48 protein-coding genes (1 of these 48 cut by a window edge) are annotated in these 56,189 nt (G+C 73.5%); 22 read left to right on the top strand and 26 right to left on the bottom strand.

Annotated elements, in window-relative coordinates:
- Nucleotides 1–121 precede the first annotated feature (121 nt).
- A complete protein-coding gene (locus HMPREF2863_RS02890) occupies nt 122–1,303 on the bottom strand; it encodes a YlbL family protein (protein ID WP_245232078.1) in 1,182 nt (393 codons plus the stop codon).
- Between the two features lie 271 nt (nt 1,304–1,574).
- On the opposite strand from HMPREF2863_RS02890, the gene HMPREF2863_RS02885 reads away from it, so the two are divergent.
- The gene (locus HMPREF2863_RS02885) at nt 1,575–2,993 is read left to right on the top strand and encodes a zinc-dependent metalloprotease (protein WP_067189075.1); all 1,419 of its coding nucleotides are present in this window, start codon (nt 1,575–1,577) and stop codon (nt 2,991–2,993) included.
- Nucleotides 2,994–3,134: 141 nt separating this feature from the next.
- On the opposite strand, the gene HMPREF2863_RS02880 is transcribed toward HMPREF2863_RS02885, so the two are convergent.
- On the bottom strand, nt 3,135–3,830 hold the full coding sequence (locus HMPREF2863_RS02880) for a M48 metallopeptidase family protein (RefSeq protein ID WP_082739547.1): 696 nt from the start codon (nt 3,828–3,830) through the stop codon (nt 3,135–3,137).
- Nucleotides 3,831–4,035: 205 nt separating this feature from the next.
- Here HMPREF2863_RS02880 and HMPREF2863_RS02875 point away from each other — a divergent pair, with 205 nt between their 5' ends.
- Nucleotides 4,036–5,052 (top strand): hypothetical protein, encoded by a 1,017-nt coding sequence (locus tag HMPREF2863_RS02875; RefSeq protein ID WP_067189072.1) that lies wholly within the window; start codon nt 4,036–4,038, stop codon nt 5,050–5,052.
- 29 nt (nt 5,053–5,081) lie between these two features.
- Here the strand turns inward: HMPREF2863_RS02875 and HMPREF2863_RS02870 are convergent, their stop codons facing one another.
- The gene (locus HMPREF2863_RS02870; protein WP_067189070.1) at nt 5,082–7,202 is read right to left on the bottom strand and encodes an ATP-dependent DNA helicase UvrD2; all 2,121 of its coding nucleotides are present in this window, start codon (nt 7,200–7,202) and stop codon (nt 5,082–5,084) included.
- Nucleotides 7,203–7,356: 154 nt separating this feature from the next.
- On the opposite strand from HMPREF2863_RS02870, the gene HMPREF2863_RS02865 reads away from it, so the two are divergent.
- Nucleotides 7,357–8,445, top strand: coding sequence for a phosphotransferase (locus tag HMPREF2863_RS02865; RefSeq protein ID WP_070637817.1), 1,089 nt, complete (start codon nt 7,357–7,359; stop codon nt 8,443–8,445).
- A 78-nt stretch (nt 8,446–8,523) separates the two neighbouring features.
- On the opposite strand, the gene HMPREF2863_RS02860 is transcribed toward HMPREF2863_RS02865, so the two are convergent.
- The 3 genes from HMPREF2863_RS02860 to HMPREF2863_RS11395 are packed head-to-tail and all read right to left on the bottom strand — an operon-like array spanning nt 8,524 to nt 16,259.
- Entirely contained in the window at nt 8,524–12,159 is a 3,636-nt protein-coding gene (locus tag HMPREF2863_RS02860) for an ATP-dependent DNA helicase (RefSeq protein WP_246828806.1), read from the bottom strand.
- Nucleotides 12,156–15,761 carry an ATP-dependent helicase gene (locus HMPREF2863_RS11745; RefSeq protein ID WP_067189066.1) on the bottom strand — a complete coding sequence of 1,202 codons (3,606 nt, stop codon included), beginning with the start codon at nt 15,759–15,761 and terminating at the stop codon, nt 12,156–12,158. Before HMPREF2863_RS11745 ends, HMPREF2863_RS02860 begins: the two co-directional genes overlap by 4 nt.
- A gap of 51 nt (nt 15,762–15,812) precedes the next feature.
- Complete coding sequence (locus HMPREF2863_RS11395; protein ID WP_246828805.1) at nt 15,813–16,259, bottom strand: MGMT family protein; 447 nt, start codon at nt 16,257–16,259, stop codon at nt 15,813–15,815.
- 43 nt (nt 16,260–16,302) lie between these two features.
- Between HMPREF2863_RS11395 and HMPREF2863_RS02845 the strand changes: the two genes are divergently transcribed.
- Nucleotides 16,303–16,989, top strand: coding sequence for a 3'-5' exonuclease (locus tag HMPREF2863_RS02845; RefSeq protein ID WP_070637813.1), 687 nt, complete (start codon nt 16,303–16,305; stop codon nt 16,987–16,989).
- A gap of 146 nt (nt 16,990–17,135) precedes the next feature.
- On the opposite strand, the gene hemL is transcribed toward HMPREF2863_RS02845, so the two are convergent.
- Nucleotides 17,136–18,446 carry a glutamate-1-semialdehyde 2,1-aminomutase gene (gene hemL, locus HMPREF2863_RS02840; protein ID WP_070637733.1) on the bottom strand — a complete coding sequence of 437 codons (1,311 nt, stop codon included), beginning with the start codon at nt 18,444–18,446 and terminating at the stop codon, nt 17,136–17,138.
- Entirely contained in the window at nt 18,443–19,429 is a 987-nt protein-coding gene (gene hemB / locus HMPREF2863_RS02835; protein ID WP_070637731.1) for a porphobilinogen synthase, read from the bottom strand. Before hemB ends, hemL begins: the two co-directional genes overlap by 4 nt.
- Nucleotides 19,430–19,580: 151 nt before the next feature.
- Here hemB and HMPREF2863_RS02830 point away from each other — a divergent pair, with 151 nt between their 5' ends.
- The 3 genes from HMPREF2863_RS02830 to HMPREF2863_RS02820 all read left to right on the top strand — a co-directional run bounded on the left by HMPREF2863_RS02830 (nt 19,581) and on the right by HMPREF2863_RS02820 (nt 21,563).
- Nucleotides 19,581–20,537, top strand: a complete 957-nt coding sequence (locus tag HMPREF2863_RS02830; protein ID WP_070637730.1) for an NYN domain-containing protein — start codon at nt 19,581–19,583, stop codon at nt 20,535–20,537.
- Nucleotides 20,537–21,058, top strand: a complete 522-nt coding sequence (locus HMPREF2863_RS02825; RefSeq protein WP_070637728.1) for a DUF2087 domain-containing protein — start codon at nt 20,537–20,539, stop codon at nt 21,056–21,058. Before HMPREF2863_RS02830 ends, HMPREF2863_RS02825 begins: the two co-directional genes overlap by 1 nt.
- 301 nt (nt 21,059–21,359) lie before the next feature.
- On the top strand, nt 21,360–21,563 hold the full coding sequence (locus HMPREF2863_RS02820) for a hypothetical protein (protein WP_067189054.1): 204 nt from the start codon (nt 21,360–21,362) through the stop codon (nt 21,561–21,563).
- Between the two features lie 36 nt (nt 21,564–21,599).
- On the opposite strand, the gene HMPREF2863_RS11390 is transcribed toward HMPREF2863_RS02820, so the two are convergent.
- The 6 genes from HMPREF2863_RS11390 to hemE form a co-directional block, all read right to left on the bottom strand.
- Complete coding sequence (locus tag HMPREF2863_RS11390; protein ID WP_167635492.1) at nt 21,600–23,168, bottom strand: uroporphyrinogen-III synthase; 1,569 nt, start codon at nt 23,166–23,168, stop codon at nt 21,600–21,602.
- Between the two features lie 154 nt (nt 23,169–23,322).
- On the bottom strand, nt 23,323–24,432 hold the full coding sequence (hemC, locus tag HMPREF2863_RS02810) for a hydroxymethylbilane synthase (RefSeq protein WP_070637726.1): 1,110 nt from the start codon (nt 24,430–24,432) through the stop codon (nt 23,323–23,325).
- A 3-nt stretch (nt 24,433–24,435) separates the two neighbouring features.
- On the bottom strand, nt 24,436–25,797 hold the full coding sequence (locus HMPREF2863_RS02805) for a ferrochelatase (protein ID WP_070637725.1): 1,362 nt from the start codon (nt 25,795–25,797) through the stop codon (nt 24,436–24,438).
- Nucleotides 25,797–26,483 (bottom strand): hydrogen peroxide-dependent heme synthase, encoded by a 687-nt coding sequence (gene hemQ, locus HMPREF2863_RS02800; protein ID WP_067189089.1) that lies wholly within the window; start codon nt 26,481–26,483, stop codon nt 25,797–25,799. The genes HMPREF2863_RS02805 and hemQ overlap by 1 nt, the downstream gene beginning before the upstream one ends.
- A 65-nt stretch (nt 26,484–26,548) precedes the next feature.
- A complete protein-coding gene (locus HMPREF2863_RS02795; RefSeq protein WP_083315172.1) occupies nt 26,549–28,135 on the bottom strand; it encodes a protoporphyrinogen/coproporphyrinogen oxidase in 1,587 nt (528 codons plus the stop codon).
- Nucleotides 28,132–29,334, bottom strand: coding sequence for a uroporphyrinogen decarboxylase (gene hemE / locus HMPREF2863_RS02790; RefSeq protein ID WP_371327612.1), 1,203 nt, complete (start codon nt 29,332–29,334; stop codon nt 28,132–28,134). Before hemE ends, HMPREF2863_RS02795 begins: the two co-directional genes overlap by 4 nt.
- Before the next feature lie 163 nt (nt 29,335–29,497).
- On the opposite strand from hemE, the gene HMPREF2863_RS02785 reads away from it, so the two are divergent.
- The 5 genes from HMPREF2863_RS02785 (at nt 29,498) to HMPREF2863_RS02765 (ending at nt 35,585) form a co-directional block, all read left to right on the top strand.
- Nucleotides 29,498–30,847, top strand: a complete 1,350-nt coding sequence (locus HMPREF2863_RS02785) for a glutamyl-tRNA reductase (protein ID WP_070637809.1) — start codon at nt 29,498–29,500, stop codon at nt 30,845–30,847.
- Complete coding sequence (locus tag HMPREF2863_RS02780; protein ID WP_070637721.1) at nt 30,844–31,449, top strand: TetR/AcrR family transcriptional regulator; 606 nt, start codon at nt 30,844–30,846, stop codon at nt 31,447–31,449. The genes HMPREF2863_RS02785 and HMPREF2863_RS02780 overlap by 4 nt, the downstream gene beginning before the upstream one ends.
- Nucleotides 31,450–31,700: 251 nt before the next feature.
- Complete coding sequence (locus HMPREF2863_RS02775; protein ID WP_067189044.1) at nt 31,701–31,925, top strand: DUF3107 domain-containing protein; 225 nt, start codon at nt 31,701–31,703, stop codon at nt 31,923–31,925.
- A gap of 25 nt (nt 31,926–31,950) precedes the next feature.
- Complete coding sequence (locus tag HMPREF2863_RS02770; protein ID WP_070637719.1) at nt 31,951–33,513, top strand: RNB domain-containing ribonuclease; 1,563 nt, start codon at nt 31,951–31,953, stop codon at nt 33,511–33,513.
- Between the two features lie 344 nt (nt 33,514–33,857).
- Complete coding sequence (locus tag HMPREF2863_RS02765; protein ID WP_070637717.1) at nt 33,858–35,585, top strand: DEAD/DEAH box helicase; 1,728 nt, start codon at nt 33,858–33,860, stop codon at nt 35,583–35,585.
- Nucleotides 35,586–35,873: 288 nt separating this feature from the next.
- Here the strand turns inward: HMPREF2863_RS02765 and HMPREF2863_RS02760 are convergent, their stop codons facing one another.
- Nucleotides 35,874–36,728, bottom strand: coding sequence for a PHP domain-containing protein (locus HMPREF2863_RS02760; protein ID WP_067189040.1), 855 nt, complete (start codon nt 36,726–36,728; stop codon nt 35,874–35,876).
- Nucleotides 36,729–36,817: 89 nt separating this feature from the next.
- Here HMPREF2863_RS02760 and HMPREF2863_RS02755 point away from each other — a divergent pair, with 89 nt between their 5' ends.
- A complete protein-coding gene (locus HMPREF2863_RS02755) occupies nt 36,818–38,392 on the top strand; it encodes an aminopeptidase P family protein (RefSeq protein WP_067189038.1) in 1,575 nt (524 codons plus the stop codon).
- Between the two features lie 85 nt (nt 38,393–38,477).
- On the opposite strand, the gene HMPREF2863_RS02750 is transcribed toward HMPREF2863_RS02755, so the two are convergent.
- Nucleotides 38,478–39,425: a YflT domain-containing protein gene (locus tag HMPREF2863_RS02750; RefSeq protein ID WP_070637714.1), complete on the bottom strand. Its 948-nt coding sequence runs from the start codon at nt 39,423–39,425 to the stop codon at nt 38,478–38,480.
- Nucleotides 39,426–39,528: 103 nt separating this feature from the next.
- Between HMPREF2863_RS02750 and HMPREF2863_RS02745 the strand changes: the two genes are divergently transcribed.
- The 3 genes from HMPREF2863_RS02745 to HMPREF2863_RS02735 are packed head-to-tail and all read left to right on the top strand — an operon-like array spanning nt 39,529 to nt 42,701.
- Nucleotides 39,529–40,800 (top strand): magnesium transporter MgtE N-terminal domain-containing protein, encoded by a 1,272-nt coding sequence (locus HMPREF2863_RS02745; RefSeq protein WP_067189034.1) that lies wholly within the window; start codon nt 39,529–39,531, stop codon nt 40,798–40,800.
- Between the two features lie 9 nt (nt 40,801–40,809).
- Entirely contained in the window at nt 40,810–41,553 is a 744-nt protein-coding gene (locus tag HMPREF2863_RS02740; protein ID WP_067189032.1) for a DUF1003 domain-containing protein, read from the top strand.
- Nucleotides 41,550–42,701 (top strand): Mrp/NBP35 family ATP-binding protein, encoded by a 1,152-nt coding sequence (locus tag HMPREF2863_RS02735; protein WP_067189030.1) that lies wholly within the window; start codon nt 41,550–41,552, stop codon nt 42,699–42,701. The genes HMPREF2863_RS02740 and HMPREF2863_RS02735 overlap by 4 nt, the downstream gene beginning before the upstream one ends.
- A 42-nt stretch (nt 42,702–42,743) precedes the next feature.
- Here the strand turns inward: HMPREF2863_RS02735 and HMPREF2863_RS02730 are convergent, their stop codons facing one another.
- The gene (locus tag HMPREF2863_RS02730; protein ID WP_227718835.1) at nt 42,744–43,376 is read right to left on the bottom strand and encodes a twin-arginine translocase TatA/TatE family subunit; all 633 of its coding nucleotides are present in this window, start codon (nt 43,374–43,376) and stop codon (nt 42,744–42,746) included.
- Nucleotides 43,377–43,390: 14 nt separating this feature from the next.
- Nucleotides 43,391–44,395: a zf-HC2 domain-containing protein gene (locus HMPREF2863_RS12415; RefSeq protein ID WP_067189028.1), complete on the bottom strand. Its 1,005-nt coding sequence runs from the start codon at nt 44,393–44,395 to the stop codon at nt 43,391–43,393.
- A 227-nt stretch (nt 44,396–44,622) separates the two neighbouring features.
- Between HMPREF2863_RS12415 and HMPREF2863_RS02720 the strand changes: the two genes are divergently transcribed.
- Nucleotides 44,623–45,273, top strand: a complete 651-nt coding sequence (locus HMPREF2863_RS02720; protein WP_067189026.1) for an O-methyltransferase — start codon at nt 44,623–44,625, stop codon at nt 45,271–45,273.
- A 144-nt stretch (nt 45,274–45,417) separates the two neighbouring features.
- Here HMPREF2863_RS02720 and HMPREF2863_RS02715 read toward each other — a convergent pair whose 3' ends face one another.
- The 3 genes from HMPREF2863_RS02715 to HMPREF2863_RS02705 form a co-directional block, all read right to left on the bottom strand.
- Nucleotides 45,418–45,588, bottom strand: a complete 171-nt coding sequence (locus HMPREF2863_RS02715) for a DUF3117 domain-containing protein (RefSeq protein WP_070637713.1) — start codon at nt 45,586–45,588, stop codon at nt 45,418–45,420.
- A 111-nt stretch (nt 45,589–45,699) separates the two neighbouring features.
- On the bottom strand, nt 45,700–46,029 hold the full coding sequence (locus HMPREF2863_RS02710; RefSeq protein WP_067189024.1) for a DivIVA domain-containing protein: 330 nt from the start codon (nt 46,027–46,029) through the stop codon (nt 45,700–45,702).
- Entirely contained in the window at nt 46,026–46,808 is a 783-nt protein-coding gene (locus HMPREF2863_RS02705; protein ID WP_070637711.1) for an LOG family protein, read from the bottom strand. Before HMPREF2863_RS02705 ends, HMPREF2863_RS02710 begins: the two co-directional genes overlap by 4 nt.
- Before the next feature lie 92 nt (nt 46,809–46,900).
- On the opposite strand from HMPREF2863_RS02705, the gene HMPREF2863_RS02700 reads away from it, so the two are divergent.
- The 4 genes from HMPREF2863_RS02700 to HMPREF2863_RS02685 all read left to right on the top strand — a co-directional run bounded on the left by HMPREF2863_RS02700 (nt 46,901) and on the right by HMPREF2863_RS02685 (nt 50,297).
- On the top strand, nt 46,901–47,680 hold the full coding sequence (locus HMPREF2863_RS02700) for an amino acid ABC transporter ATP-binding protein (protein WP_067189020.1): 780 nt from the start codon (nt 46,901–46,903) through the stop codon (nt 47,678–47,680).
- Between the two features lie 62 nt (nt 47,681–47,742).
- The gene (locus tag HMPREF2863_RS02695) at nt 47,743–48,624 is read left to right on the top strand and encodes a glutamate ABC transporter substrate-binding protein (protein WP_067189018.1); all 882 of its coding nucleotides are present in this window, start codon (nt 47,743–47,745) and stop codon (nt 48,622–48,624) included.
- Between the two features lie 126 nt (nt 48,625–48,750).
- Nucleotides 48,751–49,431: an amino acid ABC transporter permease gene (locus HMPREF2863_RS02690; protein WP_067189016.1), complete on the top strand. Its 681-nt coding sequence runs from the start codon at nt 48,751–48,753 to the stop codon at nt 49,429–49,431.
- Nucleotides 49,428–50,297 (top strand): amino acid ABC transporter permease, encoded by an 870-nt coding sequence (locus tag HMPREF2863_RS02685; RefSeq protein WP_070637709.1) that lies wholly within the window; start codon nt 49,428–49,430, stop codon nt 50,295–50,297. Before HMPREF2863_RS02690 ends, HMPREF2863_RS02685 begins: the two co-directional genes overlap by 4 nt.
- A gap of 144 nt (nt 50,298–50,441) precedes the next feature.
- Here HMPREF2863_RS02685 and dapE read toward each other — a convergent pair whose 3' ends face one another.
- A complete protein-coding gene (gene dapE / locus HMPREF2863_RS02680) occupies nt 50,442–51,608 on the bottom strand; it encodes a succinyl-diaminopimelate desuccinylase (RefSeq protein WP_070637707.1) in 1,167 nt (388 codons plus the stop codon).
- Nucleotides 51,609–51,715: 107 nt separating this feature from the next.
- Here dapE and dapD point away from each other — a divergent pair, with 107 nt between their 5' ends.
- Entirely contained in the window at nt 51,716–52,675 is a 960-nt protein-coding gene (dapD, locus tag HMPREF2863_RS02675) for a 2,3,4,5-tetrahydropyridine-2,6-dicarboxylate N-succinyltransferase (RefSeq protein WP_070637705.1), read from the top strand.
- A gap of 121 nt (nt 52,676–52,796) precedes the next feature.
- Here the strand turns inward: dapD and HMPREF2863_RS02670 are convergent, their stop codons facing one another.
- The 4 genes from HMPREF2863_RS02670 to HMPREF2863_RS02655 all read right to left on the bottom strand — a co-directional run.
- Nucleotides 52,797–54,077: a citrate synthase gene (locus HMPREF2863_RS02670; RefSeq protein ID WP_070637703.1), complete on the bottom strand. Its 1,281-nt coding sequence runs from the start codon at nt 54,075–54,077 to the stop codon at nt 52,797–52,799.
- Between the two features lie 91 nt (nt 54,078–54,168).
- On the bottom strand, nt 54,169–55,335 hold the full coding sequence (dapC, locus tag HMPREF2863_RS02665) for a succinyldiaminopimelate transaminase (protein WP_070637701.1): 1,167 nt from the start codon (nt 55,333–55,335) through the stop codon (nt 54,169–54,171).
- A 4-nt stretch (nt 55,336–55,339) separates the two neighbouring features.
- Nucleotides 55,340–55,666, bottom strand: a complete 327-nt coding sequence (fdxA, locus tag HMPREF2863_RS02660; RefSeq protein ID WP_067189004.1) for a ferredoxin — start codon at nt 55,664–55,666, stop codon at nt 55,340–55,342.
- Nucleotides 55,667–55,719: 53 nt separating this feature from the next.
- A protein-coding gene (locus HMPREF2863_RS02655; protein ID WP_141756344.1) for a hypothetical protein crosses the window boundary here: on the bottom strand, nt 55,720–56,189 show its 3' portion. The gene runs 1 nt beyond the window's last position; only the last 470 of its 471 coding nucleotides appear in the window; only part of the start codon is in view: it crosses the right edge, with 2 bases visible at nt 56,188–56,189; it ends in the stop codon at nt 55,720–55,722.

The raw sequence follows: 56,189 nt of genomic DNA, 5'->3' as shown, positions 1-56,189 counted from the left end.
CTCGTGCTGATGGTCTCGGCGCCCCGTCCGTCCGACGGGGACTCCGTGGTGCCGGTGCGGGGCTGCGCGGCACGGCATCGTGCTGCGCTCCCCCACCGTCCGGGTCGTGGTGCGGCCGATGTCAGCCGCAGGTGCGCACCCCCTCGGGGGTGCGCCCGTGGGCCACGGCGTCCACCGTGTCCCGGGCCGTGGACAGGGTGTCCACGGCGTACACGGTCAGCCCCTCCGGGACCCGACCGTCCAGATCTGCGCAGTTCTCCATGGGGGCGAGGAACACCTCGGCCCCGGCCTCCCGGGCACCACGGACCTTCTGCGGGATGCCGCCGATCGCCCCGACGACGCCGTCCGGGGTGATGGTCCCCGTGCCGGCGATGTGCCGCCCGCCGGTGAGGTCGCCCGGCGAGAGCCGGTCCACGATGGACAGGGCGAACATCAGCCCGGCGGAGGGGCCGCCGATGTCCTCGAGCGCGATGTCGACCTGCACGGGGAACTCGAACGTCTGCTGCAGGTACGCGCCCATGAGCCAGCGGTCCGGCCCGTCGGTGGGGGCCGCGGACACGGGGACGTCGATCCGCATCTGTTCGCCGTCGCGGCGCACGGTCATGGGCACCGGGTCTCCGCCCGAGGCGTTGAGGACGTTCTTGAGCGCAGACACGTCCGAGACCTGCTCGCCGTCGGCCTCCAGGATCACGTCTGCCACCTGCAGCGCCCCCTCCGAGGCGCTGCCCTCGGTGAACTCCTGCACGGTCAGCTGGGTGCGGTAGTCCACGCCGAGCTCGGTGAGGGCGGCCGCGGTGGCGATCTCCTGGGACGAGGCCATGGCGGCCGTGTTGCCGGCGCTGACCTCCTCGGAGGTGGTGCCGGTCGGGTAGACGAGCTCCCGCGGGACCACGTCTGCGCCCGGGTCCAGCAGGGCTCCGAGCAGGTCCGAGGCGGTGGTGGTTCCGGTCGGCGGCCCGCCCACGAGCACGGTGGTCATGTCGAGGCGGCCCTCGGAGGCGCCGTGGTCGTCCACCTGGGCCGTGTCCTCCTCGCCGGTGACGGTGAGGACCTCGTGCCCCTCATAGGTGCCGAGGACGTCGATGGCGGGGCCGGGGCTCTCCACGATGTAGGGGGTCGGCGCGGCCACGGCGACCGTCGCGCTGGCCGCGGCGATCCAGCCGGCCAGGCGAGGCGGCCTGCGGCGGCGGGCGGCCGTCGTCGTGGTTCCGGCGGGCGGCGAGGCGTGGCGGGGTCGGGCCGCAGATGCAGGTCCCCGGGGCGCGTCCGGGCGCGGCTCCGGAGAGGGTGTCTTCTGGGGCACGCGGCACCGCTTCCTGTAGCTCGGCCGAGGCGGGCTCGGCGGGGCGGGTCCGTGCGCCGTCGGCGTGCGACGGACACGGAACGGCCCCGCCAGTCTACCCGTTCCCCGACGACGGCCCTCGGTCATGTCCTCCCAGGTCGCCCGGGCGCCCGGCAGAGGCCGGACACCGCGTCCCGCGGGCGGCCCGCGGCCGTCACCTGGTGGCGAACACCGGCCCGCGGACGGGCCCCGGCACAGACAGGGCACGGCCGACGCCACTACGCTGAAGGACATGACCAACGACCCGAAGAACCCCGGATCCGGCGACGAGCGCGACCCCCTGGAGGAGATGCTCGGGCGCCTCTTCGGCGGTCAGGGCCCGGACCCGGAGGAGATCCGCCGCGCCATGGAGCAGATGGGCGGCCCCGGCGGCGGCGCCATGCCCGGCTTCGACCCGTCGCAGATGGACCCGGCGATGATGCAGCAGATGATGGCCCAGTTCCAGGCGATGATGAACCCGGCCGCGTCCGGCCAGTCCGGTCCCGTGAACTGGGACCTGGCCAAGAACGCGGCCCGCCAGGCCGTGGCCGGCACCGACCCGTCCGTGGGCTCGTTCGCCCGCCGCGAGGTCGACGAGGCGCTGCGCCTGGCCGAACTGTGGCTCGACGGCGCGACCGACACCGAGCAGTCCGGCCTGATCGGCAAGGCCGTCTCCCGTGCCGAATGGGTCGAGGCGACCATGGACAGCTGGCGCCGCATGACAGAGCCGGTCGCCACCTCGCTGTCCCGGGCGATGTCCGCGGCGATCGAGCAGCAGCTCTCCCGGCAGATGCCCGAGGAGATGGCAGGCATGCTCGGCGGCCTGGAGGGCCTGAAGCCGATGCTGCAGAACATGGGCGGCACCATGTTCGGCCTGCAGCTGGGCACGGCCGTGGGCGAGATCGGCAAGGACGTGCTCTCCGGCACCGACATCGGCTTCCCCCTGGCCGGCCACACCCTGTCCATGCTGCCGGTGAACATCGAGGAGTTCGGGGACGGGCTGTCCGTCCCGGACGACCAGCTGCGCATCTACCTGGCACTGCGCGAGGTGGCCCGGATGCGCCTGTTCCTCCACTCCCCGTGGCTGGAGCGGGACCTGTTCGCGGCGATCGAGCAGTACGCCGCCGGAATCCGCCTGGACACCGAGGGCATCGAGTCCGCCGCGGCGAACGTGGACCCGATGGACCCGGAGTCCATGCAGCAGGTGTTCGACGGCCGTTCCTTCATCGCCGAGCCGGACGCCACCCAGCGCGCCGCCCTCGAGCAGCTGGAGCTGCTGCTGGCCCTGGTGGAGGGGTGGGTGGACGTGGTGGTCGCCGAGGCCGCCGCTCCCCTGGACCACGCCGCGGCGCTGCGCGAGACCATGAACCGCCGCCGCGCCTCCGGCGGCCCGGCCGAGCACGCGTTCGCCGCGCTCGTGGGTCTTGAGCTGCGCCCGCGCCGCCTGCATGCCGCCTCCGATTTGTGGGCGGAGATCACCAAGACCCACGGCAAGCAGTACCGGGAGGAGGTCTGGCGCCATCCGGAGCGCCAGCCCACCGCCGAGGACCTGGACGATCCGACCGGCTACGCCGGCCGCCGCGAGGAGCAGGACAGGACCACCGACTCCCTCGACGACGAGCTGCGCCGCCTGCTGGACGGCGGGTTCGGGGACGCCCCGAAGGAGAAGTGATCCCCTCCTGCTGACCGCCCGGTCCTCGCCGACGACGGCCGCCCTCCGCCCGCGACAGGCGCACCCGGGACGGTCGTCCGATGGAGACGACGAGGCCGCCGCTCCCCTGCCGGGGCGGCGGCCTCCTCGCGTTCAGGACGTTCAGGACTCGGTGTCCGCAGCCTGGTCCGGGGTGGCGTCCGGCACGGCGTCCGGGCTGAGCCCGCGGCCGGTGGCGAAGGTGACGCCCTGGAGGAAGGCCATGGCCTCGGCGTAGCGGTCGTACCGGGACACCAGGCGCCGGAAGGCCGGTCCGTGGCCGGACTCGAGCAGGTGGGCCAGCTCGTGGACCAGCACGGCGTCCAGGACCCACTCCGGCATGCCGTGCACCTGGGTGGAGATGCGGAGGGTGCGACGCGACGGGGTGCAGGAGCCCCACCGCTGCCGCTGCCGGGAGGACCAGGTCACGGACGTCGGGCGGGGCGCCTCGGGCACAAGGCGAGCGCGGAGGCGCTCCGCTCGGGCGGCCAGGGAGCCGTCGTCGGGTGCGGGACCGTCGTCGTGGGCCGCCGGCGGGGCCGGGGCCTTGGCGATCATGCGCTCGATCCACTGGCGCTCCTCCCCCGCCGCCAGGCCGGCGGGCAGCAGGATGCGCAGCCGGCCGTCCCGCCAGGCCGCGGACACGGTGCGGCGACGGGCCGTGGAGCGGATGAGCGTCAGCGGGACCCCATGGACCTCGGCGAGCTCGGTGGTGCGCACGGCGGGGGCGCGGCCGGAACGGCCGCCGGACGAGGCGCGGGAGCCAGGCGCTGTGCGGCGCGGAGTCGAGCGGCGACGCGATCCTCCGTTGAAAGGCATCCCCACATTGTGCACCGTCCGGGACTCGGAGGCGGCACCTGTGGAGGACCGAACCGCACGGGCGTCGTCGGGGGACGGCCTGCTGTGGACGGCCGCGGGGCCGTCGGACGCGTCGATGCGACGCTGGAACGGACCCGCCGCGGACGGATCCGCGGCGGACCGGAGTGGTCGCAGGCGTCGGGAGGGACGCCGGAGGGGACAGAGCATGCGGATCGATCCGACGGTGTCGACGGTGCAGGTCGGCCCGGGGCAGGTGCAGGTGGGCAACGGGCCGCGGGCCGTGGTGGTGGACGTCCGGCCCCGCGGGGTGCGGACGCTGCTGGCCGAGCTGTCGGCGGGGACGGTGGCCGGACGCGGCTCCGCGGCTGCGCTGGCGCGCCGCTGCGGCATGGAGGAGACGGAGCTGGCCCTGGTGCTGGAGGGCCTGGCACCGGTGCTGGTCGAGGGCGCAGGGGCGGACGGCGCAGCGGACCCTGGGGCGGACAGCGCAGCGGACCCCGGAGCAGACGGGCGCCGGGACAGCGGCGGGAACGAGACGCAAGTTGCTCCGGCGCCGAGCCGGGCGCTGCCGGACGCCGTGCACGTGGACGGGCTCGGGCCGACCGGGGCCGCGGTGGCCGACCTGCTGGCCGCCGCCGGGGTCGGACGGTTCGGGCTGACGGACCAGCGCCCGGTGCGGGCGGAGGAGCTGGGCCACGGGCTCGTCACCGCGGACGTCGGACGGCCGCGGAACGAGGCGCTGGCCCAGCGCCTCGGAGACCGCGGGGTCGCCGCGGTGGCCTGTCACCCGGCTGGACGCCGCGCGATCGGGGCGGTCACGGTGACGGTGGCGGCGGGCGCCTGGGACGCGGACCGGCTGGCCCGGGCGCAGGCCGGCGGGCACATCGTCCTGCCGGTGGTGCTGCGTGACGAGGACACGCTCGTGGGGCCCTGGTGCGCGCCGGACGTCCCGGGATGCCCGCTGTGCTGGGAGCGCTGGGCCGGACAGGAGGACCCGCTCCGGGCGCAGCGGACCGCGGCACTGCACCGGGCCGGGGCCGGCCGGGACCCGGTGGAGCGGGCCCGCCTCACGGCCTGCGTGGTGGTCGCGGCCCTGAAGAGCGGGCCGGTGCCGGGACTCGCCTGGCGGGTGCGGGACCAGGCCCCCGGACCACGGTCGTCGCCCCTGGGCGTGGACGAGGAGTCCGTGGCGCCCTGGCCGGGCTGCGCCTGCGGCGGGTGAGGGCTCTGGCGAGGGGCGGCTCGGACAGCTCAGGCGACGTCGGTGCCGTGGAGCAGCTCGATGACCTCTTCCCCGTAGGACTCCAGCTTGATCCTGCCGACGCCGGAGATCCTGAGCAGCTCGGCCGCGGAGCGCGGCATGGTCTCGGCGATCGCGACGAGCGTGGCGTCCGTGAACACCACGAACGGCGGCTTGCGCATCTGCTTCGCCTTGGCCGTCCGCCAGTCCTTGAGCGTGTCCAGAACGGCCTCGTCATAGGTGGCCGGGCAATCGATGCAGCGCCCGATCTTTCGCTCGGCGCCGGTGTCCAGGACCTCGCCGCAGGTGCGGCAGGTCGCGGGGGCCGCGCTGCGCCGGCGGCGGGCCGGGGCGGCCGACGCCGAGGCCGCCGCGGCCTTGCGGTTGCCTCCGAGCGTGGAGTCGATCGCGGACAGGAAGCGGGACGGCCTGCGGGTGGACCGGCCGCCGCCGCGGGACAGCGTCCAGGTCAGACAGAGGTGCTTGCGCGCACGCGTGATTCCCACGTAGAGCAGGCGGCGCTCCTCGTCCACCTCCGCGGGGGTGTCCGCGAAGGAGATCGGCATGAGCCCCTCGGACAGGCCCACGAGGAAGACGGCGTCCCACTCCAGGCCCTTGGCCGAGTGCAGGGACGCCAGGGTGACGCCCTGGACCGCCGGGGCGTGCTGGTGCTCGGCGCGCTCGTCCAGCTCGGCCACCAGCTCGGTGAGGGTGAACTCCGCGCCGCGGGTGTCCGCCAGCTGCTCGGCCAAATGCACGAGCGCCCGCAGGGACTCCCACCGCTCGCGGTGGGCCCCGGAGCCGGCCGGAGGCTCGTCCGTGTAGCCGAGTGAGGACAGCACGTCCTTGACGCGCTGGATCACGTCGGCACCGGTGAGGTCCTGGGCCGCGCGGGCGGCCGCCCGCAGCTGCAGGATGCCGTCCCGGACCTCGGCGCGGGAGAAGAACCGCTCGCCGCCGCGCAGCAGGTAGCCGATGCCCGCCGTGGTCAGGGCGGTCTCGAACGCCTCGGACTGGCCGTTCGTGCGGAAGAGGACGGCGATCTCCGAGGCGGGCACGCCCTCGTCGATGAGCCGCTTCGCCTGCTCCGCGACCCAGCCGGCCTCGGCCTCGTCGTCGTCGCACTCGGCGAACACGACCTGCGGGCCGGACTCGCGCTGGGACACCAGCTGCAGCGGCTCCGGCCACGCCGGGAGGGAACGGTCGCGGGCCCCGGCGCGGGTGCGGTCGGCCAGCAGCCGGTTGGCGGCTTCGACCACCTGGGGGCTGGAGCGGTAGTCCCGGACGAGCTTCACCTGGGTGGCGTCCGGGTAGCGCTCGCGGAAGCCCGTGAGGAAATCGGAGGTCGCGCCGGTGAAGGAGTAGATGGTCTGGGAGGCGTCGCCCACCACGCAGAGGTCGTCGCGGCCGCCGAGCCACAGGTCCAGGAGCCGATGCTGCAGCGGAGAGACGTCCTGGTACTCGTCCACCACGAACACTCGGTACTGCTCGCGGACGGTGGCCGCGATGCGCTCCTCGGACTCCAGGATGGCCACCAGGATCAGGAGCACGTCCTCGAAGTCGATGGCCTGCTGCGCCGTCTTGAGCTCCTCGTAGCCGGCGTAGAGGCGGGCCACGGTGACCGGGGTCCAGCCGGAGGGCATGTCCCGCTCCGCGGCCGCCTCGGCGTAGGCCTCGGGGGCGTGCAGGGACACCTTCGCCCACTCGATCTCCGAGGCGAGGTCACGCAGGGCGGCGCGGTCCACGCTCATGCGCATGCGCTGGGCCACCTGCGTGAGCAGGCGGACCTTGTTCTCCATCACGTTGGGCATGGACCCGCCCACGGCATGGGGCCAGAAGTAGCGCAGCTGGCGCAGGGCGGCCGCGTGGAAGGTGCGGGCCTGGACGCCGTGGGCGCCGAGGTCGCGCAGGCGGGTGCGCATCTCCGCGGCGGCGCGCGCCGTGAAGGTCAGCGCCAGCGTGCGCTGCGGGTCGTAGACGCCGCAGGCCACGCCGTACGCGATGCGGTGGGTGATGGCGCGGGTCTTGCCGGTGCCGGCGCCTGCGAGGATGCAGACGGGTCCGTGGAGCGCGGTCGCGGCCTGGCGCTGCTCAGCGTCGAGGCCGCGGAGGATCTCATCGGGCGAGCTCACGGGTGTTCCAGACTCCTTCGGGCGCTTCGGCGTCGGCGTGCCCGCACGGGCAGGCGCTCCACCGTATCAACGGCGTCTGGACGGGGCCCGAGAGCCACACCGGGGCCGGTGTCGCCCCAGGGCGACGAGCCCGGACGGACCTAGGATTGTGGGCGTGAACCGTCAGCCCATGCATCTCGCCGCCCTTGCCGCCGCTGCCGTCCCGGGCCTGTCCCCGACCGGCGTGCTGGCCAGCCCGGACGACCCCGCGGACTTCTCCTCGGCGATCGTGCTGGCCGAGAGGGGCGAGCGCTGGCGCGTCCGCTCCCCGCACACCCCGGAGGCCGCCATGCGCCTGGAGACCGAGCTTCAGGTGCTCGCCGGCTTCACGCCTGCCGTGCGGGCGAACCTCCCCTTCCGCACCCCGTCCGTGGCCGGTGCCGTCCGCTTGGACGGGCTGCGCACCTTCGTCTACCAGGACATGCCGGGGGCCGTGCATCCGCTCGAGGACCTGGTGGACGCCGGCGAAGCGGCCGTGGCGGACGTCGCCCGGGTGATGGCCGCCATCCACACCCTCCCGGACCAGGTGGTGGCCCTGGCCGACCTCCCGGTGTACACCCCCGAGCAGGTCCGCACCCGCCGGCTCAACGAGCTGGACCAGGCCGCGACCACCGGCCGCATCCCGGCCACGCTGCTGCGCCGCTGGGAGACCGCCCTGGAGGAGAAGGAGCTCTGGAGCTTCGAGCCCGTCCCGGTCCACGGCGACCTGCACGAGGAGAACCTGCTGCTCGAGCGCGGCCGGGTGGTCGGGGTGACCGGATGGACCGACCTGCATGTGGGCGACCCGGCCGTGGACTTCGCCTGGCTGGCCGCCGTCGAGGACCCCGACTTCGCAGACCGCGTGCTCGAGGCCTACCGTGCGCGCCGGGGGGCCGCCGGCGCCGCCGACGACGGCGACGAGCACCTGATGCGCCGCGCCGCCCTGGTGGCCGAGTTCGCCCTCGCCCAGTGGCTGGTGCGCGGCGTGGACCGCCACGACACGGCCATGGTGGCGGAGGCGGAGGAGATGCTCGGCGAGCTCGAGGACGGGATCCGGGCGGCCGAGGAGGCCGAGCGCGCCGCCGAGCAGGCCCGCCGCGCCGAGGCGGAGCGCGCCGAGCTCGGCGCCCCCGCCTCCGACGTGGACGACGAGGCCGAGACCGGCGTGCTGCCGGCAGTGCCGCCGTCCGGCACGCCGCGCACCGGCGGCTCGCACCGGGCCTGATCCGGCGCCGGCCGCCGAGGCTCTCTGCCGGCCCGCGACGGTCGAGGAGGCCGGTCACCCCGCAGCGGCCGCCTGGTGTCAGGGGCTGCCCAGCGCCTCACGCAGGATCCGCTCCAGCTCCTCCTCCCCGGGGAGCGCCTCCATGGTGCGCTCTTCGCCGTGGGCGATGTAGACGAAGCTGGCGCCGATGTTCTCCAGCGGGATCCCGTGGAGCCGTGAGAAGGCCAGCCGGTAGACGGCCAGTTGCAGCGCCTTGTTCTCCAGATCCCGGCCAGTGGGGACCCGGCCGGTCTTCCAGTCCACGAGCTCCCACTGCGCCTGCGGGTCGAAGGGGTCGGCCGGGTCTCCTCCGGAGCGGTAGACGGCGTCCACGCGGCCGCGGAGGGTCACTCCGGCCACCGTGGTCTCCAGCGGCGCCTCCACCTGGGCGGGAATCCGGTCCGCCCAGCGGGAGGACAGGAACCACTGCTGCATCGGCTCGAGGTCGAGGGCGTCGTCCATCCACTGGTCGGCGGCGTCGTCCGGGTCGTCGATGTCCAGCATGCCGGTGGCCTCGAAGCGGTCCTCGAGCCAGGCGTGGAAGGCGGTGCCGCGGCGGGCGGCGTGGGCCGGCGGGCGGGGCATCGGCCTGCGCAGCTGCTCAGCCACGGCCTCCGGGTCCTTCGCCAACTCGCCGTACAGGGAGACGGACAGGTGCTGCGGCAGGGCCACCTCGCCGCTGGCGTCCTGCAGGGCGCGCTCGCGCAGCACGGCCCACTCCAGCTGGGCGCCGAGCGCCGAGTCCAGGTCCAGGTCGGCAGGATCGGCTCCGCGCACGGCAGCGGCGGCGGCCTCGACGGCCGCGCGGCGTCCGCGGGAACGGCGCGGCAGCTCGGTCCAGGCCTCGCGGTCCTCGGGGTCGTCCGGGTCCACGTCGTAGGCGATCGGGCCCTCGAGCGGGTCGAACGGCCAGAGGGCCGCCCGCATGCGGCCGGCGGTGGGGTTGGCGTCGGTCCGCTGCTGGTCGGTGAGGCGAGTCCCCCAGCCGACGCCGGCGACCGGTGTGGGGCCGTCCTCGGCGAGCTCGGCGGCCTCGGCGAAGAACTCGGAGACCTCCACGGGCGTCTTGTTGGTCCCCTTCCACTGGCAGGTGCTCAGCCAGAGGCGGCTGCGGGCGCGGGTGAAGGCCACGTAGGCCAGGCGCCGCTCGTCCCGGAGCGCGTGCTCGGTGAGCAGGGTGGCGAAGTCCGGGCGGGAGCCGAGCAGCTCGAGGGCGGCCTTGGCCTTCACGGTCCCGGAGCTCTGCACCCAGTCGCGGTCGTTCTCGGCCCACGAGTGGTCCCACTGCGGGAGGGCGTTCCGGTCTCCGCGCAGGGGCCACGGAAGGGCGCCGGCGCCGAGGGCCATCCAGCGGTCGGCACGGGTGGAGGGGAAGGCGCCGCGCACCAGGCCGGGCACGGCCACGACGTCCCACTCCAGGCCCTTGGAGGCGTGGGCGGTGAGGACGGAGATCGCGCGCGGGTCCGGCTCGGCGTTCTCGATGCCCAGGCCCATCTCGTGCTCGGCGGCGGACTCGACCCAGGCGAGGAATCCGGCCAGGTCCACGGTGCGTCCGACGGCGCGGCGACCGAACTGCCGGGCGGTGTCGATGAAGGCGTTCAGGTGCCGCCGGGCGGCCACGGCGGAGGGTCCGGGGCGCAGGGCGAGCTCGACGTCCAGGCCGGTGGCGCGCTCGACCTCGCCGATCATCTCGGCCGGGTCCATGTCCGTGCGGCGGGCCAGGCGGCGGAGCATGTCCCGGGCGGCGGTGAGCCGGCGCAGCCCCTCGGCGGAGAAGGTGCGCCCGTCGCGGCCGGTCCAGCGGCTCGACTCGCGGGGCAGGTCGTCCAGGGCCTCGAGCAGCACGGCGGTGTCCGCGTCCTCCTCCGGGCTGGTGTCCTCGAGGCGGGCGGCCTCCTCGTCGCTCTGGCGCGTGCGCAGCCGGGCGACGAAGCGGGCGCGTTCCTTCAGCAGCGCCAGGTCGGCCGGGCCGATGCGCCAGCGCGGGCCGGAGAGCCAGCGAACGAGGTGGTCGGAGCGGCCGGGCTCGGCCACCACATGCAGGACGGCGAGGACCTCGGCGACCTCGGGCAGGGACAGCAGGCCGTTGAGCCCGAGGACCTGGTAGGGGGCGCCGGCGGCCTCGAGCGCGTCGATCACCGGGCCGAACTGGGCGCGTCCGCGGCAGAGGATCGCCCGCGAGGGCACGGGGCCGTCGCCGGCGTCGTCGGCGAGCCGCTGCATCCGGGCGACGAGGTCGGCGGCCTCCTCCTCGCCGGTCACGTACTCGTCCAGGCGGACCTCGCCGGCGGAGGCGCCGGGGCGCGACTGCAGGGGTTGCACCTGGACGGTGTCCGTCTCCGGCTGGGCCATGGGCGCCACGATCCGGTTGGCCAGGGCGAGGATCGACTCGTCGTTGCGCCAGGCGGTCGTCAGGTGGGACACGTCCGCCGGCCTCAGCCTCCCGACGACGGCCCCCTCCCCCGTCTGCGCCTCGCCGTCCGCGGCGGCCGGGTCGGCGCCGGGCGCCTGCCGCGCGTCCTCGTCCCTCGCCGGGAAGCGGTGAGGGAAGTCGAAGAGCTGCCCGGCGGAGGCGCCGCGGAATCCGTAGATGGACTGGTGGGGGTCGCCGACGGCGGTGACGCAGTGGCCGACGCCCTCGCCGGAGGACGCGCCGAAGAGCCCTGCGAAGATCGTCATCTGGGCGTGGGATGTGTCCTGGAACTCGTCCAGCAGGACCACTCGATAGCGGTCTCGCTCGATGTGGCCGACCTCGGGGACGTCGGCGGCGATGCGGGCAGCATGGCGGAGCAGGTCGCCGAAGTCCATGACCTCGGCCTCCTCCTTGGCGGCCGTGTAGGCCTCGACCATGTGCGCCATGAGCAGCCGGGCCCGCAGGGAGAAGAGCAGCTCGCCGGCCTCCTTGTTGCGGGCGGCCCCGGCACGGGTCGGCGGCAGGGAGGCGCCGTGGGCGATTTCGGCGGCCAGGTAGTCGCGGACGGCGTCGGGCTCGACGAGGTGCTCGGCCATGTCCCCGGCCAAGCCGAGCGCGCCGGAGACGAGCGTGGACAGGGCGGGTGCACCCTCCTGCAGGTCCACATCCGCGTCCTCGGCGATCTGCCGCATCATCCGATACGCGTCGGCGTCGGTGATCTGCACGGCACCGGGTTCGACGCCGATGCGCAGCCCGTGGTCCCGGACGAGGGCGCCGGCGTAGGAGTGGTAGGTGGAGACGGCGGCGCGGCCAAGCTCCTCGGCAGTGCCCTCGAACCCGGGGATCTCGAAGCCGGGCACGGCGAGCAGCCGCTCGAGGCGGCCGTTGATGCGGTGGGCGAGCTCGCCGGCGGCCTTGCGGGTGAAGGTGACGCCGAGGACCTGGTCCGGGCGGACGAGTCCGTTGGCCACGAGCCAGACGACGCGGTCGGCCATGGTGGCGGTCTTGCCGGAGCCGGCGCCGGCCACCACCAGGCGCGGCGTGAGCGGCGCCTGGATGACCTCGGCCTGCTGGGCGGTGGGCCGCAGCCAGGTGCCGGCCTCCTGCTCGGCCTCGGTGGCCAGGAGGCGGGCGAGCTCGTCGGGGCTGTAGCGGATCTGCATGGGCTGCTCCACGGTCTGGGCTGGGCTGCTCGGTGCTGGGCTGCTCTGGGCTGTGCCGCCGCCCGGGCGGCCGGCGGTGGTGCTGGGGGCGTCGGTCACCGGGTCCACTCGGTCACCTGCCGTCCCTCGGAGCACAGCGGGCAGAGCGCCGCGTGGCGGCAACGGTCCCCTGTGCCGTGCAGGGTCAGGTAGAACGGGCCGACCGTCCGGCCGGCGGCGAGCGCCAGCTGGGCCCATGCCCACTCGTCGTCCTCGCCGAGGGCGGGCTGGTCCTGGACCTTGACCTTCTTGGTCCCCGCGCCGAGCTGCACGAGCCCGGCGCCGCCGGGCTCGGTGGGTCGGGAGACGCCGGGGACCTCGACGCCCTCGGCGGTGAGCGCGCCCGCGGCGAGGGCCACCTGGTAGGCCGCCAGCTGGGGCTGGCGCAGCATCTCCTTCTGCGTGGGGGTGCTCCGGCCGGTCTTCAGGTCGATCACGTAGGGGCGTCCCTCGGCGTCCACCTCGAGACGGTCGATCACACCGGTGATGCGCACGGTGACGTCGGCCAGCGGCACCGGCACGTCGATCCGGATCTCCTGGGCCACGCACACACGGCCGGCGTCGCGGGACTCGGGCAGGTAGCGGATGAAGGTCTCCACGAGCTCACGGACCCGCTCCAGCTGGACCTCGCCGGTCCAGCCCGCCGGCAGGCCGAGCTCGGGCAGGCGACGCTCGACCTCGTCCCGCAGCGCTTCGGGCGGGCCGGCAGGGTGGGCCTCACAGACGCTGTGCACGAAGGTGCCCACGGACTGCGCCAGGGTGGTGGTCGCTTCGGCCCCGGCCTGGGACATGATCCAGTCGAGCGGGTTCTGCAGGAGCATCTGGGCGCGCGAGGGGGACAGCCGGACCTCTCCGGCCGGGTCCACGACCGGTTCCTGCGAGGACAGCGGGGCCAGGCCCCACCAGTGGTCCGGATGGGCTGCCTCCACGCCCTGGGCGGCGAGCCAGGCGAGGCCGCCCGCGGCCTCGGCGCCGTCCTTGCCCTCGCCCTCCTCCAGCGAACGCCGCATCCGGGCCACGAGGGCGCCGGTGGTGAGCGGGTCGGGGACCTCGGTGCAGACCAGCTCGCCCTTCTCGGTGCGTTCGGGGCGGGCGATCAGCTCGAGGAACTCGGACGGTGCCGCCTCATGGTTGACCACGGCCGTGCCGACCACCGTGTGACGGGCCCGTGAGACCGCGGCGGCGAACGTGCGCAGCTCATCCTGGCGGGTCTCCTGCAGGCGGATCCGGTGCGGGGTCGGCCAGGCCGCGCCCTGACGGTGCAGGACGAGGTCCGCCAGGTCCGTGGCGCCGAGCAGCTGGCCGCGCAGGCGGGTGTTGGGCCAGACGCCGTCCTGGATCCCGACGACCAGCACGGTGTGCCAGCCGCGGCCGGCCGCGGAGGCGGGGGTGAGCACGTGCACGGCGTCCCGTCCGGACGCGCCGCGGGCCAAGGAGTCCATCGGCAGATCCTGGGACTCCATGTAGCGGGAGAACGCTGCGGGGGCAGCGCCGGGGAACTGGTCCACATAGCGCTCGACCATCTGGAACAGGGCGACGACGGCGTCGAGGTCCGCGTCCGCGCGCCGGCCCTCGCGGGCGGCGTCCGGGCGGTCGGTCTTGCCGAGCGCAAGACGGCGCCATGCCTCCCCGCGTTCGGCGGCCTCCCAGACGGCCCAGAGGACGGTCTCCGCGGTGGCCCCCTCCTGCCGGGCGGCGTCGAGCCCGGCGTGGAGCATGCGGGACAGGCGCTGCAGGCCGTGGTGGCGAGGCGCCTCCTCCCCCAGCAGCGAGGGGTCCAGCAGGGCGGCCGGAAGCAGCACCTCGGAGCGACGGCGTCCGCCGCGGGCGCGCTCCGTGGCGAGCAGGTCCTGGCGCAGGCGGCGCAGGTGCAGCGGCGTGGTGCTGCCGTAGCGGCCGCGCAGCAGGTGCTGCACGTCGAGGGAGTCGAGGACGTCCGCGAGCACGTCCTGGCGGTCCTCCTCGGCGGTGTCCCGGCCGTCCTCGTCCACGAGGGCGGCCACCACGGTCAGCAGGTGCAGCAGCGGGGCCACCGCGGGCTCGTCCTTGAGGACGGTGCCGGCGACGTCGCGGACGACCGGCACGCCCTCCGACTCGAGGAACGCGGTGATCTCGGCGACGCGGGAACCGGCGCGGGCGATCACGGCGATCTCGTCCAGGGGCACGCCCTGGCCGTGGTGGACCTGCAGCACGCGCTGCAGGACGAGGCGGTCCTCGTGCGCGGCGGTGGGCACCACGTGGACCTCGGCCGCCGGGGCCGGGATCTGTCCGCCGTCCGGCCCCTCGGTGCTGTCCGGCCCCTCAGTGTTGTCCGGCCCCTCAGTGCTGTCCGGCCCCTCAGTGCTGTCCGGCCCCTCGGTAACGTCCGGCCCCTCAGTACCGTCGTCCGTGCGGTCCTCGGCCGCCCGGGTCAGCCCACGCACGCGCGCCAGGTCCGCGGAGGCGGTGGCCACGCGTCGGGCCACCCGCTCCCAGGCCTCGAGCACGGGGGCGGACATGCGGTGGCCCTGGGTGAGCACGTGGATCCGTTCGGCGGCCGGACGCGGCCCGCCCTCCTCGTCCAGACGGGCCGGATAGGAGCCGACCTCTGCCGGGACGGCGCCGCGGAAGCCCTGCACGGTGGTGTCCGGGGAGGCGGCGAGCAGTGCGTCGGTGCCGCGGGCGATCACCGCGAGCAGGTCGTGGACCGCCGGGGTCGCCTCCTGCAGGTCGTCCACCACCACAAGCCGCAGCCTCCGGCGCTCGGCTGCGGCGAAGGCCTCCGTGGCTGCGGCACGCTCCGGGTCGTCCGGGTCCACGTCCGTGAGCACGCGGACGGCTGCGGAGATCAGACCGGCGGGGTCGAACGCCTCGGCCATGCCCAGGTCGATGCGGTCGCGGTAGTCCTGCACGAGGATCGCGGCGGCCTCCCACTCGGGTCGGCCGTGCCGGGCGCCCAGCTCCTGCAGGTCCCCCGGCTCCACGCCGAACTCACTCATGCGGTCCACGAGCTCGCGGACCTCGCGGCGGAAGCCGCGGGTGCCGACGGCCTCGGACACGGACGGCGGCCAGTCCGGACCCACCGCGGTGCCCTCCGCGTAGCCGTCCAGCAGCTCGGCGATCACGGTGTCCTGCTCGGCGCCGGAGAGCAGGCGCGGCGGCCGGGCCAGGTGCCGTAGGGGGCCGTCCACACGGGCGCGGCGGATCAGGTCGAACGCGTAGGAGGACCAGGTGCGCACCGGTGTGACGGCGCGCGTGCCGTGGCCGGTGGCCTCGAGGCGCACGGTCAGGGCGTCCCGCAGGCGAGCCGCGGCCTGGCGGGTCGGTGCGAGCACGAGCACGGACTCCGGGTCCAGCCCCGCCTCGAGCCGGCGGGCGACGGCCTCCACGAGCGTCGCGGTGCGACCGGTGCCCGGGCCGCCGAGCAGCAGGACGGCGCCGTGCCCGGCGGTGAGCGAGGCGACGGCCTCCTGCTCCTCGGCGAAGGCTCCCGGACCCGTCTTCGCGGTGTCCGGTCCGCGCAGCCGGGCCGCCACGGTGCCCTCGACGGTGGACGTCTCCGCCCAGGACTCCTCCCACGCCTGCCGCTGCTCCTGCCGCAGGGCGGCGACCTCCTGCACGTCGTCCGCGGCCGGATGGTCGGCGACGTTCGGCGGGGCGGGGTGCTCGGTGCTCTGGTCCATGTCCCCGATTCTGTCAGGAGCACCGGACACGCTAACGGCCGCCTTCGGGCCTCAGGCCTGGCGCGACCGCTGCGCCAGCCGCTCCAGGGAGCGCTGCGCCGCGGCATCCGGCTGCCAGCGCGCAGCGGACAGGTCGACCCTCGGATCATCGTGTCCGCGCAGCGGCGTCCCCTCGGCCTCCCAGTGTCCCTTCGCGACGACGGCCAGCTGAGTCGGCAGGGACCCGTCAGCCCGCACCACGCGCCACCAGGGCGTGCCCTCGGCAGACTCCGCCATGGCCCTGCCCGCCTGACGGGCGCCGCCGACGCCGAGCAGGGCGGCCAGGCCGCCGTAGGCGACGGCACGCCCGGCCGGGATCAGCCACGCGGCGGCGGCGAGGGCCTCGAGCACGGTGAGGGGGCCGTCGTCGGGAAGGCCGGGGACGGCAGGAAGGGAGCCGTCGCCAGGCGGGCAGTCCCCGGCGAGCGGCTGTGCAGGAGGGGTCTCGGCGGTGTCCACAGGCCCATCCTGCCGTGTCCGTCGACACGGTAGCGTGGGGGCCGTGAACTGGCATGAGCAGATCCGGGCAGGGTTCGACCTCGAGACGACCGGCCGCGACCCCGCGAAGGCGCTGATCGTCACCGCGACGATCGTCATGGTGGACGGCGCGGGCCTCGCCCGCTCCAGCGCCGAGTGGCTGCTGGACCCGGGTGTGCCGATCCCGGACGAGGCCGCCGAGGTCCACGGGGTCACCACCGCGAAGGCACAGGCTGAGGGCATGCCCGCCGCTCAGGGCGTCGCCGAGATCCTCGAGACCCTGCGTGACCTGTTCCGCGCCGGCATCCCGGTGATCGCGTTCAACGGCGTCTACGACTTCACGGTGATGGACCGAGAGGCCCGCCGCCACGGCCTGCAGCCGCTGGAGCCGACGCCGGTGATCGACCCCTTCGTCCTGGACCGTCAGATGGACCGCTTCCGCAAGGGCAAGCGCACCCTCTCCGTGGTGTCGGAGCACTACGGCGTCACCCTCGAGAACGCCCACACCTCCGCCGCGGACGCCCTCGCCGGCGTGCACGTGGCGGACGCCCTGGCCCGCAAGTACGACGCGCTGCGCATCGACCCCGCCGACCTGCACGAGCGCCAGGTCACCTGGAAGGCCGAGCAGGCCGCCAGCTTCGAGGAGTACCTGCGCCGCAAGGACCCCCAGGCCACCGTCTCGCGGGCCTGGCCGGTCGAGCCGCAGGCCTGAGGCCGCCGGCTGCCCCGCCGCCCGGCTCGGCCAGGCCGCGCACACCACGAACAGTCGTGACGTCCGTGATACGACGACGGCGCCCCACCTCGAGCAGGTGGGGCGCCGTTCGTCTGTGCTCCGGTCCGGGAGGCAGCGGCTGCGGATCAGCCCTGCGGCGTGGCCTGCGCCGCGGCCTCGGCGGCGGCCGGCAGTGCGTCGAGGACCTGCTGGACGGCGGCGTCGTCGTGGGCGGCGGAGACGAACCAGGCCTCGAACACCGAGGGCGGCAGGTACACGCCGGAGGCCAGCATGGACTGGAAGAACGGGGCGTGGCGGAAGACCTGTTGGCCCTGGGCGTCGGCGTAGTCCTTGACGCCGTCGGCCGAGGTGCCGAAGGCGACGGAGAACAGGGTGCCGGCACGCTGGATGGAGTGGTCCACGCCGGCGGCGGTCAAGGCTGAGGTCAGGCCCTCGCGGATGGCGTCGGAGGCGGCGGCCACACGGGCGTAGACGGCCTCGTCGGCGTGCTCGAGGGTGGCGTGGCCGGCGGCCATGGCGACCGGGTTCCCGGAGAGGGTGCCGGCCTGGTACACCGGGCCGAGCGGGGCCAGGTGGTCCATGATCTCGGCGGAGCCGCCGAGGGCGGCCGCGGGCATGCCGCCGCCGATCACCTTGCCGAAGCACCAGATGTCCGGGGTCCAGCCCTCGACCTCGCCGAACAGTCCCCAGCCGCCGGTGGCGGTGGCGCGGAAACCGGTGAGGACCTCGTCCCAGATCAGCAGCGCGCCGTGCTTCGCGGTGATCTCGCGCAGGAAGCGGTTGAACCCGTCGCCCGGCTCCACCACGCCCATGTTGCAGGGCACGGCCTCGGTGATCACGGCGGCGATCCTCTCGCCGTGCTCGGCGAAGACGGCCTCGAGCGCCTTGGGCGAGTTGTAGTCCACCACGATGGTCTCGGAGGCGGCGGCCTCGGTGACTCCGGCGGAGCCGGGCAGGGCCTGGGTGGCGACGCCCGAGCCGGCGGCGGCGAGCAGGCCGTCCGAGTGGCCGTGGTAGCAGCCTGCGAACTTCACGATCAGGTTGCGGCCGGTGACGCCGCGCGCCAGGCGGATGGCGGTCATGGTGGCCTCGGTGCCGGTGGACACGAAGCGCACGCGCTCGACCGGCACGCGGGAGGCGATCAGCTCGGCCAGCCGGGTCTCGCCTTCCACGGAGGTGCCGAAGGACAGGCCCGCGTCGACGGCGCGGTGGACGGCCTCGACCACGGCGGGGTGCTGGTGGCCCAGGAGCATGGGGCCCCAGGAGCAGACGAGGTCCACGTAGCGCTTGCCCTCGACGTCGGTCAGGTACGGGCCCTGGGCAGAGGCCATGAAGCGGGGCGTGCCGCCGACGGAGCCGAAGGCGCGGACGGGCGAGTCGACGCCGCCGGGGATGACGGCCTGGGCTGCGGCGAAGGCCGCGGCGTTGGTGGTCACAGTGACCCCTCCTTGATCCAGCGGCCGAGTTCGGCCGCGTAGTAGGTGAGCACGGAGCCGGCGCCGGCGCGCCGGATGGAGAGCACGGACTCGGCGATCGCGGCGCGGCGGTCGATCCAGCCCTGGGCCGCGGCCGCCTCGATCATCGCGTACTCGCCGGAGATCTGGTAGGCGGACACCGGGACGTCGGCCGTCTCGGCCACGTCGCGGACGATGTCCAGGTAGGCCATGGCCGGCTTGACCATCACCATGTCCGCGCCCTCCTCCAGGTCCAGGCAGACCTCACGCAGCGCCTCGGTGCGGTTGGCCGCGTCCATCTGGTAGGTCTTGCGGTCGCCGGTGAGCTGGGAGTCGACGGCGTCCCGGAACGGTCCGTAGAACGCGGAGGAGTACTTGGCGGCGTAGGCGAAGATCACCGCGTCGGTGTGACCGGCCGCGTCGAGGGCCTCACGGATGACGCGGACCTGGCCGTCCATCATGCCGGAGGGGCCGAGCACGTCCGCCCCGGCTTCGGCCTGGGCCACGGCCATCTGCCCGTAGATCTCCAGGGTGGCGTCGTTGTCCACGGCACCGTCCTCGCGGAGCACGCCGCAGTGCCCGTGGTCGGTGAACTCGTCCAGGCAGAGGTCGGACATGACCAGCAGCCCGTCCCCGACCTCGGCTTTCACGTCCGCGATCGCCCGGTTGAGCACGCCCTGCGGGTCCAGGCCGGCGGAACCGGTGGCGTCGCGGGTCTCGGGGACTCCGAAGAGCATGATGCCGCCCAGACCCAGTTCGGCGGCCTCGGCCGCGGCGGCCTTGAGGGAGTCCGTGGTGTGCTGCACGACGCCCGGCATCGAGGCGATCGGCAGCGGCTCGTCCGCCCCCTCCTTGATGAAGGCGGGCAGGATCAGCTGGGACGGATACAGGCGGGTCTCGGCGACCAGCCGACGCATCGCCGGGGACTGGCGCAGGCGGCGCGGACGCTGCAGCGGGAACGGCATGGGGACGTCATCTCCTGTCAGAGAGTCTTTCCGGGGGCCCGGACGGGCCGACGGTCCAGCCCTCCACTGTACCGAGACGCCACCGCCGCCCGCAGGAGAAGGCGGACAGCCGTCGTCGAGACGAGCCCGGCCCCGCCGATAGGGTGGGACCATGACCTCCCCCTCCGCCGGCACACGCATCGCCGTGCTCATCGACTGCGACAACGTCTCCCCGTCCTACGCCTCCCTGATCCTGGAGGAGCTGGCCAGCCACGGCACACCCACCATCAAGCGGGCGTACGGCGACTGGACCACCACCAACCTGAACGGCTGGAAGAAGACGCTGTCCACGCTGGCGATCCAGCCGATGCTGCAGATCGCCAACACCGTGGGGAAGAACTCCTCGGACTCCGCCCTGATCATCGACGCGATGGACCTGCTCTGGATGGGCAACGTGGACACCTTCGCCATCGTGTCCTCGGACTCCGACTTCACCCGCCTGGCCATGCGCCTGCGTGAGTCCGGCAAGCGCGTGATCGGCCTGGGCGCCCGCAAGACCCCGGCTTCCCTGCGCAACGCCGTGGACCAGTTCGTGTACCTCGAGCTGCTGGCGAAGGCGGCCGAGGACGAGCAGGCCGAGAAGCGGACCGGTGAGGCCGCCGACGAGGCCGAGGACTCGAAGCCCTCGGGACGCTCCCGCTCGCGCGGCGGCCGCGGCTCCGGCACCAGCGGGGCGAAGAGGAAGGCGGAGACGAAGGACGAGACGGACGCGGCTGCCGCCGAGGAGACGAAGCCGGCCAAGGAGCCCGCGAAGCCCGCGGGTTCGCGTGCAGACGACGTCACCCCGGCGTTCTCCGATGCCGAGCACGCCGACGACGCCCCGCGCATCAACCTGCAGTCCGCCCTGGTCAAGGCCATCAACGCCACCTCCGGCGACGACGGATGGGCCTCCCTCGGCGTCATCGGCCAGCACCTGTCCCGCACGCACGTCGACTTCGACCCGCGCGACTTCGGCTTCCGCAAGCTCTCGGACCTGGTGGAGGACCAGTCCTACCTGCAGACCCGCACCGAGGGCCGGACCATGGAGGCCGCCGTCAAGGCCCGGCGCCGCCGCAGGGCGGAGGGCTGATGGACGGACCCGAGAACGCCGGGGCGGACACCGCGGCGGGCTCCGGGCGGTCAGGGGCGGTGCGCCGCGCGCGCTCGCTGCTGGCGATGCTGCGCAACCCGAAGCTGCGCCGCAGCCTCGGCGCCGTGTTCTCCGGGACCGCGACCGCCGACGACGCCGGTCCCCTGCGCGGGGCCGTGTCGCTGGGTGCGGTCGAGCTGTCCGAGGACGGCGCTCCCGTGTTCGTCGAGTCCTTCCTGGGCGAGGCCGTGGCCGACCTGGACCGGGCGCTCGGCCCGCTCGCGGTGCTGGACGGCGCGCGGATCGACGTGAAGGACCTCGCCCTGGACGCCGTGGACGACGCCGTCCGCGCCGTGGCCGTGCGCGTGCTGGATGAAGGCGAGCGGGTGACCGAGTCCGAGCTCAACGGACGCCTGCGACTGTTCGTGCAGGACGTGGCGTTCTTCCGCCGGCACGCCTTCGACCTCGGCGTCTACGAGCGCGCCGCCGACGGCTCGGCCTACTGGCGCGTGGAGGGCTGAGCGGGGCTGGACGGCGGCTGACCGGGACTTCGTGTCAGGTGTGTCTTGCGTGGATCGAAGCACCGCCGCGTTGCGTGTATCGAAGGCACCGCCGCCTTGCGTGTATCGAAGGTGGGCCGAAACCGCTCTGATCGGGCCGATCTCGCCCAACTTTGATACATGCAAGGACGTCCGACCAGGAAACAGTCCTGCAGGTCCTGAACCCCGCCCCCGCAGGTCCTGACCTGTCACGGCCGCACGGCCACGCCCCATTCACCTCGGCGATACCCTGCGCTCACCTGGGATTCCTACGCTGACCGGCATGGCCAACGAACTCGAGTTCCTCAAGGGCGTGGACAAGCTGCATGCCTTCTACACCGAGAATGTCAGGATGCTGGCCCACGCCTACGACCTGACGGACGAGGAGGCCTCGAACCTGCTCTACCAGCACGACTTCCAGAACGTCTCGCGCTCCATCCTGCGGCCGCCGCGGGTGGACGTGATGGCCCCGCCGCCGGAGAACTGACCGGGGCCGGACCGGGCCCACGGCCGAGCCCGCCGCTCAGGCGATGCGGGTCAGCTGGATGAGCACGACCTCGGTCTCGTCCGGCAGCGCACCGCCCCAGAACTCCTCATGGGCCGCCCGCCAGGCGCGCACGTCCCGGTGGCCTTCCCCCTCCGCCACCACGTGCCAGTGCGGCACCCGGCCCAGGGGCACCACGGTCACGCCGGTGACCTCCACGACGGCCGCCACCTGCCCGGCCGAGTCCAGCACACGCTCCCGCGTCCCGGCCCGCGGCAGCGGCTCCTGCGCAGCCTCGTAGTCCCGCAGCAGCGCGGAGGTGGCGGTCTTCTCCCCGGCCAGGATCGCCGCGACCAGCGCATCGCGCAGCGGACCGGGCTCGGCGTACTCGCCGTCCACCTCCGCAGTGCCGCCCGCCTCCTGAAGGCTCAGCCCATGCCCCAGCGCACGCAGGATCCCCTCGGCGTCCGGCGACTGCGCCACGGCCGACAGCTCCAGCCCCAGCCGCCGCGCCTCCGCGGCCGTGGGCCGGCCGATCGCGACCAGGCGGCTGGTCAGCCGCACCCGCTCGTCGTCCAGCCCGTGGTGCGTGGCCAGCTCGCGGGCGGCCGAGGGGCTCGTGAGCACCACATCGTGGCCGGCCAGCCTCGCCACCGGCACGACGACGGCACCCGCCTCCGCCATCTCGCCCACCGGGGCATCGTGGCCCGTTCGCGCTGCACCGTGGCCCGGTCGGGCTGCATCGTGGCTCGCTCGGGCTACGCCGTGGCTCGCTCGGGCTGCGCCGTGGCCCGGTCGGGCTGTGCGCGCGGACCCCGCCCCGGGCGCCGGCCCGGCGGTGTCCCCGCTACGGTCGAGCTCGCCGGCGTGGTCGGCCCCGCCCTGAGGTTCGGGCAGCAGGCGGCGCGAGGGGTCGGCCGGGTAGGGCACGGTCCGGTAGGCCTCCACGCGGGCGACGTGCCAGCCCTTCGCCTCCAGGCCGGAGGTCAGCTCCCCGGTGGCCAGCGCGGACTGCGGAAGCAGCACCAGGGACGCCGGGGCCTCATGGGGGTCGGAGACGTCCGCATCGACACCCTGCGGAACGGCACCCTGCGGAACGGCGACGTCCGCATCGGCGCCCTGCGGAACGGACCGGTCACCGGCGACGTCCGCATCGGCGCCCTGCGGCACGGACCGGTCACCGGCGTCCCCGGCGACGTCCGCTCCGTCGGCCGTCATGGCGGCGTCTGCGGCGCAGCGGCCTGCAGGCTCCACGGACGGGAAGTCGGCCAGGATCCCGGCGGCCGACGCCTGCTCGGGCATCCACGGCTCGGCGGTGCAGCCCAGCTCGGCCAGAACCCGCGCGGTGCCGGCTCCGGTCACGGCCACCTTCGTGCTCCCGCCGACCCGGCCGGTCCAGCCGGCGGCCTGCAGGGCGCGCACGGTGTTGGGACTGGTCAGCACCAGCCATGCGCACTCCCCCGCCTCCACCCTGGCCACCACGGCCCGCAGGGGCCCCGGCTCGCCGGACAGCTCGAAGTCCGTCAGCGGGCAGAAGCGGACGTCCAGCCCCGCCGCGGCCAGGTCCGCCTCCACGGCACCGGCCTGAGACGGCTGCCGGGTGAGCACCAGCGGTCTGTGTCGCACGCCGGAAGCCCGCCCGGTGGCCGCGCCCGCCACGGGAGCACACCCACTCGTCCCCGAGGACCCCTGCCCGGCGCCCGGGCGGGGGTCCTCGGGACGGTGCGGGTCCGACGTCGTCATGTGCGGCGTGCCCCGAGGATCAGGCACCGGTGCCGCGGACGGTTCCCGGCAGCAGGTCGGCGCCCTCGGCGATGAACCCCTCGGCCATGTGCACGCCCAGCGCACCGGCCGCCGTCATCAGGGTGTCCTCGAGCCACTCGGCCGACTGCTCCGGCTCCGCATTCACCTCCTGCGGCACCGCGTCCAGCTGCACCGAGGAGGTGCGGCGCAGGATGCGGGAGCCGTCCAGGGCGGCGACCATCGCGTCCATGACGATGCGCGGGGCGGCGGCACCGGCCTCGTCCTCACCGTCCTCCACACGGGCGACCGCCCCGATCGGCGCGGCGCAGCCGGCCTCCAGGCGCAGCAGCAGGGCGCGCTCGGCGGTCACGGCGGCATGGGTGTGCAGGTCGTCCAGGCGGGCCAGGCCCTCCCGCAGGCGTCCGGCCGGCGTGGTCGGGTCCAGCAGGGCGTCGCCCACGATGCCGTCGTGGAGCGCACGGACCTCCACCGCCAGGGCGCCCTGGCCCGGGGCCGGGAGCATGACGTCCGGGTCGATGCGCTCGGTGATCACGTGCCCCAGGCCGAGACGGTCCAGGCCGGCGCAGGCCAGGACGACGGCGTCCAGGTCCCCGCGCGGGGAGCCGGCGGCGGCCGGGGCGTTGTCGTCGTGCTGCTCCAGGCCCGGCACACGGGCCAGGCGGGTCTGCACGTTGCCGCGGATGTCCACGAGCTCCAGGTCCGGACGCAGCGCCTTCAGCTGCGCCACACGGCGCGGCGAGCCGGTGCCGACCCGGGCTCCCTCCGGGAGGGTCTCCAGGGTCAGGCCGTCACGGGCGCACAGGGCGTCCCGCAGGTCCGCACGCACCGGGACGGCGATGATCTCCAGGTCCTCCGGCTGAGCCGCCGGCAGGTCCTTGAGCGAGTGCACGGCCATGTCCACCACGCCGTCGAGGATCGAGGCGCGCAGCGCGGAGGCGAACACGCCGGTGCCGCCCAGAGAGGCGAGCGAGCCGGTGGTGACGTCCCCGTCGGTCCGGATGATCACCAGCTCGTGGTCCAGGCCCGCCTGCTCGGTCAGCGCCTGCGCCACCGTCCGGGTCTGGGTGGTGGCCAGCGCAGAGCCGCGGGTGCCGACGCGCACGGACATGGTTCAGGCCTCCTCGACGTCGGCGGCGGTCTCGGCTGCCGGGGCCCCCTCGGACGCCTCGGCGCCTCGGCCGTGCTCGGCCAGGCCGCGCACAGCGGCGTCCACGGCGGAGGTGGTCGGGCGGACGGAGCCGTCCCGCATGACCTTCACGCAGCAGTCCGGGCGGCAGACGTCCGGCCAGGCCGGGAAGCAGCCGACGGCGGCGCGGCCGGCACGCAGGCCCATGCGCTCCTCGACGATGTCCACCAGGCCGGACACGAAGCGCGCGTCGGTGCCCGGGGTGCCGGTGCGGCGGAAGCCGACGCCCAGCTCGGCCGCGGTGTCCTTCGCCTCGGTGTCCAGGTCCCAGAGGACCTCCATGTGGTCGGACACGAAGCCGAGCGGGACCACCACGAAGCCGGCCACGGCACGGCCGGAGGCGTCGGTCTGCGCCCCCTCGCCGGCGAGCGCCTCCATGGCGTCGTTGATGTCGGGCTCGAGCCACGGCACCTGCGGGGAGCCGGAACGGGACTGGTAGACCAGCGACCACTCGACCCCCTCGGCCTCCGGGACGCCGGCGAGGATCTCGCGGGCCACGTCCAGGTGCTGCGCCGAGTACAGGTCGGCGCCCTCGGCCTCGCCGGCCTCCGCGCCAGCCTCGGAGGCCAGCTGCGCGGACAGCTCGCGCGGGCCGGCGGCCTCGGCGTCGGCGGTCGGGATGGAGTGGGTGACGAACAGGACGTGGATCCGGGCGTCGTCGCCCAGCTCGCCACGCAGGGAGAGCAGGTCCTCACGCAGGCCGTCGCGGAACGGCTCCACGAACCCCGGGTGGTTGAAGTACTGGCGGGTCTTGTCCAGGTCCACCGTGCCCTCCAGGCCGGTCTTCTGCATGGCCATGCCCATGTCCTCGCGGTACTGGCGGCAGGACGAGTAGCAGGAGTAGGCGGAGGTGGTGACGGTCAGGATGCGGCGGTGGCCGTCGTCGACCATCCGCTGAAGGGTGTCCGGGAAGTACGGCTCCCAGTTGCGGTTGCCCCAGTAGACGGGCAGATCGTGGCCGCGGCGGTCCAGCTCGGCCTCGATCGCGGCGATCAGCGCACGGTTCTGGGCGTTGATCGGGCTGACGCCGCCGTTGGTGCGGTAGTGGACGGCGACCTCCTCGAGGCGCTCGTCCGGGATGCCGCGACCGCCGGTGACGTTGCGGAGGAACGGGAGGACGTCCTCCTGGCCCTCGGGGCCGCCGAAGGAGGCGAGCATGAGGGCGTCGTAGGTCTTGGGCGCCATGGTGCCGTGGGCGTCGTAGTCGACGCCGGCGGGGGCCTCCGGGACCTGCCGGACCGGGCGCTCGGCGCCGTCCGGGTGGTGGTGCGTCGGGGACAGGCTCATCAGGCGAGGACCTCCAGGATCTCGGCGGTCTCCACGCGGCGGCCGGTGTAGAACGGCACCTCTTCGCGCACGTAGTGGCGGGTCTCGTTGTCCCGCAGATGGCGCATCATGTCCACCAGGTCGGTGAGCTTCGGGGCCTCCAGCCCGAGCAGCCACTCCCAGTCGTTCAGGGCGAACGCGGACGTGGTGTTGGCCCAGACCTGCGGGAAGTCGCGGCCGAGCAGGCCGTGTTCGCGCAGCATGCGGGCGCGCTCCTTCGGATCCATGGTGTACCAGTCGTAGGAACGCACGAACGGGTAGAAGCAGAGCCACTCGAGGGGCTCGCGGCCCATGGCGAACGCCGGGATGTGCTCCTTGTTGAACTCGGCCAGGCGGTCGGCGCCCATCGCGGAGAGCACGATGTGCGTGCCGGCGAACAGGCGGGTGCGGCGGATGCGGCGGATCGCAGCCTGCAGGTCCTCAGGGACCTGGCCGTACATCCACACCATGACGTCGGCGTCGGCGCGCATGCCGGAGACGTCGTAGGTGCCGCGGACGGTCACGCCCTGCTCGCCGAGCTCGGCGACGAGGGCGTCGAACTCCTGCACGGCGTCCTCCGCCTGCGGACCGTCGAGCGGGGCGGGGCAGGAGCCGTCGTTCGGGCGGGCGAACACGGTGTAGGTGGTGAACCAGTCCTTGCCGGCCAGCGGGTTCGGCGCGTTCTCCTCGGTGGCGGCGGCGTCTGCGGTGTGCTGGGTGTCCTGCACGGGGATCACTCTCTTCCTGCTGCGGGGGTGATGGGGTCGAAGGAGCCGAACCGGCGGTCCACGGCCTCCACGATCGAGGCCAGGCCGGTGCCGTCGGCCCAGGCGCCGACCACGTCCACGCCGTCGGTGGCCTCGGCGTAGGCGGTCAGCGCCTTCATGGCGGTGCGGGCGGGGCCGGACTGCGGCGGGATGGCGTCGCGCCAGCGGACGACCATGTGAGCGGCCACGTCCTCGGCTGCGAGGTCCACTCCGGTGAGCACGGCGGCGTCGGCGATCGCCTGCTCCACGAGCTGCTCGTCCGCGGTGCGGTAGCCCAGCTGGTCCGGGCCGCCGCCGTGCCGGCCGTAGGAGAGGCGGAGCACGTGGCGGTGCCGGTGGCGGGCGGTGCCGTCCTCGCGGTCGCGGCGGACGACCTCGGCGAGCCACTCCCACTTGGCGGTGGCGTGGGTGAGCGCCTTGACGCCCACCTCGGTGCCTTCGGCCACGAGGACTCCGGTGCCGCGCGGGGCGCAGTCGAGCCCCTCGGCGTCCACCACGAGCGTCACCAGGGCGACGCCGTCGGCCGGGTGGGGGCCGTCGTCGGGGTCGAGGGCGCCGTGCGAGGCGGGGGCGAGCAGCTCCCAGGCGTTGGGGCCGTCCACGGCGAGGACGATGCGGTCGGCTTCGAGCCCCCGGAGGACCTCCTCGTTGCGATCGCTGATCTGCGCCCACCACTGGCCGCGCTCGTCGAAATGCTTCAGGGCGGCCACACGGACGCCGCGCAGCACGGTCACGCCGGTGTCCCGCAGCCGGGCGATCAGCCGGGTGGTCAGGATGTTCATGCCGCCGTCGAGGCCGGCCACGAGGGAGCCCGGGGTGTGCTGGCCACGCAGTGCGGCGACGCCGGCGGACAGGCTGCCCTGCTCCACGAAGGCCTCGAGCAGACCCGGGGCCACCCGGTGCACGGCGACGGTGGAGGGGTCGGCGGAGTGCACCCCCGCCACCACGGGGGCCACGAGGCGCTGCAGCACCTCGTCGCCGAGACGGTCGGCCACCAGCTCGCCGAGGGTGATCTCCTCGCCGGCGGCGATGCGCTCGGCCCAGTCGCCCACCTCGGCGGTCAGGTCCTGGCGTGCGCGCTCCAGGCCGGCGGCGGACAGGGCCGCGGCGGTGTCCTCGGCGTCCAGGTCCCCGGGGATGCCCAGCAGGCCCAGCCGTGGAGACGGGAACGAGCCCTCGGCGGCGTGGATCCAGGACCCGCCGGCCGCCGGGGACATGATGCGTTCGTAGATGTCCAGCTCATGCAGCAGCTCCTGGACTGCGGTGCCGCGCAGCGCGAAGGCCTCCGCTCCGCCGTCCAGCTCCAGCGTCTGGTCCTGCACGGCGCCGTGCTCGTCTTCGGACGGCACAGTGAGGTAGCGCGGCGAGACGGCGCCGCCGAGCACCGAGGTGGCCTCGGCAAGGGTGACTTCCCAGCCGGACTGGCGCAGGCGCAGCGCGGAGAGCAGGCCGGCGATGCCGCCGCCGATCACCAGGGCCGTGCGGGGCGCCTGGTCCGCAGCGGGGGCCACCGAAGCCGGGATCTGCTGCACGGAGATGTCCGGGACCTTCATGCGTGCTCCTCCCCCGAGGCGGGACGCTCGGGCACGTCGATGGAGTGGATCAGCTCGACCACGCGGGTCAGCTCGGTCGGGTCGGTCTCCGGCGGGACGCCGTGGGCCAGGTTGACCACGTGTCCCGGCGCAGCGGCGCCGGAGGCGACGACCTCGCGGACGTGGGCCTCGAGCACCTCCCAGGGGGCGCCCAGCAGGGCCGGGTCGATGTTGCCCTGCAGCGGGACGGCGCCGCGGCCGTCCGGGCCCGGGTTCGCGCAGAGGCGACGGTGCGCCTCGGCCAGGGTGAGGCGGTGGTCCACGCCGACGGCGGACGCGCCGGCATCGCGCAGGTGGTGCAGGAAATCGCCGGTGCCGATGCCGAAGTGCAGCAGCGGGACGCCTCCGACCACACCCGGTCCGGCCAGGTCGGCGACGGCCTCGAAGGCGGCGGCGGAGTGACGCTGCACGTGGGCACGGTAGTCGGCCGCGGAGAGCGAGCCGGCCCACGAGTCGAAGAGCTGGGCGGCGGAGGCGCCGGAGACGATCTGGGCGCGGAGGAACTGGCCGGACACGCGGGCGGCCCAGGACGCCAGCGCGTTCCAGGTCTCCGGGGCGGCGTGCATCATGCGGCGCGGCCCGAAGTGGTCGCGGGAGGGGCGGCCCTCCACCATGTAGGCGGCCAGGGTGAACGGCGCGCCGGCGAAGCCGATGAGCGGGCGGCTGCCGAGCTCGCCCACGGTGAGCGAGACGGCCTCGCGGATGACGTCGAGGGCGGAGTCCTCGAGCTCGGGCAGGGCGGCGACGTCCGCGGCGGTGCGCACCGGGTGGTCCAGGACCGGCCCGACGCCCGGGACGATCTCCACGCCGATCCCGGCCAGGCGCAGCGGGACCACGATGTCCGAGAAGAAGATGCCGGCGTCCACGTCATGGCGACGGACCGGCTGCATCGTGATTTCCCTCACAAGGTCGGGCATGAGGCAGGAATCGAGCATCCCGATGCCCTCGCGCACCTTCTTGTACTCCGGCAGCGAACGGCCGGCCTGGCGCATGAACCAGACGGGGTGGCGCTCGGGGCGGGCGCCGCGCAGCGCGGTGATCAACGCCGAATCGGCCGTGGATCGCGCGGATTCGGTGGTGCGCAACGGATGGTCGGCCGGCAGGGCTGCGGCCGCCGTGGACGGGGTCTGAGCAGAGGTCTCGGCGGACATGCCCCCCATTCTTCCATCGAAAGCGATTCCGGGCCCGTGGACGACGACGGCCCACCTCATCCCACGTGACGGCCGCCACCTCAGCGTCGCCCTATCTGCTGCGGATGCCCCGCATCAGGTGAGGTGCGCCTCGGTGACGGAAGGACCGGCCCCGGCTAGGATGGACGGCGCTGTGACACTCTTCTCGCTGATCGCCTCGCACAAGGACGTCCACCTCGACACGGTCGCCCGCCTGTCCGCCGGTGCCGCGTCCGTGCTCTCCGCCCTGCCCGCCTCCGGTGCCGGCGGGGCCGTCGTGCTGACCACGTGCAACCGCGTGGAGGTCTACGCCGACGCGGACAACGGCGACGTGTCCGGCACCCACAACACCCTCGTGAAGGCGATCGCCGCCGAGACGGACCTCCCGTACGCCACCGTGGACGGCACCTTCCGCCTGCTCGGCGCCGACGCCACCGTCCGCCACCTGTTCGAGGTCGCCTCCGGCCTGGACTCCGCCGTGGTCGGCGAGCGCGAGATCGCCGGGCAGGTGCGCCGGGCCCTCGTCGAGGCCCGGGAGGCCGGCGCCGCCACGGGCCCGCTCGTCCGCCTGTTCGAGGGCGCGACCCGCGCGGCCAAGGACGTGGGCTCCCAGACCGCTCTCGGCGCCACCGGCCGGTCCGTCGTGACCGTGGCCCTGGACCTGGCCGAGGAGCTGCGCGGCGTCGTCACCGAGGAGGAGGCCGAGGACTTCTGGGCCGAGGCGAACGTGCTGCTGATCGGCACCGGCTCCTATGCGGGCACCACCCTGTCCCAGCTGGCGGACCGCGGCGCCACCGCCGTGGCCGTGCACTCCTCCTCCGGCCGTGCCGAGCAGTTCGTCGCCGATCGCGGCGGCTGGGCGATGGCCTTGGGCGGCGAGAGCATCGCCGGGGCACTGGCCGAGGCCGACGTGGTGATCGGCTGCTCCGGGTCCGGCCGGCAGGTCTCCCCTGAGCAGCTCGTGGCCCTCCGTGAGGGCGCCCGGCATCCCGTCACCCTGCTGGACCTGGCGCTCACCCGTGACTTCGACCCCGCCGTGGCGGACCTGGACCAGGTCGACCTGATCACCCTCGAGGACGTCCGCCTCGCCGCACCGGAGCAGGCCGCCTCGGCCGTCTCCGAGGCACGCACCCTCGTGGAGGGCGCCCTCCGCGACTTCACCGACTCCCAGCGCGGCCGCACCGCAGACGGCGCCATCCGCGCCCTGCGCGAGCACACCCTCGCGGCCCTGGACACCGAACTGGAGCGCGTCCGCCGCCGCCACGGCTGCACCGCACCGGCCGAGGAGATCGAGTTCGCCCTGCGCCACATGGTGCGCCAGCTCCTCCACACCCCCACCGTCCGCGCCCGGCGCATGGCTGCCGAGGGACGGCTGGACGAGTACGAGCGCGCGCTGCAGGCGCTGTACGACATCGAGGTGCCCGCCGCCGCTCCGATCCCGGACTCGCCGTCCGCCTGCCCGGTCCCCCATCAGGACGCGGACGGGCAGAGACGCACCGCATGAGCGGCCACACCCGCGCGGCACGCCTGCCCCGGGCCGAACGCCGCCGGCAGCTGGTGGAGGTCGCCCGCGCCCTGTTCGTGGAGCACGGCTACGCGCAGACCTCCATGGACCAGATCGCCGAGTCGGCGGCCGTGTCCAAGCCGGTGCTCTACCAGCACTTCCCCGGCAAGCACGAGCTCTTCCTCCACCTGCTCGACGTCGAGGTCGAGGCCTTCGTCGCACAGATCTCCGAGGTGCTGTCCTCGGACCTGGACAACAGGCAGCGCACGCGCCAAACGGTGACCGCGGTCTACCGGTATGTGTCCGACCCGAGCCGCCGCCACCGGCTGCTGCTGTCCTCCGGCCGCACCCACGACCCGGACGTCCAGCAGCGCGGCGAGGTCATCGAGGGCACCCTGGCCCGGCACATCGCCAAGCTGCTGCAGGAGGGAGCCACGGTCACCGTCGAGGAGGCCGAGCTGGTCTCCCGCGGCCTGGTGGCCTGCATGATCGAGGCCGCCCGCTGGTGGGCCGACGAGACCGACGAGGCCTCCCGTCCCACTCTCGAGCGCGCCGCCGAGGTCACCTTCACCATGCTCTGGCGCGGCCTCTCCAGGCTCTGAGCACGCCCCGCCCCGACAGCGGGGCGCCACACACGCCCCGCCCCCGCCGGCGGGGCACCCACACCGTCCGCGCCCCGCGGACGGACCTGTTCCGGCCCCTGTGTTTCGCCACGGGGTGAAACGCCTCCCGTGCCCTGCCTGCCGCGGCGCCCCGTGCCCTAGTCTGAACGGGAACAGAGCCGTTCCGGACGCGCGCGGCCCCGGCCCCGCCGTCCGACGCAGACCGCAGACCCCTGTCCTAGGAGGACCCCATGGAGATCCGCATCGGAGTGCAGCACTCGGCCCGCGAGGTGACTCTGGAGACCGAGCACACCGCCGAGGAGGTCCGCGAGCGCGTGGCCGCCGCGATCGCCGACGGCTCCCTGCTCCAGCTGGACGACGCCAAGGGCCGCACCGTGCTCGTGCCCGGCGAGAAGATCGCCTTCGTCGAGATCGGCGCCCAGAAGGCCGGCCCGCTGGGCTTCGCCGCTCGCTGAGCCGACGGGCGAAGGGGCCTGACCCATGCTGCTGCCCGCACTCGGCGTCCACGGCGCCGGTGAGGACTCCGCCCTCACCGCACGGCTGACCCGTCTCCGCCGGGACCTCGAGCTGCCGGACGCGTTCCCGGACGACGTGCTGGCCGAGGCCGAACGTGCCGCCGAGGACGTCCTCGGCTCCCTCGGGCAGGACCCCGAGCGCGTGGACCTCACCGACGTCCCCTTCGTCACGGTGGATCCGGCCGGGTCCACCGACCTGGACCAGGCCGTCTTCATCGAGCGCACGGACGTCGGCGTCCGCGTGCACTACGCCATCGCCGACGTCCCCGCGTTCGTGGCCCTCGGTGGCGCCATCGACGTGGAGGCCCGCCGACGGGGCCAGACGGTCTACCTTCCGCACGGGCGTGTCCCCCTCCACCCCGAGCGCATCAGCGAGCACGCCGGCTCCCTGCTGCCCGAGCAGGAGCGCCCCGCCTACGTCTGGTCCATGGACCTGGACGGCGAGGGCGTCCTCGGGGCCGTGGAGCTGGTCCGCGCACGGGTGCGCTCCCGCTTCCAGCTGACCTACCCGCAGGTGCAGGCCCTCGTCGGGGACGAGTCCCCGGCGGGCGGGGCACCCGGGGGCGGTGCCGTCGTCGGGAAGGACGGGCGGGTCCCGGCCGAAGTGCCGGACCTGCCCGAGGAGGTTGTGGCCTCGCTGCGGCTGCTCCCCGAGGTGGGCCGGCTGCGGCGCGCCCAGGAGGCGGCCCGTGGCGGCGCGTCCCTGAACATGCCGGACCAGGAGATCCACGTGGACGAGTCCGGCGCCTACCGCCTCGTGCAGCGCAACCCGCTGCCGGTGGAGGACGACAACGCCCACGTCTCCCTCATGACGGGGATGGCGGCGGCCCGCATCATGCTCGACGCCGGCGTCGGCATCCTGCGCACCATGCCCGCCCCGGACGATGAGGCGATCGCCGAGTTCCGCTCTCGCGTGGCCGCCCTCGGCCTGCCGTGGACCCACGAGCAGGACTACGGCGCCTACCTGCGCACCGTGGACCCGACCGCACCCCAGGGCCTGGCCGTCCTCCACGCCGCCACCGCCCTGTTCCGCGGCGCCGACTACACCGCGTTCGACGCGTCCTCCGACGACCCTGAGCTGCGCACCCCGCCGGAGGACCCGGAGCAGGCCGCCCTGGCCGCCCCCTATGCCCACACCACAGCTCCGCTGCGCCGCCTGGTGGACCGCTTCGTGCTGATCGTCTGCCATGCCCTGGTGCAGGGCCACGAGGTGCCCGCCGAGGTGCGGGCCGCCCTGCCGGAGCTGCCCGCGCTGATGGCGGACTCGGGGCGCCGCGCCTCCCAGGCCGACCGGGCGGCCGTGGACCTCGTGGAGGCCGCCGAGCTGACCGCCCACGTGGGCGAGGAGCTCGCCGGCACCGTGGTCCGCACCCGCGGCGAGGACTCCGTGGACGTGCAGCTCGTGGACCCGCCCGCCTACCTGAGCGTCCCCGCCGGTGCCGCCCCCGGCGACGAGGTGCGCGTGCGCATCGACTCCGTGGACGTGGCCTCCGGTCAGGTCGACGCGTCCCTGGCCGGCGGCCGCTGAGGCTCCCTGCCGTCCGCTCCTTCCGGCGCGCCCGCAGGCCGAGGGGCTAGACTGGCCCCCGACGACCGCGTCCCCGCAGTCGTCGTGACCACTGGATGACCGGTCGCACCTGATCACCTGTACTGCCGAATCCGGCGGCGCCTCCCCACCGTGGGGGACGGCCGAGACCGGGTTCCCGGGGCGGGGCCACGAGGCCTTGCGGCTCCGGTGTGTTCTCCCCGCGATCGGCTTCCCCCTGCAGCGCGCACACGGCGCGAGCCCGCACGCACGGGCCCGGAGGCATCCGGCCGCCCGCGCCGCGGACCGACGCCCCGCGCGCCCGAGAAGGAAACGGGAGCGTGAGCATGAGCGACACACCCACCACCCAGAACCCCGAGACCACCCCGGACAGGGCCGCCGAGGAGATGGCCGCCGTCGAGGAGATGGCCGCCGAGACCGTGACCCCTGACGAGGTCCCGGCCGTCGAGGAGAAGACCTTCGCCGACTACGGCGTCTCCGCCGAGATCGTGGACGCGCTGTCCGCGCGCGGCATCACCCATCCGTTCCCGATCCAGTCCATGACCCTCCCGGTCGCCCTGGGCGGGCATGACATCATCGGCCAGGCCAAGACCGGCACCGGCAAGACCCTCGGCTTCGGCATCCCCGCCCTGCAGCGGGCCGTCGGTCCGGGCGAGCCCGGCTGGGACAGGCTGGAGAAGGACGGCTCCGCCGGCGCCCCGCAGGCGCTCATCGTGGCACCGACCCGCGAACTGGCCGTCCAGGTGGCCGGCGACCTCACCGAGGCCGCGAAGAACCGCTCGCTGCGCATCGCCACCATCTACGGCGGCCGCGCCTATGAGCCGCAGATCGAGGAGCTGGGCCGCGGCGTGGAGATCGTGGTCGGCACCCCCGGCCGCCTGATCGACCTGATGCGCCAGCGCCACCTGCGGCTGAACCTGGTGAACACCGTGGTGCTCGACGAGGCCGACGAGATGCTCGACCTCGGCTTCCTGCCGGATGTGGAGACCCTGCTGGCCGCCGTGCCGCAGGTCCGCCAGACCATGCTGTTCTCGGCCACCATGCCGGGTCCGGTGGTCGCCATGGCCCGCCGGTACATGACCCACCCGACGCACATCCGCGCCACCGACCCGGACGACGAGGGCCTGACCAAGAAGGACATCCGCCAGCTCGTCTACCGCGCCCACCACATGGACAAGGACGAGCTCATCGCCCGTGCCCTGCAGGGCGAGGGTCGCGGCCGCACCATCATCTTCACCCGCACCAAGCGCACCGCCGCCCGTGTGGCCGACGAGCTGACCAAGCGCGGCTTCGCCGCCGGCCCGCTGCACGGCGACCTGGGCCAGGGCGCCCGCGAGCAGGCGCTGCGCGCCTTCCGCAACGGCAAGATCGACATCCTGGTGGCCACCGACGTCGCCGCCCGCGGCATCGACGTGGACGACGTGACCCACGTGTTCAACTTCCAGGCCCCGGAGGACGAGAAGACCTATGTCCACCGCGTCGGCCGCACCGGCCGCGCCGGCAACAAGGGCATCGCGGTGACCCTCGTGGACTGGGAGGACATGCCGCGCTGGTCCCTGATCGACAGGGCCCTCGGTCTCGGCCAGCCCGAGCCGGTGGAGACCTACTCCTCCTCCCCGCACCTGTTCGAGGACCTCGGCATCCCGAAGGGCACCAAGGGCCGTCTGCCGAAGGACAAGCGCACCCTCGAGGGCCTGGACGCCGAGCACGTCGAGGACCTGGGCGGTCCGGGCTCCGCAGCGCGCGGCGGCCGCAGCTCCGAGCGCGGCGGTCGCGGCGGCGGCCGGGGCCGTGGACGCGGTCGTGGCCGCGGCGGCGAGGCCCGGGGCCGTAACGGCGAGGGCCGGAGCCGCGACAGCGAGCGCGGCGAGTCCGGCGAGTCCCGCGGCCGACGCGGCGGCGAGGGTCGTGACCGCTCCGAGGGCGGCGAGCGCTCGGGTGAGGGCGGGGGCGGGGGCCGTCGCAGGCGCTCCCGCGGAGGCCGCAACCGCACCCGCCGCCGCAACGGCGAGGTCGTGAAGGGCGGCGAGGGCGCCCCGAAGACCGAGAGATGAGCCTCCCCCCGCACGTACTGGTGAGGACTCACCGTCATCACGGGTCCTGAGGGGCTCGAGACGGCGTGTCCTCACCAGTCGGGAAGCAGGTCGGTCGAGCACCCGGCCGCCGACGACGGCGGCGCACCTGACGCTGTCAGGCGCGCCGCCGTCGTCGTCTCGTCTGCCGCGCCCGGGGTATGGCCTCCGGGTCTCCAGTCGTCGTCTCGTCTGCCGCGCCCGGGGCATGGCCTCCGGGTCCCCAGACCTCGTCGTCTCCCCGCGGCGCCGCTGGGACACGGCGCCCGCTCAGCGCAGGACGTCCGTCCCGGTTGCCTGACGTTCGATCTCGGCGAGCACCTCGGGTGCGGTGAGGTTCTCCCCCAGCCGGTTGGGCTTGCCGCTGCCGTGGTAGTCCGAGGATCCGGTGGTGAACAGGCCGTGGCGCTCGGCGATGCCGCGGAGCACGGCGCGGGCCTCGTCCGGGTTGTCGCGGTGGTCCACCTCAAGACCGCCGAGGCCGGCGCCGATCATCTCCTCGAAGGTCTCCATGCCCACCACCCGTCCGCGGGCCGAGGCCAGCGGATGCGCGAACACGGGGACTCCGCCGGCGTCGCGCACGAGGCGGACGGCGTCGGCCGGATGCGGCGCGTAGTGCGGGACGTAGTACTTGGAGGAGCCGGCGAGGATGGAGCGGAACGCGGCGGTGCGGTCCGGGACCACGCCGATCCGCACGAGGGCATCCGCCAGGTGCGGTCGCCCGATGGTGGCTCCCTCCCCCGCGTGCTCGAGCACGTCGTCCCAGGTGAGGTCGAAGTCCTCGGCGAGGCGCTCCACCATCATCTGCGCGCGGTGCAGGCGGGCGTCGCGGGCGCGGGCCATCTCGGCGTTGAGGCCGTCGTGCTCCGGGTCGTGCAGGTAGGACAGCAGGTGCACGGAGACGCCCTCGTCCGTGCGGCAGGACATCTCCATCCCACGCACCAGCAGCAGGCCGTGCCTGCGGGCCGCCTCCTCGGCCTCGGCCCAGCCGGCGTTCGTGTCATGGTCGGTGAGCGCCAGCCCGTCCAGCCCCGCCGCCGCGGCCGCCGCCACGAGCTCGGCGGGAGACTCGGTGCCGTCCGAGACGGTCGAGTGCGTGTGCAGGTCGAAGCGGGGCGTGCTCATGACCCCAGCCTACGGGGCGGAGCCTGCTGCCGGTCCCCGCGGCAGCGCCCCGAGTGCGGCGCCCGGTCCCGGGTGACAAGATGGACGGCATGACCGAGCAGAACAGCGAGAAGACGACCCTCGAGACCTCCGGTGCCGAGCAGGAGCGCCAGCCGCTTCACGAGCGCGTGGAGAACCGCTCACAGCGCCCGAACTCGGACGCGTTCCGCGCGTTCATGGGTTCCCAGTGGGCCCCGGCGCGCACCGAGCTGCCGGAGGCGGACGCCTCCGCCGAGCACGCCGCCCGCCGCCGTGCCGCGGTGTCCGAGCGCTTCCAGGGCGAGCGCCTGGTGATCCCGGCCGGCCAGCTGAAGGTGCGCTCGAACGACACGGACTACCGCTTCCGCCCGCATTCGGCGTTCGCCCACCTGACCGGCCTGGGCGTGGACCACGAGCCGGACGCCGTGCTCGTCCTCGAGCCGACCGACGCCGGTGCCGGGGACGAGGGCTCCTCCCACGCGGCCACCCTCTACTTCCGACCGCTCGCCGGCCGGGACACCGAGCAGTTCTACGCGGACGCCCGCTCCGGCGAGTTCTGGATCGGCCCGCGCCCGACGCTGGCCGAGATGGCCGCCCGCACCGGCCTGCGCACCGCCTCCCTCGAGGAGCTCGAGGTGGCCGTGACCAAGGATGCGGGCTCCCCTGCCGCCGGTCAGGTCCAGCTGCGCCTGCTCCGCTCGGACGACGCGGACATGCTGCAGCTGGTGGAGTCCACCCGCTCCGCCGCGGGCGTGGACCCGGCCGAGGCCGAGGCGCAGGACGGCGAGCTCGCCGAGTTCGCCTCCGAGCTGCGCCTGGTCAAGGACGAGTGGGAGATCGAGCAGATGCGCGAGTCCGTGGCCGCGACCATCGCCGGCTTCGAGGACATCGTCCGCGTGCTGCCGCGGGCGATCGGCCACCACCGCGGTGAGCGCATCGTGGAGGGCGCCTTCTTCTCCCGTGCCCGCCTCGAGGGCAACGACCTCGGCTACGACACCATCGCCGCCTCCGGCAACAACGCGACCATCCTGCACTGGATCCGCAACACCGGCGACGTGCAGGACGGCGAGCTGCTGCTGGTGGACGCCGGCGTGGAGGCCGACTCCCTCTACACCGCGGACATCACCCGCACCCTGCCGGTCAACGGCACGTTCACGGACATCCAGCGCAAGGCCTACCAGGCGGTGCTGGACGCGGCGGACGCGGCTTTCGCGATCGTGAAGCCGGGCATCCGGTTCCGCGAGATCCATGCCGAGGCCATGAAGGTCCTCGTCTCCCGCCTGCACGAGTGGGGCCTGCTGCCGGTCTCCGTGGAGGAGGCGCTGTCCGAGGACGGCCAGCACCACCGCCGCTGGATGCCGCACGGCACGAGCCACCACCTCGGCCTCGACGTGCACGACTGCGCCCAGGCCAAGCGCGAGCTCTACCTGGACGGCGTGCTCGAGCCGGGCATGGTGTTCACCATCGAGCCGGGCCTGTACTTCAAGGAGGAGGACCTGGCCGTGCCGGAGGAGTACCGCGGCATGGGCATCCGCATCGAGGACGACATCCTCGTCACCGAGGACGGTGCGGAGAACCTCTCCGCCGCGCTGCCCCGCACCCCGGACGAGGTCGAGGCCTGGATGAAGGGTCTCCAGCAGCACTGACGCCCACTCCACGACGACGGCCCCGCACCGTGCCGAGAATCGCTTCCGGCGGGTGCGGGGCCGAGTCATGTCCGGGCCGGCCGGGTCAGCGGCCGGAGCCTCCCTGCGGCGGCTCGGGCGGCTGCTGTCCGGGGGTGCCGCCGCGGGCGGCGATGATCCGGTCCACCTCCTCCTGGGACAGGCGCAGGCCGTAGGTCCTGTCCAGACCCTGCGGGGCACCGTCGGCGGAGGCGGAGCCGTCGGCCTCCTGTCCGTCCTGCGCCGGCTGCGCCGGCTGGGCCTGCTGCCCGTCCTGGGTCTGCGGCCCCTCGGCCGGCCTCTGCGCCTGCGGCGCCCCGTCCTGCTGCGCGTGACCGGCCTGGCCGCCCTGGCCCTCATGCGGGGTCTGGCCCGGCTGCGGCCCCTGCGGCGCGGGGACCTGCTCGGACCCGTCCGGACCGGAGGCGCCCTGCGGGGCGGAGGCCGGTGCCGTCGTCCGGACACCCTGCTGACCCTGCTGGGCCGACTGGCCCTGCGGACCCGGCTGGACCGCGGCGGCGGGCACGGCCTGACCGGTCCCGGCGTTCAGGACGCCGCGAGCGCGGCCGGCGTGCTCGAAGGCGACCACCACGTCATAGGCGGCCGGGACGACCTGCTGGGTGGAGGCGAAGCCGTTGCTGTCCTTGCGCATCGCGAAGGCGATCACGCCGAGGATCATCCACAGGCCCACGCCGAGCAGCGCGGAGAACAGGATCTGCTGCGCGCCGCCCTGGGGGGCGATCAGGTACATGAACAGGCCGATGAGCGAGCCGAAGAGCAGGCCGCGCAGGCCCGCGGACAGCGCCACCTGCGGATAGGACATCCGGCCGCGCACCCGCTCGACCACACGCAGGTCCTTGCCCACGATCGTCACCGAGGTGGGCGGGACGTCGCCCTGGACCAGCTTCTCCAGCTGCTCCTGGGCGGCCGCGCGGGTGGTGTGGGTGGAGACGAGCTCGCCGCGGGGCAGGCCGTCGTCACGGGAGGCGTTCGGTCCGGACATCATGAAGGACATGTGCCCATTCTGCCGTGTCGGCCCGCACACGGCCGGGTCAGCGCGGCCCTGTACGCCCAGGGCCGATCTGGGACGGCACGCACCGGACGACTAGGCTGGACCGGTGAGCTCCTCCAAGATCTTCGTGGCCCGGCTGCTGGGCCTGGACGTGTTCGACCCGCTCGGCGACCGCCTCGGCCGCCTGCGGGACGTCGTGGTGCTCGACCGCGGGCTGCGCAACGCACCGCTGGCGATCGGCCTGGTGATCGAGGTCCCCGGCAAGAAGCGCGTGTTCGTGCCGATGACCCGCGTGACGTCCATGGACTCCGGGCAGATCATCACCACCGGCCTGATCAACCTGCGCCGGTTCTCCCGCCGCGGCGCCGAGCAGACGGTGGCCGCCGACCTCTTCGACCGCCGCATGACGCTGCTGGACGGGGAGGGTGAGGTCGTCCTCGAGGATGCCGGACTGGAGCAGCAGCGCAACGGCGACTGGCTGATGACCGAGCTGTACGTCCGCAAGGACGCCGGGCGCAGCACCTTCGGCCGCCCCCGCGGCGAGCACCGGCTCATCGCCTGGAACGAGGCCCGCTGGACCTCCGGCGCCGAGCCGCAGGGCGCCACGAGCTTCGTGGCCCACCATGAGGACCTCAAGCCCGCCGACCTGGCGGACATGATCCATGACATGCCGGCCAAGCGCCGCGTGGAGGTCGCCTCCGAGCTGCAGGACGAGCGCCTCGCGGACGTCCTCCAGGAGCTCCCGGACGACGACCAGGTGCAGATCCTCTCCCACCTGGACATCGAGCGCGCCGCGGACGTGCTGGAGGAGATGGACCCGGACGACGCCGCCGACCTGCTCCACGAGCTGCCGGACAGCCAGCAGGAGCTGCTGCTCGAGCTCATGGAGCCCGAGGACGCGGACGACGTGCGCCGCCTCCTGGAGTACGAGGAGGACACCGCCGGCTCCGTCATGACCCCGGTGCCGGTGATCATGGCCCCGGAGGACACCGTGGCCGAGGCCATGGCGACCATCCGCCAGCAGGAGATCTCCGCGGCCCGCGCCTCCCTCGTGCTGGTGGTCCGTCCCCCGCTGGAGACCCCCACCGGCCGCTACCTCGGCGCCGTGCACTTCCAGCAGCTGCTGCGCTACCCGCCGCCGGAGCCGCTGGGCAACATCCTGGACAAGGACCTCGAGCCGGTCTCCGACCTCGCCCCGATCGCCCATGTGACCCGCGAGCTGGCGACCTACAACCTCACCTGCATCCCCGTGGTGAACGAGCAGCAGCGCGTCGTCGGCGCCGTGACCGTGGACGACGTGCTGGACCACATCCTCCCGGAGGACTGGCGCGCCATGGACCCCGAGGACCTGCCGAACCCGACGACGAGCACGCAGTAAGGAGCGCCCATGGCCGAGAACGCGAACGACCCGCGCACCCGCCAGTCCGGACTGGACACCCCGCTCAGCGCGCGCCGCCGCCGCCTGCCCCGCCTCTCCCCGAACCCGGACGCCTTCGGCGAGGCCACCGAGGGCTTCGCCCGCTTCATGGGCACGCCGCAGTTCCTGCTCTGGATGACGCTGTTCTGTGCCCTCTGGCTCGGCTGGAACACCTGGGGTCCGGAGTCCCTGCGCTTCGACGACGCCGCGATCGGCTTCACCGCCCTGACCCTGATGCTCTCGCTGCAGGCCTCCTATGCCGCCCCGCTGCTGCTGCTCGCCCAGAACCGCCAGGACGACCGTGACAAGGTGGCCCTGCGCGAGGACCGCGACCGCGCCGAGCGCAACCTGGCGGACACCGAGTACCTCACCCGCGAGATCGCGGGCCTGCGCCTAGCCCTGCAGGACGTCTCCACCCGTGACTTCGTGCGCTCCGAGATGCGCAGCCTGTCCGACGACATCGTCGAACAGCTCCGCGAGTCCCTGCGCGAGGAGATCCGCAACGAGATCCGCAACGACCTCCTCGAGGCCCGCTCCGCGGACCGGGACAGGAAGACCACCAAGAAGGGCTCGGCCAAGAAGACCGGCAAGAAGAAGCGCGGGACTCGACCCGCCGACGCGGAGGACACCTCCACCACCACGCTGGCGCTCCTGGCCGCCGAGGAGGCCGCCGAGGCAGCCGCCGAGCGCCCCCAGGAGGGACCGCAGGCATGAGCGCCCCCGAGATCGTCACCTCCACCCCGACGACGGCTCTCGAGTCCGCCGCTCTCGTCGCCCTGGCGGCGGTGCAGGACCCGGAGATCCGCCGTCCGGTCACCGAGCTCGGCATGGTCGCCTCCGTCAGGGAGTCCTCCCCGGGCCGGCTCGAGGTCGTGCTGCGCCTCACGATCGCCGGCTGCCCGCTGAAGGGCACGCTCGAGGCGGACGCCCGGGCCGCCGTCGAGGGCCTGGACGGCTGCGCGGAAGCCGAGGTGCGGCTCGAGGTGATGACCCCCGAGCAGCGCCGCGACCTGCAGGAGCGACTGCGCGGCTCCCGTCCGGCCAACCCCTTCGGAGAGGGCACGCTCACCCGGGTGGTCGGCGTCGCCTCCGGCAAGGGCGGCGTGGGCAAGTCCACCGTCACCGCCAACCTCGCGGTCGCGCTGGCCCGGCGTGGGCTGTCCGTGGGACTGATCGACGCCGACGTCCACGGCTTCTCGATCCCCGGCCTGCTCGGCACCCACGCCGCCCCGACCCGCGTGGAGGACATGATCCTGCCGCCGGTCGCGCACGGGGTGAAGGTCATCTCGATCGGCATGTTCCTGGACGAGGACCGACCGGTGGCCTGGCGCGGCCCCATGCTGCACCGCGCCCTGGAGCAGTTCGTCACCGACGTCTACTGGGGCGACCTGGACGTCCTGCTGATCGACCTGCCGCCCGGCACCGGGGACATCGCGATCTCCGCCGCCCAGCTGCTGCCGACCTCCGAGCTGATCGTGGTCACGACCCCGCAGCACGCCGCCGCCCAGGTCGCCGCCCGTGCCGGGCAGCTGGCGAAGCAGACCGGCCAGCGCGTGGCCGGCGTGGTGGAGAACATGGGCCCCATGACCCTGCCGGACGGCACCGTGCTGGAGGTCTTCGGCGCCGGGGGCGGCCAGGAGGTCGCCGACCGCCTGTCCCAGACCCTCGGGGCCGAGGTGCCGCTGCTGGGCACCGTCCCGCTCGAACCGGCCGTCCGCACCGGCGGCGACGACGGCGTGCCCGTGGTCCTCACCGAGACCGCCGCCTCCCCCGCGGCGCAGGCGCTGGAGCAGGTCGCCGCACGCCTGGCCGTCCGCCCGCGCAGCCTGCGCGGCGTCGGACTGCCGCTGTCCCCGCGCTGACCGCGGCGTGCCCGGCCGTCGTCGGGAAGGACGACAGGAGGGTCAGGTGGCGTCCACGTCGAACGGGGCGGGCGCCTTGCCGAGCAGGTCCAGCGGATCCGGCTCGGTGTCCGGGTGCGCAGCAGGGGTCTCCTGCGTCATCGCGGCCTCGGCACGGCCGGAGCCCATGAGCGCGGCGGCGGCACCTCCGGCGGCGACGGCGGCCGCTCCCCCGGCTGCTGGGGCGCCGGATGCGGCGGTCCCGGCGGTGGCCGCGGGAGCCGCAGTCTCTGCGGTGGCCGCGGAGGCGGCGGTCGAGCCGCCGCCTGAGGGGCGGAAGATCGTCCGCGGGTCCATGTCCTTGATGTCCTGACGGCTCAGGCCGCCGTGCAGGTCCTCGGCACGGACGCCGTTGCGGGCGGTGTCGCGGGTGGAGTCGACGGGCTCGCGCAGCGCCTCGCGGATCATGCGGCGCGGGTCGTACTGGCGCGGGTCGTACTTGCGCCACTCGATCTCGTCGAAGTCCTGGCCGGTCTCCTCCTTGAACTGCTCCTTCGCCCCTTCGGCCATGACCTTCATGGAGCGGAGCCAGTCCGTGAACTTCCTCGTGTACTCGGGCAGTCGCTCAGGACCCAGCACAAGAAGGGCGATGAGGACGAGGACGATGAACTCGCCGCCGTTGATACCGATATTCACAGGCTCTGACTCTACTAGAGGGCCGGGCCCCGGGCCACGCCGGTGGACAGTCCCACCGAGCCGAGCAGGCGATCGATGCCGCGTTCGAGACGGTCGGTGATCTCGTCCGGGTCGCCCAGGTCGTCCGCCACGCTCGAACGCTCGGACAGGACCATCATGGACAGCAGCTGCTCCACGCGCTCGCGCGGCATGTCCGAGGTGACCACATACCGTGCCTGGCCCACCGGCAGGACCGCCGTCCAGGTGTCTGTGCCGTCGTCCGCGGTCACGTGATAGGTGACCCCCACTGGGAGGGTGCCCTCGGTGGCCGCCGGGGCGCCGTCCTGGCCCGGACACGCGGCCGGGACCGCAGGCTCGCCCGCACTGCGGCACTCGCGCACATGCACCGTACGCTCCTCGTCCGACCAGTCCACGGAGACCTCCACCACATCCTGGTCGCTGGCGACCTCCAGGCCCTGGGGGCGCAGGCCGACCGTCTGCAGGGACGGGACCGCCCAGCCCTGGCGGCGCAGGGCGCGGATCGCCGCCCCGTTCTCCGCCGCCACCGCGGCCGAGGCAGCCCCTGCGGACTCGGCGGAGGCGGCCGGGTCCGCCTCGGACTCGGCGTCGGCGACGATGCTGCGGGCGTCCGCCAGGTCGGGGCTCGACGCCGCGTCGGACGGGTCTCCGGCGACCCAGACGGCCGCCAGGGCGCCGGCGGCGAGGACGAGGACGCCGAGCCCTGCGACCACGAACCGACCCGAGACGCCCTGGGCGGCCATGGCGACGCTCTGGCGGTGCGTCGCACCGGCGGCCGTGGATCCATGGCCGGCGGGCGTGACGCCGTGGGAGGCGGGTGTGACGCCGTGGGCGTGGTCGCGTTCGACGCGGCGGGCGGCGGCCAGCACGCGGGCGCGCTCGCGAACGGCGTCGGTGCAGTAGGGACACGACTGAAGATGGGAGGCGACGCGCCGACGGCGATGACCGCTCAGGGTGCCCTCAAGATATCCGTCGAGGCGCCCCAGGGGATGGCGGGCCATCGGTCCGAGCGCCTCCTTCCCTGGATCGGTCCGGAACGGCGGTCGTGCGGAGCCGTCCCGCTGTGCCTGTTATTCTCGTCGCCGCTACTGGGAGAAGGCTGAACCCGAGCCGCCAAGGTCCCGAGACCCCCGCGGCCACGAGGGCCGGGACGCGACACGCCGGGGTCCGTACACTGGACCGGTGGCCCGGTCCGGGCCCAGCGCGGAAGGAAGCAGCACACGTGAGCATGAAGGCCGTCAGCCCCCAGCCCTCGGACAAGCACGCCTCCTGGGCCTATGCCGAGTCCCGTCCCGTCGAGGGCGAGGTCGTGGAGCGTGCCCGTGAGCGCTCGGCCGAGCTCGGTCTGCGGGCGGTCACCCCGGGCACCTCGGCGCTGCTCACCGTGCTCGCCGCCACGCGCTCCGCGTCCGCAGTGGTGGAGGTCGGCACCGGCGCCGGCGTCTCCGGCCTCGCCCTGATGGCGGGTCTTCCCGCGAACGCCGTGCTCACCACGCTCGACGCCGACGGCGACGCGCAGCGCGCCGCCCGCGAGGCCTTCAGCGAGGCGCGCCTGCCCAGCCAGCGCACCCGCATGATCACCGGCCGGTCCCGGACGGTCCTCCCCCGCCTCAGCAGTAGCTCCTACGACATGGTCGTCCTCGACGGCGACCCGGCTTCCCTGCCCTTCGACGTCGACCAGGCCGGCCGCATGCTGCGCCGTGGCGGCCTGCTGGTGATCGTCGACGCGCTCGACCACGACCGCGTCCCCAAGCCGGCCGTCCGCGAACCGGCCACCGTCACCGCCCGCCAGGTCGAGCGCGCCCTCCGCGAGGACGAGGCCTGGAACTCGGCGTTGGTCGCCACGGGCACCGGCGTGCTGCTGGCGGTGCGCCGCTGAGGACCGTGACGCGGCCCCGGTCCGGCCTGCCACAGCCTGGGATCGGTCCCGGCTGCAGCGGCCCCAGCACGAGCGAGCCCCCGCCTTTCGACCGTGCGGTCGAAAGGCGGGGGCTCGCGCTGTCTGAAGTGCAGACGCGGGGGCTCAGGCCTCGGTGACTCCCACCAGGCACTCCTTGAGCTCTGCGGCCTCCTCGTTGTTGAGCTCCAGGACCAGGCGGCCACCGCCGTCGATCGGAACTCGCATGATGAGGCTGCGGCCCTCCTTGGTCACTTCCATGGGGCCATCCCCCGTACGAGGCTTCATGGCGGCCATTGCGACTTCCCTTCTTGCTGGTCGGCTCAGGACGACGACCGCCCGGTGCAGGGCTGCGACGTCTCGGGCCCGTGCTCGCCGCCTGTCGGCGAGTCGCCCGTCACACGTTCATTATCCAGGATTCTCCTCGCTGGTGCTAACCGGACCTGCTCCGTCCGCCTCCAGCACCGCGATGCGCTCCTCGCTTCGGCGCAGCGCCTCCTGCAGGCGGGCGACGGTCGCGTCCACCTGCCCGCGGTGGTAGCCGGGCACCGAGTGCGCGAAGCGGACGTGGTCCACGTCGTCCGCCGTGGGCTCGTCCGGCAGCAGCACCGGGGCCGCCGGAGCACCGTCTCGCGGGTCCTGCAGCGGGGCGGTGAACCGTCCGGCCAGCACGGCCACCAGGACCGCGACGACCACGGCCACCGCGGCCAGCAGGGTCAGCCAGACCGGGAGCATCATGCGCGCTTCCCCTGGGCCACGGCGCGCACGGCCGCGACCGCCTCCTGCGCGGTGTCCACGACCGACACGAGGTCCAGGTCCTCGGGCGAGATCATCCCGCGGGCGGCGAGCGTGTCTCGCAGCCAGTCCACGAGCGGACCCCAGAACTCTCGGCCCACCAGGACGATCGGAAAGCGGGTGACGGTGCCGGTCTGCACCAGAGTGAGCGCCTCGAACAGCTCGTCCAGGGTGCCCATGCCGCCGGGGACCACGATGAACCCCTGGGCGTACTTCACGAACATGACTTTCCGCGCGAAGAAGTAGCGGAAGTCGATCCCGATGCCGACCCATTCGTTCATGCCCTGCTCGTGGGGCAGCTCGATGCCGAGGCCGACGGAGGTCCCCTCGGCCTCGGTGGCGCCGCGGTTGGCAGCCGCCATCGCGCCCGGGCCGCCGCCGGTGATCACCGCATACCCGGCGGTGACGAGCTCCCGGCCGACCGCCCGGGCCAGCTCGTACTCCGCGGTGCCCTCGCCGGTGCGGGCGGAGCCGAACACGGAGACGGCCGGGCCGAGCTCGGCCAGGGTGCCGAAGCCCTCCACGAACTCGGACTGGATGCGCAGCACGCGCCAGGCGTCCGTGGCAGTGGAGTGGACCTGCTCCGCCGGCGGCGCCGCGGCGTCGTGGCGGCGCGTGTCCAGCAGCATCTGGTCGAAGGTCGGCCGGCGGGCGGCCTCGCCCCGCAGGGTCTGCGGTCCGCGCCGGAGGCACCGGCGGCGGACGTCGTCGTTCTCAGCCATGACGCCAGCCTATCGGCGCACCGTGACGATCGGGGCTCGGTGCGGATGTCGGTCTGCGCAGAACCTGCGGGCGTTCGGTATATTCCCCGACTATGACGCAGCGCACACCTGAGGCCTCCGCCGCCGCGGAGACCGACGCCCTCATCCAGCTGCAGGGCGTCAACAAGCACTTCGGCGACTTCCACGCGCTCAAGGACATCGACCTGACGATCCCGCGCGGGCAGGTGGCGATCGTGCTCGGCCCCTCGGGCTCCGGCAAGTCCACCCTGTGCCGCACCATCAACCGCCTCGAGACGATCGACGACGGCGGCCGCATCCTGATCGACGGGAAGCCGCTCCCGGCGGAGGGTCGCGAGCTGGCCCGCCTGCGCGCCGAGGTCGGCATGGTGTTCCAGTCCTTCAACCTCTTCGCCCACAAGTCGATCCTCGACAACGTGACCCTCGGCCCCATCCGGGTCAAGGGGAAGAAGAAGGCCGCCGCCGAGGCCCACGCCATGGAGCTGCTCGAGCGGGTCGGCGTCGCCCACCAGGCGAAGAAGCTGCCGGCCCAGCTCTCGGGCGGCCAGCAGCAGCGCGTGGCCATCGCCCGCGCCCTCGCCATGGAGCCGAAGGCCCTGCTCTTCGACGAGCCGACCTCCGCCCTGGACCCCGAGATGGTCCAGGAGGTGCTGGACGTGATGGTCGGCCTCGCCACGGAGGGCATGACCATGGTCGTCGTCACCCATGAGATGGGCTTCGCACGCAAGGCCGGCGACCGCGTGATCTTCATGGCCGACGGCGCCATCCTCGAGGACACGGACCCGGAGTCCTTCTTCACGAACCCGCAGCACGACCGCGCCCGCGACTTCCTCGGCAAGATCCTGACCCACTGACCGGAGCACCCGGCACCGGCCCGACCCCCACACCACCGCACCTGACGCCCAAGGAGGCCACCATGGCCCGCAAGAAGTTCCTCTCCCTGACCGCCGTCGCCGCCGCGGCCGCACTGTCCCTGTCCGCCTGCTCCCCCTCCGCCACCGAGAGCAGCGAGGAGAGCTCCTCCGCCGACGGCTCCAAGAAGGGCGGCTCCGGCGAGTCGCTGACCATCGGCATCAAGTTCGACCAGCCGGGCCTCGGCTTCCGTGAGGGCTCCAACGACCCGACCGGCTTCGACGTGGAGGTCGCCAGGTTCGTCGCCAAGGAGATGGGCGTGGACGAGGCGGACATCACCTGGGTCCAGACCCCGTCCGCCAACCGCGAGAACGCGTTGGAGAACGGTGAGGTCGACATGATCTTCGCGACCTACTCCATCACCGACGAGCGCAAGGAGCGCGTGGCCTTCGCCGGTCCGTACTTCGTGGCCGGACAGGACCTGCTGGTCCGCGCGGACGAGGAGGAGATCACCGGCCCGGACTCCCTGGACGGCAAGAACCTGTGCTCGGTCACCGGCTCGACCTCCGCGCAGAAGATCAAGGACGAGTACTCCCAGGGCGTGAACCTCGTGGAGCAGGGCGGCTACGCCGAGTGCGTGACCTACCTCGAGTCCGGCCAGGTGGACGCCGTCACCACCGACGACATCATCCTCGCCGGCCTGGCGGGAACCGAGGCCAACAAGGGCAAGTTCAAGGTGGTCGGCGACCCGTTCTCGGTCGAGCGCTACGGCGTGGGCCTGAACAAGGACAACGACACCTGCCAGCAGATCAACGACGCCATCCAGAAGATGAAGGACGAGGGCGCCTGGGAGGAGGCGCTCAAGTCCAACACCGAGGGCACCGGCTACGAGGCCGACGACGAGCTCAACTCCGGCGCGGACGCCGAGTTCGAGTCCTGCGACTGATCCTGCCGTCGGTGATCGCCCACCACCGGTGACCACCCACCACCACGGAGCCGACCGGGTCGGCGGCGTCCTGCACGGACCCGCCGGCCCGTCCGGTCCGCCCCTGTCTCACCCCTGGGAAGGCCCATGGAATCCCTGACCACCCTCTTCGAGCAGTACGGCTCGCAGATCCCGGTCGCGTTCTGGATGAACATCAAGCTGACCGTCCTCGCGGCGATCGGCTCGTTCGTCCTCGGCGTCGTCCTGGCACTGTTCCGGATCTCGCCGGTCGCCTCGCTGCGCGCCGTCGGCACCGCCTACGTGCACCTCGTCCGCAACACTCCGCTGACGATCATCATGCTCATCGGCGTGCTCGCCGTCTGGGGGCAGCTGAAGATCACGTTCGCGGACGACTTCACGCTGAACTTCTTCATCTTCGCGGTCATCTCGCTCTCGCTGTACCACGCGGCGTTCATGTGCGAAGCGATCCGCTCCGGTGTGAACACGGTCCCTCAGGGGCAGGCCGAGGCCGCCCGGGCGATCGGCCTGGGCTTTTTGCCCGCCGCCCGCCTCGTGATCCTCCCGCAGGCCCTGCGCGGCGCGATCACGCCGATCGGCAACACCCTGATCGCGCTGACCAAGAACACGACCGTCGCCGCCGCGGCCTCCGTGGCCGAGGCCTCCGTCCTGATGAAGACGATGATCGAGTTCCGGCCGGACGTCATGGTGGCGATCTTCATGACCTTCGCCGTCGGCTTCTGCCTGATCGTCATCCCCATCGGCCTGCTGACCACGTGGGCCTCCGACCGTCTGGCGGTGGCACGATGAGCGCCCAGTCCGTCCTCTTCGACGCTCCGGGCCCGAAGGCCCGCCGGACCGTGTTGATCGTCAACGTCGTCGCGCTGATCGGGGTGGCGATCGTCGCCTGGATCGTGTTGGGCATGCTGAACGAGCGCGGCCAGCTCGAGCCTTCGCGCTGGATCAGCGCCATCAACGGCAACGCCTGGTCCAACTACTACCTGCCGGGACTGCAGTTCACGCTCCAGTCCGCGGCGATCGCGGTGGTCACCTCGGTGCTCTTCGGCCTGGTGTTCGGCTTCCTCCGCCTGGCGCCCTACGCGCCGATCCGCGCCGTCTCGGGCGTGGTCGTGGAGTTCCTCCGCGCCGTGCCCGTGCTGCTGATGATGGTGTTCTTCTACCAGGTGTTCGCCATGCTCGGCCGCGCCGGCGTGATCCCCTCGGCCGACGGCCCGTACTTCGCGGTGATCGTCGGGCTGACGCTGTACAACGGCGCGGTGATCGCCGAGCTCGTGCGCTCCGGCGTGAAGTCCCTGCCGAAAGGGCAGCGCGAGGCGGCCGCGGCGATCGGCATGACACCGAACCAGTCCCTGCGCCTTGTGGAGGTCCCGCAGGCCCTCGTGGCGATGCTGCCGTCCCTGCTCAGCCAGTTCGTGGTGATCCTCAAGGACTCCGCCCTCGGCTACCTGATCGGCTTCTACGAGCTGCTGCAGTACGCGCGTCAGCTCGGCTCCGGCCAGGGCAACATCCTGCAGACCCTGGTGGTCGCCGCCGTGGTGTTCATCGTGATCAACGTCCTGCTCACGTGGCTGGCCACCCTGCTGTCCACGAAGCTCTCGTCCAAGACCGCCGGCCGCACCAAGCCGCGTGCCGGCTCCTCGGCCGTGAAGGTCTGAGCCTGCCCGCCCGGGCGGTGGACGACGACGGCGCCGGCACCTCTCGGACGGAGGTGAGGGCGCCGTCGCCTCCCCGTCGCCTCCGGTTCGGCTCCGGGTCGCCTCGGGGTCGCCTCGGGGCCGCCAACGGCGATGCTCGGCCGCTCAGCCGGCCAGCAGCCAGGCGCGCAGCGCCTGCAGGCAGGCGTGCACCTGCCCGCGTCCGACGTGCTCGTCGTCCGTGTGGGCGAGCAGGGCGTCTCCGGGGCCGAAGTTCACGGCGGGCACGCCGAGCTCGGAGAAGCGGGCCACGTCCGTCCACCCGTACTTGGGCTTCGGCTCGCCGCCGACCGCGGCCACGAAGCTCGCCGCCGCGGCCCGGTCCAGCCCGGGGCGGGCCGCCGGTGAGGCGTCCGTGACCTCGACCTGCCCGTCCCAGTCCACCCCGGCGGCCTCGAAGACCTCACGGACGTGGGCATGGGCCTGCTCCAGGGTCTTGTCCGGGGCGAAGCGGTAGTTGACCTCCACCGTGCAGGCGTCCGGGATGACGTTGCCGGCCACGCCGCCGGTCACGCGGATCGCGTTCAAGCCCTCACGGTATTCCAGGCCCTCCACGGTGATCGTGGCAGGCTCGTAGTCCGTCAGCGCCGTGAGCAGCTGCCCGGCGTCGTGGATGGCGTTGTGGCCGCGCCAGGCGCGGCCCGAGTGGGCGGCGACGCCGCGGAAGGTCACCCGGTACCGGTTGGTGCCGTTGCAGCCGCCCTCGACGACTCCGTCGGTGGGCTCGAGGAGCACAGCGAAGTCGGCCTCGAGCAGCTCTGGGGCCTCACGCACCACACGGGCCAGGCCGGAGCGCATCGCGTCGACCTCCTCATGGTCGTAGAACACCCAGGTGACGTCATAGGCCGGAGCCGGCCCGTCCTCCGCGCCGACGAGGCCCGCCAGGGCCAGCTGCACGGCGACACCCGACTTCATGTCCACAGCGCCGCGGCCGTAGAGGACGTCCCCGTCCCAGACCGACGGGACGGTGCCGCGCGAGCCCTCCACGGTCGGCAGCGGCACGGTGTCCAGGTGGCCGGCCAGGATCACACGCTGCGGCAGTCCCAGATCCGTGCGGGCGACCACACAGTCGCCGATGCGCGTCGTCTCCAGCCGGGGCAGGGCGCGCAGCGCCTGCTCGACGGCATCGGCCAGCGGCGTCTCCCAGTCGGAGACCGAGTAGGCGTCCAGCAGGGTCGCCGTGAGCTCGGCCACGTCCGGGCCGGCGGCCAGGTCCGGCAGGTCCACCGGACGGCCGGCGTACGGGTGCGGGGTGTCTGTGGTGGTGTCCATGGCGCCAGTCTAGGAACCTGCTGCCCTGCCCGCCCTGCGGACGACCGTGTGGTGAGACGGCAGACGGGCGGAGCATGCGCCGTCGTCGTGATGGCTAGGCTGGCCCCATGACCGACACCGCGCAGAACACCGCCCGCCTCGTCTCCGGCCACGGCCTGGCCACCCGCGCCGCCGACGGCTCCGTGCTGGACGTCTGGTTCCCCGCCCCCGTGGCCGGGGACCTTGCCGCCGCCGACGCCTCCGTGGCCGACACCCTGCAGGCCGCCGCAGCGGACGACGCCGACCGCGGCACGACCCAGGCGGTCGTCGAGGTCACCGCCGACCTGGACGCCGCCCCCGCCGACGCCCTGGACGCCTGGCTGCGCCTGCACGCCCTCTCCCACCGCCTCGTTCGCCCCAACGAGGTCAACCTGGACGGCGTCTTCGGCCTGCTCACCAACGTCGTCTGGACCAACTTCGGTCCGTGTCCCGTGGAGGGCTTCGAGCTCACCCGCGCCAAGCTGCGTGCCCGCGGCACCGTCAACGTCTACGGCGTGGACAAGTTCCCGCGCATGACCGACTACGTGGTCCCCTCCGGCGTGCGCATCGGCGACGCCGACCGCGTCCGCCTCGGTGCCCACCTGGCCGCCGGCACCACCGTGATGCACGAGGGCTTCGTGAACTTCAACGCCGGCACGCTGGGCACCTCCATGGTCGAGGGCCGTATCGCAGCCGGCGTGGTGGTGGGCGACGGCTCCGACCTCGGCGGAGGCGTGTCCATCATGGGCACCCTCTCCGGCGGCGGCACCCAGAAGGTGAAGGTCGGCGAGCGTGTGCTCGTCGGCGCGAACGCCGGCATCGGCATCTCGATCGGCGACGACTCCGTTGTGGAGGCCGGCCTCTACGTCACCGCAGGCACCCGCGTCACCGTCCTGCGCGAGGGCGAGGAGCCGACCGTGGTGAAGGCCGTGGAGCTCTCCGGCGTCCCGAACCTGCTGTTCCGCCGCAACTCCACCTCCGGCGTGGTGGAGGTCCTTCCCCGCGCCGGCCGCACCGTCGAGCTCAACGACGCGCTGCACGCCAACTGACCCGTCGTTCGCGCGCCGGGCGGTCCGCATCCGCCCGCCTCCGCGCGCGGCGCACACACGGAAGGGGCCCGGAATCCGTGGCGGATTCCGGGCCCCTTCACGCGTTCGGGCGGCCGGGGCGTCAGCCCTTGACCGTGCGCAGGTCGTGGCCGGTGTAGACCTGGCGCGGACGGCCGATCTTGGTGGCCGGATCCTCGATCATCTCCCGCCACTGGGCGATCCAGCCGGGCAGGCGGCCGAGGGCGAACAGGACGGTGAACATCTTCTCCGGGAAACCCATCGCCTTGTAGATGACACCGGTGTAGAAGTCCACGTTCGGGTAGAGCTTGCGCTCCACGAAGTAGTCGTCCGCGAGGGCCTTCTCCTCGAGGCGCTGGGCGATCTCGAGCAGCTCGTCGTTGCCGCCGACCTTGGAGAGGATGTCGGTGGCGGTCTTCTTGATGATCTTGGCGCGCGGGTCGTAGTTCTTGTACACGCGATGGCCGAAGCCCATCAGCCGGACGCCGTCCTCCTTGTTCTTCACCTTCTCCATGAAGTCCTCGGGCTTGATGCCCTCGGCCTGGATGGAGCGGAGCATGTTCAGGACGGCCTCGTTGGCGCCGCCGTGCAGCGGACCGTAGAGGGCGTTGATGCCGGCGGAGACCGAGGCGAACATGTTCGCGTGGGCCGAGCCCACCAGGCGCACGGTGGAGGTGGAGCAGTTCTGCTCGTGGTCCGCGTGCAGCATGAGCAGCAGGTCCAGGGCCTTGACCATGTCCGGGTCGATCTCGTACTCCTCGGCGGGGACGCCGAAGCAGAGCCGCAGGAAGTTCTCGACGTAGTTGAGGTCGTTGTGCGGGTACATCATCGGCTGGCCCAGCGACTTCTTGAAGGCGTAGGAGGCCAGCACCGGCAGCTTCGCGAGCAGGCGCACGGTGGAGATGTGCACCTGGTCCTCGTCGAACGGGTCCAGGGAGTCCGCGTAGAAGGTGGAGAGCGCGGAGACGGCGGAGGAGAGCACCGGCATCGGGTGGGCGTCGCGCGGGAAGCCGGCGAAGAAGGACTTGAGGTCCTCGTGCACCATGTTGTGGCGCAGGATGTTGGTCTCCCAGGACTCGGACTGCTCGGCGGTCGGCAGCTCTCCGTTGATGAGCAGGTAGGCCACGTCCATGAAGGTCGAGTTCTCGGCCAGGTCCTCGATGGCGTAGCCGCGGTAGCGCAGGATGCCCTCGTCGCCGTCGATGAAGGTGATGGCGGACTTGGTGTTCGCCGTGTTCATGAAGCCCGGGTCGTAGGTGACCTTGCCGGTCTCCTTCAGCAGCGGAGCGATGCTCAACGCTTCGGTGCCGACAGTGGACTCCTCGACGGGCAGGTCGAGCGTCTTCTCGCCGACGGTGAGTCGAGCGGAGGCGTTCTCAGTCACGGTGCACTTCCTCATCTTCAGTGGTGACGCCTGCACGAAGGCGTCGGGATGCTCGCCGACACGGATGCCGACCGTCTCCTAACCTACCAAGTCAGCCACGGGCGGCGGAATCCAGCCGCCGGGCGGCCTCGTCCACGGCCGCGCACGGCGCGGTGAGCGCCACACGCACGTAGCCGTTGCCGGCCTCGCCGTAGAAGACGCCCGGACCGGCCACGATGCCCAGGTCCGCCAGCTCGCCCAGCAGCGCCCAGGAGTCGTCCGCGGTGGCCACGGCCGGGTCCACGTCGGACCGACGGGTCCACAGGTACAGGCCGGCCTGAGAGGAGTCGACCGTGTACCCGGCACCGCGCAGCGCCGGCAGCAGGACCTCTCGACGACGGCGGTAGCGGGCCTTCTGCTCCTCGACGTGGGCGTCGTCGCCGAGCGCCACGGCCATGGCGTGCTGGACCGGTCCCGGCACGATCATGCCCGCGTGCTTGCGGGTGTTCACGAGCGTGGCGATCAGCTGCGGGTCGCCGACGGCGAACGCCGCGCGGTAGCCGGCCAGGTTCGACTGCTTGGACAGCGAATAGACGCTGAGCAGGCCGGTCGGCTCGCCGCCGGAGACGGCCGGGTCCAGCAGGCAGGGCACCTGCTGACCGGTGCCGCCGTGCTCGGCGTCGTCCCAGCGGTCCCAGCCGAGCTCGGCGTAGCACTCGTCCGCGCACACGATCGCACCGAGGGCGCGGCCCTGGTCCGCGATCCGCTTCAGCGCGGGCGCGTCCAGCACCGCGCCGGTCGGGTTGGCCGGCGAGTTGGTCCAGACCAGCTTCACCCGGGAGCGCACGGACTCGTCCAGCTCGTCCAGGTCGTCGGCGGCCACGGCCTCGGCCCCGCAGAGCAGGGCGCCGATGTCATAGGTCGGATAGGCCACCGACGGGCGGACGACCACGTCCCCGGCGCCCAGTCCCAGCAGCGTCGGCAGCCAGGCGATGAACTCCTTCGAGCCCACCGTGGGCAGCACGGCCTGTGGGTCCAGGCCCTCCACACCGCGGCGCCGGGCATACCAGGCGACGATCGCCTCGCGCACCTCGGCGGTGCCGTGGGTCGTCGGGTAGCCGTGCGCGTCCGACGCGGCGGTGAGCGCCTCCCGGATCAGCTCCGGCGTGGGGTCCACCGGGGTGCCGATCGACAGGTCCACGGTGCCGCCGGGGTGCCGCGCGGCGCGCTCACGGTACGGGGTGAGCGTGTCCCACGGGTAGTCCGGGAGGGTGCGCATACGCTCAGGCGTCCTGGTTCTGCGGGGGCAGGGCGGCGATGATCGGGTGGTCCTTCGGGATCAGGCCCATCTTGGCTGCGCCGCCCGGCGAGCCCAGGTCGTCGAAGAACTCGACGTTCGCCTTGTAGTACTCGGCCCACTCCTGGGGCGTGTCGTCCTCGTAGTAGATGGCCTCCACCGGGCAGACCGGCTCGCAGGCGCCGCAGTCCACGCACTCATCCGGGTGGATGTACAGGGAGCGCTCGCCCTCGTAGATGCAGTCCACGGGGCACTCCTCGATGCACGCCTTGTCCTTGACGTCCACGCACGGCAGGGCAATCACATAGGTCATGGCCGACCCTTCACCTTTCCTTCAGGCACGGTCTTGTCTCTCGGCGTCCCAGCCTACTCTGCGACCGGCACGGCACGCGGTCTGCGACGGTGCTCCCGGCCGGCAACGACCAGCACGGACACCACCACGAGCGGCAGGCCCAGCAGCCACAGCCCGGAGGCGAGCATCGCCCCCGGCAACACCTCGAGCAGGCGGGCATGCCAGGGCAGGCCGAGGTCGTCGTGTCCGGGCAGCAGCTGCAGCGCCCACGCCGCGGTGAACGCGACGGCACCCAGCAGACCCCCGGCCACCGGCGAGGCGACCCGGCGGCTCCACCACAGCTGGGTGGAGCCGACCAAGACGAGGGCGAGCGCGGCGCCCCACGGCAGCGTCCAGGTGCCGGTCGGGGCCCACAGCTGCAGATGCAGCACGGTCCCCAGCAGACCCACGCCCACACCCAGGACGACGGCCCCTACCAGGGCGCCGGTCCGTCGTCGGGAGGCCGGCCGCCGGGAGACGGACGGGCGCACAGATGCCGGACTCA

The organism is Micrococcus sp. HMSC067E09 (genome assembly GCF_001812555.1).
GTDB lineage: Bacteria > Actinomycetota > Actinomycetes > Actinomycetales > Micrococcaceae > Micrococcus > Micrococcus lylae.
Note: the sequence above shows the minus strand (reverse complement) of the source record. Positions and strands in the feature narration are given on the sequence as shown.

What these genes read in the sequence shown, in the direction of transcription:
- HMPREF2863_RS02885 (WP_067189075.1), top strand. Translation starts at nt 1,575, where the DNA reads ATGACCAACGACCCGAAGAACCCCGGATCCGGCGACGAGCGCGACCCC.
- HMPREF2863_RS02880 (WP_082739547.1), bottom strand. Translation starts at nt 3,830, where the DNA reads ATGCCTTTCAACGGAGGATCGCGTCGCCGCTCGACTCCGCGCCGCACA.
- HMPREF2863_RS02875 (WP_067189072.1), top strand. Translation starts at nt 4,036, where the DNA reads ATGCGGATCGATCCGACGGTGTCGACGGTGCAGGTCGGCCCGGGGCAG.
- HMPREF2863_RS11745 (WP_067189066.1), bottom strand. Translation starts at nt 15,761, where the DNA reads ATGGACCAGAGCACCGAGCACCCCGCCCCGCCGAACGTCGCCGACCAT.
- hemB (WP_070637731.1), bottom strand. Translation starts at nt 19,429, where the DNA reads ATGCCGTTCCCGCTGCAGCGTCCGCGCCGCCTGCGCCAGTCCCCGGCG.
- HMPREF2863_RS02830 (WP_070637730.1), top strand. Translation starts at nt 19,581, where the DNA reads ATGACCTCCCCCTCCGCCGGCACACGCATCGCCGTGCTCATCGACTGC.
- HMPREF2863_RS02825 (WP_070637728.1), top strand. Translation starts at nt 20,537, where the DNA reads ATGGACGGACCCGAGAACGCCGGGGCGGACACCGCGGCGGGCTCCGGG.
- HMPREF2863_RS02820 (WP_067189054.1), top strand. Translation starts at nt 21,360, where the DNA reads ATGGCCAACGAACTCGAGTTCCTCAAGGGCGTGGACAAGCTGCATGCC.
- hemC (WP_070637726.1), bottom strand. Translation starts at nt 24,432, where the DNA reads ATGTCCGTGCGCGTCGGCACCCGCGGCTCTGCGCTGGCCACCACCCAG.
- HMPREF2863_RS02805 (WP_070637725.1), bottom strand. Translation starts at nt 25,797, where the DNA reads ATGAGCCTGTCCCCGACGCACCACCACCCGGACGGCGCCGAGCGCCCG.
- HMPREF2863_RS02795 (WP_083315172.1), bottom strand. Translation starts at nt 28,135, where the DNA reads ATGAAGGTCCCGGACATCTCCGTGCAGCAGATCCCGGCTTCGGTGGCC.
- hemE (WP_371327612.1), bottom strand. Translation starts at nt 29,334, where the DNA reads ATGGGGGGCATGTCCGCCGAGACCTCTGCTCAGACCCCGTCCACGGCG.
- HMPREF2863_RS02780 (WP_070637721.1), top strand. Translation starts at nt 30,844, where the DNA reads ATGAGCGGCCACACCCGCGCGGCACGCCTGCCCCGGGCCGAACGCCGC.
- HMPREF2863_RS02775 (WP_067189044.1), top strand. Translation starts at nt 31,701, where the DNA reads ATGGAGATCCGCATCGGAGTGCAGCACTCGGCCCGCGAGGTGACTCTG.
- HMPREF2863_RS02770 (WP_070637719.1), top strand. Translation starts at nt 31,951, where the DNA reads ATGCTGCTGCCCGCACTCGGCGTCCACGGCGCCGGTGAGGACTCCGCC.
- HMPREF2863_RS02765 (WP_070637717.1), top strand. Translation starts at nt 33,858, where the DNA reads ATGAGCGACACACCCACCACCCAGAACCCCGAGACCACCCCGGACAGG.
- HMPREF2863_RS02760 (WP_067189040.1), bottom strand. Translation starts at nt 36,728, where the DNA reads ATGAGCACGCCCCGCTTCGACCTGCACACGCACTCGACCGTCTCGGAC.
- HMPREF2863_RS02755 (WP_067189038.1), top strand. Translation starts at nt 36,818, where the DNA reads ATGACCGAGCAGAACAGCGAGAAGACGACCCTCGAGACCTCCGGTGCC.
- HMPREF2863_RS02750 (WP_070637714.1), bottom strand. Translation starts at nt 39,425, where the DNA reads ATGTCCTTCATGATGTCCGGACCGAACGCCTCCCGTGACGACGGCCTG.
- HMPREF2863_RS02740 (WP_067189032.1), top strand. Translation starts at nt 40,810, where the DNA reads ATGGCCGAGAACGCGAACGACCCGCGCACCCGCCAGTCCGGACTGGAC.
- HMPREF2863_RS02735 (WP_067189030.1), top strand. Translation starts at nt 41,550, where the DNA reads ATGAGCGCCCCCGAGATCGTCACCTCCACCCCGACGACGGCTCTCGAG.
- HMPREF2863_RS12415 (WP_067189028.1), bottom strand. Translation starts at nt 44,395, where the DNA reads ATGGCCCGCCATCCCCTGGGGCGCCTCGACGGATATCTTGAGGGCACC.
- HMPREF2863_RS02720 (WP_067189026.1), top strand. Translation starts at nt 44,623, where the DNA reads ATGAAGGCCGTCAGCCCCCAGCCCTCGGACAAGCACGCCTCCTGGGCC.
- HMPREF2863_RS02715 (WP_070637713.1), bottom strand. Translation starts at nt 45,588, where the DNA reads ATGGCCGCCATGAAGCCTCGTACGGGGGATGGCCCCATGGAAGTGACC.
- HMPREF2863_RS02710 (WP_067189024.1), bottom strand. Translation starts at nt 46,029, where the DNA reads ATGATGCTCCCGGTCTGGCTGACCCTGCTGGCCGCGGTGGCCGTGGTC.
- HMPREF2863_RS02705 (WP_070637711.1), bottom strand. Translation starts at nt 46,808, where the DNA reads ATGGCTGAGAACGACGACGTCCGCCGCCGGTGCCTCCGGCGCGGACCG.
- HMPREF2863_RS02700 (WP_067189020.1), top strand. Translation starts at nt 46,901, where the DNA reads ATGACGCAGCGCACACCTGAGGCCTCCGCCGCCGCGGAGACCGACGCC.
- HMPREF2863_RS02695 (WP_067189018.1), top strand. Translation starts at nt 47,743, where the DNA reads ATGGCCCGCAAGAAGTTCCTCTCCCTGACCGCCGTCGCCGCCGCGGCC.
- HMPREF2863_RS02690 (WP_067189016.1), top strand. Translation starts at nt 48,751, where the DNA reads ATGGAATCCCTGACCACCCTCTTCGAGCAGTACGGCTCGCAGATCCCG.
- HMPREF2863_RS02685 (WP_070637709.1), top strand. Translation starts at nt 49,428, where the DNA reads ATGAGCGCCCAGTCCGTCCTCTTCGACGCTCCGGGCCCGAAGGCCCGC.
- dapE (WP_070637707.1), bottom strand. Translation starts at nt 51,608, where the DNA reads ATGGACACCACCACAGACACCCCGCACCCGTACGCCGGCCGTCCGGTG.
- dapD (WP_070637705.1), top strand. Translation starts at nt 51,716, where the DNA reads ATGACCGACACCGCGCAGAACACCGCCCGCCTCGTCTCCGGCCACGGC.
- dapC (WP_070637701.1), bottom strand. Translation starts at nt 55,335, where the DNA reads ATGCGCACCCTCCCGGACTACCCGTGGGACACGCTCACCCCGTACCGT.
- fdxA (WP_067189004.1), bottom strand. Translation starts at nt 55,666, where the DNA reads ATGACCTATGTGATTGCCCTGCCGTGCGTGGACGTCAAGGACAAGGCG.